The sequence below is a fragment of the Paenibacillus sp. GM2FR genome (genome assembly GCF_002803325.1).
GTDB lineage: Bacteria > Bacillota > Bacilli > Paenibacillales > Paenibacillaceae > Paenibacillus_AQ > Paenibacillus_AQ lautus.
In genome coordinates, this window is sequence record NZ_MKZM01000008.1 from 2881764 (window position 1) to 2939434 (window position 57671).

A 57671-nucleotide genomic window follows, 5' to 3' on the forward strand; every position below is an offset into this window, starting at 1 on the left:
CCGCATTTATGGCAACCGTTGTGGCCATTATCGAAATTGTGGGTGGTATTGCACTGATTATCGGTTTGGGAACGAGAATTGCCTCTCTTGTTCTTGGCATTGTGCTTGTCGTTGCTATTTTTCAGGCCAAGCTGGGCATGGGCTTCCTGGGTGGCTATGAATTGGATATAGCGCTGCTGGCAATGGCTGTTCACCTTGCCCTTAGCGGCAGCAGCCTGCTCTCGGTTGATTCGTTGTTCAGCAAGAAGAATAAAGCCTAAAGTAATCGCAAAGGCTCGCCGGTAGTCCGAGGCGACGACCTCATTTAAGAAAAACGTCTATCGACGTACTCTCAAAGAGGACAGACCGCGTTTAGGGGTAGTTTTTCTTGCGATATCAGGCAGCAGATCCTTCGAAGTTTCTATATCTTAAAGAAAGCCGTACCTGACGATCAGTCTCCCATGATCCTGATCCAGTGGTACGGCTCTTTTTATAACATGCTATGAAAGGCTGCTGCCACCCGTTTCGGCCGCTAAAGCCGTTTTCCTCTGCAGTCTCAGAAGCGCAAACGACAACCCTGCGGATATCGCAATACAGATTGAACCTGCAATGTACACCATGCGAATGCCGAGTGTATCCGCAATTAGACCAATTATGGCAATCGATAAACTCGTTACCGTGGATAGCAAGATATCACGCGAAGCGTAAATTTTCGGCAGACTCTCTTGATTTACACTGGATTGGAGCGCGGTTTGCTGAGCCACATCCCGCAGCTGGTAGGCCGGTCCCATTGCTATACACAGGATCAAAGCCACGATCGGGATACTGTTCAGGCCATACCACAGGGTAAGCAAACTGAACACCGCGGAACCTACGGCCATGCATGGAATCAGATTCTTCTGGATAAAGGAAGACAGCAGCAGCATCAGTAACCCACCCACAATGGCGCCTACATAATAACTGGCGTTAATGAATCCCCACCAAGCTTCGCCTTGATGCAGCACTTCCTTGACATACACCAGCGTGATCGCTCCTACCCAGATGGTTCCGGCAATCCCTTCAATCATATCCATCATCGTGACGATTCTTAATGTAGGATTTCTCCACAGGTAGAACCAGCCTTCACGAATCACTTCCCAGCTTGGTTTCGCTCGTCCAGCTGCAGCCGGTTCCTTCGCCTTCATGGAGCGCGCTGCGATCCAAAGGGAAAAGACGGATACCCAGATGAGTACACAGCTCATGATTAAAGTCGGCATATGTCCAAACCGTACAACTAGAAAGCCCGTAAAGGTATATCCTGCAATCTGCAAGGATTGGCTGGTCACGGATAGTGAGCTGTTGGCCTTAACCAATCGGTCAGGTGCAACTAGTCTCGGAACCATGGACTGGATGAGCGGGTTTCCCCATCCTTCGGTAAAAGCAATGAACAAGATAAACATACATAGTATGGAAACCTCAGATGATATGTATGGAAATGCAATGACCAATGCGGTTAACAACAGAGCTTTCATGACTTGAAGCCTTACCAGAAGCTTGGAGAAGCCGAATTTCTCCATGACAAGCGGAGCCGTAAGACCGGCGACAAACCGTGCGACTGCGTTAAACAGCGGGAACAACGCGGCAATAAAGGCCGATCCGGATTCTTGATACATAAAGGTAGTCAGTACCATAATGTAGACAACGCCTGCCAGCGAAATGCTCGAGTGCGCGGTCCAGTAGTATAGAAAGCTCCCTCTTTTCATGTTCACACCCTATCCTGCTGATCTTTTTTCTAATAGTCATAACATAGGTTGAAAGTTTCTGTAAAGATAATGGAAGTTCTCCCATACTAATAAAAGCCTGCTCCCATGATCCATCCATGAGAGCAGACTTACTATAACTCGGCTATGAAGCACTATGGGCAACCGACCAACGGTCCTGCCCCGGATAAGGACATCGCTTGTCTTTCAGCTTTGCAGTGATCTGTACGATGCAGCCGCACAGCGTGCATGTCGTGTCCCCTTGCAGCTTTGGACAAGAGAAGCACGCACGAAGACGGGCATCATACTCACCATCCGGCACGCAGCGGTCAGACGTAAACATAGGAGAAGATAGGACGCGCGTAATTTGTTCCTCGTTAACCCGGTAATCGTCATGACAACCTTTACACCGATTATCCGCCATCCCCTTCGTTTATCCTGCCGTGATCTCGAGAACGGTAACGGACATCGGTGCCAGCTTGGCACGCAGAACGTCGCCTTCCTGTTCAAAAGCATGGAATGCAGCCGGCTTCAGGGTCTCCGGCGATTCAAAGGTGTTATGAGCGTTCAGTGAATCGGAGGCAAGCTGCCGGCCTACGATCTGGGATACCGCTCCGCTTAATCCCCGAAGCTGAATCGTCACATCACTTTGCTCCACATGGCTCACATTACACAGGCTCACATGGATTTTGCCGGCTTCATCCCTGGACGCCGTTACGGATACTTGCGGAATCTTCTCGCCGTCCATCTCATAATCAGCGCCGCTGTAGTTGGTAGCCAAACGTTCTGCATCCTGATGCACTTTATACATATCAAACACATGATAGGTTGGAGTAAGAATCATCTTCTCGCCTTCGGTTAAAATGACGGACTGCAGTACATTGACAATCTGCGCAATGTTCGCCATGACCACCCGATCATTATGCTCGTGGAAGATATTCAGCGTTAAACCCGCCACCAGAGCATCACGGATCGTATTCTGCTGATACAGGAAGCCCGGATTGGTGCCAGGCTCAACGTCAAACCAGGTCCCCCACTCGTCTACAATGAGGCCGATCCGCTTGTTAGGATCATACTGGTCCATGATTGCCGAATGTCTTGTAATCAATTCATCCATATGAAGCGCCTTCTTCATCGTGGTGAACCATTCCTGTTCGCTGAATCCGGTAGCAGCGCCTTTGCCCGTCCAGAATTCGCCCGGAATCGTGTAATAGTGAAGACTGATGGCATCCATGAACGGATGCGCTTCTCTCATCACGGTTTCCATCCAGCGGTAATCATCCACGTTCGGACCGCAGGCAATCTTGTAGATCTTGTTATCGCCATAGTTGCGAACATAAGTCTGATAACGTCTATACAGATCCGCATAATACTCCGGCCGCATATTGCCGCCGCAGCCCCAGTTCTCGTTCCCGACACCAAAATATTTCACATTCCATGGCTTCTCGCGGCCATTCTCCTGACGCCATGCGGCCATCGGCGACACGCCGTCGAAGGTCATATATTCAACCCATTCGGACATTTCCTGCACGGTGCCGCTGCCGACATTGCCCGATATGTATGGTTCACAACCCAGAAGCTCGCAGAGACGCAGGAATTCGTGGGTGCCAAAATGATTGTTCTCCACAACGCCGCCCCAGTGCGTATTGACCATTTGCTTCCGATTCTCCCGCGGACCGACGCCGTCCTTCCAGTGGTACTCGTCGGCAAAACAGCCGCCGGGCCAGCGCAGCACCGGTATGTTCAGCTGCTTCAACGCCTCCAGCACATCATTGCGGATCCCTTCAGTGTTCGGAATCGGTGAATCCTCTCCCACCCATATCCCCTCATAAATGCAGCGCCCCAGATGCTCGGAGAAATGACCATAAATATTGCGGTTGATTTTGCCTTTGGATAAATCCGAATGAATGGTAATAACATGACTCATGACTTATTCCGCTCCTCGCTGTTTTTTATAGATATTTATATGAAACAGTTTAATAATCTTTAAAACAATGATATCGACCAAACCGTATTCCGTCAACCCGCAATTTAAACGCTTTCACGAAATAGCCTTATTTTTAGCCAAAAAAAAGACCGGCCCAAAGCCGATCTTCCGATCGAGCCTGGGCCGGTCACTTATTAATGCGTCGCCCGAATTAAAAATTCCCGGGTCCGCTCTGCCTTCGGTTGATTAAATATTTGATTCGGTGTTCCGGCTTCGACGACCTGTCCGTTATCCATGAAGATAATTCGGTCCGCCACTTCTTTGGCAAAACTCATCTCATGCGTGACGATCACCATCGTCATATGCTCCTCGGCCAGCTGCTTGATAACCGCCAGCACCTCGCCTGTCAGCTCGGGATCCAGCGCCGATGTCGGTTCGTCAAACAGCATGATGTCCGGATTCATCATCAGCGCTCTCGCAATGGCCACACGCTGCTTCTGTCCGCCCGACAGATTCCCGGGGTATACATCTGCTTTATCAGATAAACCGACCTTCTTTAGTAGAGCGGCGCTGTTTAACCTAACTTCTTCCTTTGATTGTTTCTTTACATGTTTAGGTGCCAGTCCCAGATTCTCCTCTACCGTGAGATGAGGAAACAGGTTGAAATGCTGGAATACCATGCCCATCCGGGATGTGATCGCTTTGATCCCCGGCGGGCTGGCATACACGCCATCCTTCACGAGATATTGATCCTGCAGCTTGATCGATCCGCCGTTGATCTCCTCCAGATGCACCAGGCTCCGGAGCATGGTGCTCTTACCCGAACCGGAAGGTCCGATGACGGCAATCACTTCATTCTTCTGAATCTCAAAGCTGACGTCCTTCAGCACGTCCAGCTGGCCGAAGGATTTTTTTACATGGGTTACTTCAATAATTGCCATTACACGACAGTCCTTCTATTCATATTTGAATCGGCGTTCCAGAAACTTAAATAACATGGTTAACACTAGCGTCATTAGCAGGTATATAACACCCGCAATGAAAAACGGCATAATCGTAAAATCGCGATTGACCGCCGTATAAGCGAAGTGCAGCAGCTCCGGTACCGCCACTGCATACAGCAGCGCCGTATCTTTCACCAGCGTAATGGATTCGTTGGATACCGCCGGCAGGGCTACGCGAAACATTTGGGGCAGAATCACTTTCGTGGTCGTTTGCCAGCGGTTCAGGCCCAGCACCTTGGACGCTTCATATTGACCCTTATCAATCGCCAAGAGGCCTCCCCGGAAGATTTCCGCAAAATAAGCGGCATAGTTCAGCACAAAAGCCAAGCATGCGGCTACAAACCGGTCCAAAACGAGATACTCGCCGATCACGGGCAGCACCGGCAGCCCGAAACAAAAGAACAGCAGCTGCAGCAGCAGCGGCGTACCACGAAAAACATAAATATAAGCATTGGCCAACCAAGCCAGCGGCTTGATTGCGCTTCGAACCATTAACGTGAACACAAACCCGAGCGGGATGGAGACCAGGATGGCAATTAAAAACAACAGTATCGTGGTCTGTGCGCCCTCCAGCATCGGTTTGCCGATTTGAACGATGTAATCCATACTCATATACACTTAACTCCTAATGGAAAAACTTCTTGAGATGCTTGAAGTTCTTCAAAAATATCGTAGACCCATGGCAGGGAACACAAAACCGGAGCCTTTGGTCAAAGTCCGGTTTCTTGGAATACCTATGGAAGGATCAATAATCACCCTTGTGGAACGTCCTACTTCAACACTTTGTCTTCGCCGAACCATTTCTCGGAAATCTTGGCTGCCGTACCGTCAGCGTTCATTTCGTCCAGTGCTTTTTGCAGGCTTTGAAGCAGCTCCTCGTTGCCTTTCTTAACCCCGATTCCGTATTGCTCCGGTGCCAGGGATTCCTCGAGAATCTTGTATGTTCCCTCTTCCTTGGACATGTAGTATTTCATCACCACTTCGTCAATGATTACGGCATCTACGCGTCCATTCTTCAGATCGCTCAGAGCCAGCACATTGTCAGGGAATTCGGAGATATTCTTCACTTGCCCGTGAATGTCATTGGCACTTAACGCATCGGCAGCTGAAGATAGCGACTGCAAACCGATCTGTTTGCCTGCCAAATCGCTGATCGAAGTTATATTCGAATCAGTCAGCACGGCGACGACCTGACTGTTCTCCAGATAAGGCTTGGTGAACAACACTTTCTCCTTGCGCTCATCGGTGATGGTATAGCCGTTCCATATCAAGTCAATGCGGCCGCTGCTAAGCTCGGATTCTTTCGCTTTCCAGTCAATGGGCTGGAACTTAACTTCCTTGCCCATCTTCTCGGCGGCTGCACGGGCATAATCGATATCAAAGCCGACAATTTCATTGCTCTCGTCACGAAAACCCATCGGCGCGAACTTGTCATCGATCCCGACAACCAGCTCATTACCACCGCTTGCTGAGCTTGAACAGCCGACTACGGTTAATAAAAGCATGAAGCCTGCTAATACTGATGCTATCTTTTTCACCAAAAAATCCCCCTCGTAGACATTAAACGCAGCCAAATTCAGGATGTAGAGGAATCCATATCCTATGCAAAACTGCTTTTTCACTTTAGTACGTTATCAAGACTCCATGATACCATATTAGCAGAGAAGAGTCGATAGTTTCATAGAATGGCCAATTTTCACCACCCGATATGAAATTTATGTATTTTCATCCTATTTTAAGGTTATTTTAAGGATGATTTCAGTTTAGCGGGAAAGAATGAAGAACTGTAAGACCAACATCTAGAAAGGCGGTAAACAACAATGACAACCCACTTGAAGTCAGTGAAGCGACTGGTGCTTGTCGCCATCGCTGTAGTCATGGGCCTCGCTTATCTTCCCGTCTCGGTCTCGGCGGAACCGATCGGACAGCAAACCGAATCACCGGCTGTTCCTTCTTCCAAAGACGAACGCGGGCAACATAAACCCGGTCATATGTTCAAGGCAATCTCCGAATTTCTGAAGCTGGAACCGCAAGTTCTTCGAGATAAACTCAAAACCTCGACGCTCGCGGAGATCGCCAAGGAACAAGGTATATCTAGAGATGCCATGAAAGCCAAGATCGTTGAGCTGTTGAAGGATAAAATCTCCTCGCATCCGAAGCAGCTGGGCAAATCCATCGATTACTCCGCTGCGGCTGACAAGCTGCTTGACGCCAAAGGCGGATGGCATCAGCAGCGGATGCACCAGCGTCATGGCCGGCTGATCTCGGATAGCGCCGAACTGGCCAAGCTTCTGAAGACGACACCGGAAGCACTCAAGCAGTCGCTCCAATCCGGAAAATCACTGGCTCAGATCGCGAAGGAGCAAGGCGTGCCCGTCCAGTCCGTCATTGATCAACAAGTCGAGGCACTCACGAAGCGCCTGGATCAGAAGTTGACCGAAGGCAAGCTGACGAAGGAAGAATACGAGGATCGCAAATCCAGAATTGCTCCATTTGTCAGCGATGTGGTGAATGGCAAACTCAAACCGATGAAACACAGCCGGTAAAGTTCCCGCTTGCGCTTGACCCTTTGGTCATTGGATAAGAGAAACGTCTATCGACGTACTTTCTCAGTAGACAGACCGCATGTAGCGGAAGTTTTTCTTGCGAGATAAGGATGCTAAGCCACGGATGTTTATACTTTCTTATCTCTTAACACAAGAGCCGCTCCATCGGTTAGGAATAACCAATGGGAAGCGGCTCTTTATCATTCGTATATTCTATTTATCATCCATATTAAGGCACGTATTGTTGGATCATCTTCACAACGACGCCATCTTCAATGGTGATATGAAACGGAAACCATTTCATGTCTACGATATCATCCTTTTTGTAGATGTTCGTGAATTTGTCCAGGCTTACCATCTGGTTCCAGGAAATTTGAGCATCCTCATACCGTCCGGTATGATCGTACAACTGAAGCAACACTTCTGCATCGTCTGCCACAGGAAGTTCAATCTGTTCTTCCGTATCGTTTACGATATAATAGCCGTCCGGAGCCTCCGTCATCTCAGGGTCCTGCTCCCGTTCGCGGAACACCTGATTCGCTTCTTCTCCCTCGTACCATTCAATCGGATCGACTTGCAGATAGACTTTGCCGTCTCTAATCTCAAGCCCGTTGATATAGACAGCTTCCTGATTCGAAGCTTTCGGAACCGGCTCATAATTGTTGCCTGAGGCTACGCCAACGGTTGTCATCATGATCAGTACCAGCAGCATCATTGCTCCCAATTTCCAAGCCGACTTCTTCATCTTCTCATCGCTCCCTCTTCATCCTTCTATTGAATAGATTCAGCTCGTGAACCCAACCCGACATTGTTCATTAAACATGATTAACCCAATTCCTGGATATTTGAAACGTATATGTATTTTATCATTTATATCTTTATTATAAGAGCCCACTTGGTAAAAAGGATGTCAATTCGATGTAAATTCATTACAATATTTCAATCTTCGTAAGCGCTTAAGTATGGGAACGATGAAGGATCTTCTGTTATGGATGAACCAGGAAACACCCACAATATAAAACAAGCCCACCCCGCTGATTCCTCAGTCGATGGCAGGCTTGTTGATACTCACCCTATATTATTGATTGAATGCTTCGGTCAGAACAGGAACGATCTGCGATTTGCGGGAAACCACACCTTTAAGAAGGGCCTTGTTCTCTGACAGAGACACATTATATGCTTTCTCAACAGCTTTGGACTCTTTACCGAGTGCAAGAGCGATCGAATCGTTGTTCAGGATATCCGTCACAACGAAGACGAACAGGTCAAGATTTTTGTCGGCGATAATCGCTTGAATCGCATCTTCGAGTTCGGCTTGACGGGACAATACATCATTGGTATCGACCGCGTTAACCTGGGCGATTTCCACTTTGGCTCCGCCCATTTGGAATTCCTTGGCGTCCAGGGAGATCAATTGCGCGATGGTTTTGTCGCTCAGATCGGCACCTGCCTTGAGCATCTCCAATCCATAGCTGTCCGCATCCACGCCAGCGATCTCAGCCAGCTCGCGAGCTGCTGCGATATCTTCGTCCGTGCAGGTTGGGGATTTGAACAACAAGGAGTCCGAGATGATGGCGGACAGCATCAGGCCAGCAATTTCTTTGCGAACGGCCACACCTTTTTCCTTGTAGATCTTGTTCAGAATGGTAGCTGTGCAGCCGACAGGCTCAGCACGGTAGTATAACGGATGGCTTGTCTCAAAATTCGCGATGCGGTGATGGTCGATAACCTCAATCACGCGAACCTGATCAATGTCGCTTGCGCTTTGCTGACGCTCGTTATGGTCCACGAGAATAACCTCTTGCGCTTCGTTTGCAACCGTCTCAACGAAACGAGGTGCTTCTACCTTAAAGTAATCGAGCGCATATTGCGTTTCACCGTTAACGTCTCCTAGACGTACAGGCTCGGCGGAAAGGCTCAGCTGGTTCTTCAAATCAGCATAAGCAATAGCAGAGCAGATCGTGTCCGTATCCGGATTTTTGTGTCCAAAAATTAATGTTTTAGCCATGTGTAATGCCCCTCTCGCAACAAGAATTTCATCGTTTATATCGATAAACAGATGATCACCTATCTGATTATATCGTTAAATTCTACTTATTCCAATTCCTTTACAGAGATTATTTTCCGGCTGTGTTATACCAGTACAATTTCCGGTTCCGGAACGAATCCAAAATGGTTGTTAATCGACTCCGAGATCAGATTCATCAAGTACAGGATGTCCGTTGCTTTGGCATGCTTCTGGTTCAGAATCATGTTACCGTGATGCGGAGAGATGATCGCGCCGCCATATTCGGTTCCTTTCATATTCAGCTGATCCACAAGCGAGCCGACGGCTACCCCGTAATCATAATTATTTTTGAATACGGAACCGCAGGACGGGTAATCGAAATGGCGTTTACTCGTCCGGTACTTGATGATGTCAAGCATCGACTGGGGCGTCTCAATTCCCCTTCCTGCCAACGCGTGTACCTCACCCAGGAAGAATGAGAAAAAGGATGGCAATGATGATGGATGGCTGCCGCGAGTTTTCCACTCCGTAAGCAGCTCAGACGTCATGCTGATCTGCTCCTCCGAGCTGACCGGAATATTGAGATCGGCCCCTACGATGATCCAAGGGTGCTGCTGGAAGATGGATTGCTTGTATGCAAATAAACAGTCCGCCACGGTAATGGACTGTACCTTTAAGCTCGAATCCATCGTATCAATATAATAGACTGTATCCAGAATATCGGAGATTTGGCGCGCATTATATTTGGCGTTCATATAGATGCCGGCCCCTACGCAGCCAGGGAGCAAAAAAGTAAAGTCGAGCAAATCCGTTCCGCCCATTAAACCCATTAAGGACAGCAAAGACATCGGCGCGCCGGATGAAACGTACCATTTATCTCCCGACACCCGCAGCTCCACCAGGTTTTTGAGCGATATAAACACCAGATCATGCTTCGGTTCATCCGGGAACAGGATATTGGAGCCCATTCCAAAGATGTACCATGGCATCCCGCGTTTCCTGCAGTCCTGCAGGAGATCCGCCAGATCATTTGCCGTTTCAGGCAGGGCCAGATAATTGGCTGAACCGCCGATCCCATACGTCGAAAAAGCAGACAGCTCCACATTGCGCTTGCACAATCGGTCTATAGCAGATGTATGTAAAGTCATCGTAGACATGTCACTCCCTATTCTTCACATTAGGCACAACAATCCTTACTAAATGTGGGGATGTTACATCATTATGATCCAACTGCTTAGGTGGTGTCAATCTGGGGAGGAATCCTGGCTAAATAGCAAAAAATCCCTGGATTACAGCCCGTAGACCGTAACCAAGGGATTCATTCATAATCACTTTATTCGTGCCCAGGATTTATTCAAGGAAATCCTTGAGACGTTTGCTGCGGCTCGGATGACGCAATTTACGAAGCGCCTTCGCCTCAATCTGCCGAATGCGTTCACGCGTAACGCCGAACACCTGCCCTACTTCCTCCAGAGTTCGGGTCCGTCCATCCTCAAGTCCAAAGCGCAGCCGGAGCACATTCTCTTCACGCTCGGTGAGCGTATCGAGCACTTCCTCCAGCTGTTCCTTCAGCAGCTCAAACGCCGCGGCATCTGCCGGTGCCAATGCGTCCTGATCCTCAATGAAATCACCCAGGTTGGAGTCGCTTTCCTCGCCGACCGGCGTTTCCAGGGACACAGGTTCTTGGGATACCTTCTGGATCTCACGTACTTTTTCCGGCGTGATATCCATCTCTTTACCGATTTCTTCCGGTGTCGGTTCGCGCCCCAGCTCCTGAAGGAGCTGCCTGGAGACACGGACGAGCTTATTAATCGTCTCTACCATATGCACCGGGATCCGGATGGTTCTTGCTTGGTCAGCAATCGAGCGGGTTATCGCCTGACGAATCCACCAAGTGGCATACGTACTAAACTTAAAGCCTTTGGAGTAGTCGAACTTCTCCACCGCTTTGATCAGGCCCATATTGCCTTCCTGTATCAGATCAAGGAACTGCATTCCCCGACCAGCATAGCGTCTTGCTATACTTACAACGAGACGAAGATTCGCTTCAGCCAAACGGCGTTTCGCTTCTTCATCTCCCTCCTCTATTCGTTTGGACAGTTCCACTTCTTCATCGGCTGTAAGGAGGGGAACACGACCGATTTCTTTCAGGTACATGCGAACCGGATCGCTAATCTTGATGCCTGGTGGAAGTGAGAGATCGTCATGAACCGAAAAATCCTCTGTCGGAGAATTAGCCGCTTTCTCTGTATCCGTAACCTCTCGTTCCAATGCAAAATCCGCACTTTGACGGTTCTCCATTCTATGCCCCCCTGTTGACAATCCCATATTTTCATGCTAATCTAGCATTAGGTTATTATGACATTAAGCCAATAGTTATTTATCCTTCATTCTAGCATATTTTTCACACTATATCAACTTCTAATATATTCTAGTTCATCTCACCCGATCTCACCCTGAGACCGGGTTTTTTATGCTCCAAATCTGCCTTAGGGAACTAGTCATTGCCCCTTCGCGAACAAGTACAAGTTCATCTTCTTACACTACATATGCTACGTTTATTTAAGCTGATCTAGTACAGCTTTCGTGTTCTGATTCAGCGGTTTCACATCGGGAGCCTTCACCGGCTCATCGCTCAGCTGATATTTGTGCTTGAGTTCAAGCGTGGCCCTCACCCGGTCATTCAGCGTCTCTTCCGGGATCACGCCGCTCTCAACAGCCTCGGTCAATGCCTGAATGACGGCTTCCTCCAATGCATATTCATGTCCGATCAGAATCATGTTGCTCCCTGCGACAACGGACTTCACGGAAGCCTCTCCTACGTCCGTACTGCCGGAAATAGCCCCCATTGTCATATCATCCGTTATAACGACACCCTTAAACCCCATTTCTTCCCTTAACAAATCATTTATCACGGGTTTCGAATAGGAGGATGGCGTATCCGGATCGATGCTCTTCATCAGCAGGTGCGCAACCATAACCACATCGGCCCCTTCATCAATCGCTTGTTGAAACGGTACCAGCTCCAATTCATGCAGACGCTTCAGATCATGATTAACAACGGGCAGACCGAGATGGGAATCGACCGAAGTATCGCCATGCCCTGGAAAATGCTTCACTACAGGTACGACACCATGCTCCTGTATCCCCTTCATGGAGGCAATCCCCTGCGTGCTTACGGTTTCTGCTGTATTGCCAAAGGATCGATCGCCGATGACCGGATTGTTCGGGTTGCTATTAATGTCCAACACCGGGGCGAATACCATGTTGAGCCCGAGTCCCGCTACCTTCTGCGCGATAAGACCGCCAACACGCTTCGTCAGCGCAAGATCCCCCTTGCTTCCGACTTTGCCGCTTGACGGCAGCTTTACATACTCATCGGGAAAACGCGTAACCCGTCCGCCCTCCTCGTCTATACTCAGCCACAGGGGCACCGGATTCGCAGCATTGGCTTCCTTCAGATCGTTGAACAGCTTTACTGACTGCTGCGCGCTCTCGATATTATCCTTAAAAAAGATAAATCCGCCGACATGGTAATCCTCCAGCAACCTGCGCGAGGTATTATCCAGGGCAGTCCCTTCGATTCCAACCAGCACCAGCTGTCCGATCTTCTCCTTGACGGTCATGCTATTCAAAAGCTCGGCTACCGCATCATCCGTCTCGTTCTCAGGCAGATTCCCTTCGCTGTCCGTGCTGTCTGATGGAGGCGGTGTCCCGTCTTCATCTTCTGGAGATGGAGTCTGCGGCTCCTGCACTTGCCCGGGCGGCGAAGCTCCTGATCCGTTATCTCCGAGGTTGCTGGGTTCGGCTCCGTCCCGACAACCTGCCACAGCCAATAGCAAGATGACAACCAACATCGTTAAGCACATCCATTTTGTCGTACGCTTCAACATTGTCACCTTCCTTCAAATTCACAATACTATATTCGTCCTCTGTTCCACAGAGTCCTTCCATCATAACATGATTTCCTTACAGCCCAAACCAGCTGAAGCTGCCCGCCCAAGAAGAAGCAAGAGCCGCATCGACAGCGGCCCTTGCTCGCCTATTTAAGCAATCCGAGCTTACGGGCTTGCTCCTCTGTTAATATAAACTGCTCCGTCTCCCACACTTCATCCTCATCCGTTCTTCCGAACATCAGCATAATATCATCCCATATATTCTTTTGCATCGCCTCAGCTTGCGTGATAATCACCTTCATGTTAGCATCCTTCCTTTCCTTGGAATCATCTCCTACTACATATACAACCATCAAAGGTCGTATAGAATCGATAAACAAGCAAAAGCCTGCAGATAGTATCTGCAGGCAGGGTCTGTACTATAACTAGGAATAAGCAGGATGATATTTAATCCACGACATAGCAATGGTCCCTTCGCCGGCATGAATGCCCGCAACAGGAATAAAAGTCATGATTTCGGTTTTTAACGCCGGATGGGCCCCGCTGATCTCCTTCTGGATTTCTTCGGCAACTTCGACGTTGTTTGCGTGCATGATGCAGACCTTTTTAATTTTCTGTAAATCCAGTTTCATAAGTTCCAGCATTCTCTGCTTGGCCTTCTTGAACGTCCGGATCTTCTCTTCCACAATGACCTTGCCTTCATCAAAACGCAGCAGCAGATGAATGCGGAGCAGGTTGCTGAGAAGAAGCTGGGTGCCGGATACCCGGCCGCTGCTGTGAAGCCGGTGCAGGCTTGCGGGAATAAGGTAGAACGACATGTTTTGCACCATGGACTGGATTTTATCTTTTATGATCTGCACGGTATCCCCTTGGCTATGCCAGTGAATCCCGGACATGATCATTTCGCGTACCGGAAACGCTCCCGCTTGAGAATCGATGCCAACCACGGGTACCTCGGCAATCTCTGCCGCCTGCATCGATGAATTCAATGTTCCGCTGAGCTCGGATGAACAGTGAATGGCGATAATATCATCATACTTCACTTTCAGGGATTCATATAATTCGATGAATTCACCGATCGGAGGCTGTGAACTGCTGACTTTCGGTTCATCTTTCATTCTTTCATAAAAGGCCTCTGCCGAAATGTCAATTCCTTCCCTGTACGCCTCCTGTCCAAGTATCAACCTCAAAGGTACAATATAAATATGATTTTCCTTGGCGAATTCAGGATCGATCGTACTCGTGCTGTCGGTTACCCATGCTATGGATCTCATTATCGTGTTCACGTCTCGCTTTCGTGTAGTAAAAAGTAGGAAAGGAAGCAATTTAAGCCGCTAAATTCATCATATCTTACCCTTACAGCGCATTGCAAACGAAAGGAACGTGATTTCATATCCTACACATAGGTTCGCCACACAAAAGCCTTATTTTCGCTCTGCGTTATACCCCTTTTCTCCAAAAGGTTCCAGCTGTTCAATCCAATAGGCTTCCCGTTTGCTGACCGCATCCTTCAGATCATAGAACGGATCTTGCTTCGGCTCCATGGTCTCCAGAATCTCAAAAACAAATGCATCCTCGCCATACTCATTCCATTCCCGCTGAAGCGTCTTATTGTAGCTTGTTCCCATCTGCAGCTCGAATCGTTTGCCGTTCATGGTCTTCAAGTTATTCGTTCCGGCAACAAATACTTTGCCGTTCTTTGTGTTTCGTATTTGATACACGCCTGCTTCAATCTTGATTTCCTTATACATTTGATTTAATTCCTGTCTGCGATTCATGGCGTTAAATCCTCCTAATCTTAGCGTTTAAATCGTTAACCAGTACTGGCTTCCATCGTCCTTGCGATCCAAAAAACCATATTCAATCAAATATCGGCGAATCGTCACATAATCGGGATGGTCCCTCCCGATCGTATCGTTGATTTCTTGTTCGGTATACTTGACACCCGGTTTAAAACGAGCTGCGATTTCTCGCAAAACGACGTATTTCTGCTTTTCCTTGAGCTTAAATGTCTTCAGCGGACCATCGGTCCCTTCGGGAAATACCTTGGCCAGAATTGCTTGCCTTTCTTCTTCCGTAACATTGTAGCGCTCATCCACCATCTTGGCCTGCTTGGGAATCTCAACAAATGCCGGTGCGTGGTCATCCTTTTCCTTCAGCAGCTCCATTAAAGTCAGCAGCACCTTGGACTGCCTTTCCTTCTCCTTCAAGGCAAACCGGTGATTGCGAATCGTCGATGCGCTGCCTATGCCCAGCTCCTGTTGAACCTCTTTATCGTTCATGCCTTGATAGAAGAGCTGCAGCAATCGATTCTGATGCTCGGTCAGTCCAGTCAGCTTCTTATCGAGTCCCGACAAATACTGAAACACCGAACCATGCTCCCGGCGGATATGTACAGTCATGTATCGTTCTGACTCATATAACACATCTTGGTCCGGGTAGATGATCCCTTTCTCGATCGTCTTGCCGCACAGGAGGCATACGCATACGGGACCTTCGTCAACATAGCCTTGTTTAAGTTCATCTATAGAAGCATTCCAGAAACGCTCGTTCGGATCCAATGTAAACACCACTTTTCAAATTGTTATTTATATAGACATTTTATATTTTTGTCTATAACATGTCAATCGTACTCCACTTCGATATAATATTTCTTCCTCCCTTCTGTGGAACCTGCTAGAATAGAGGTTGCTGCTGTAAAATTTAGGGGGTATCATCATGAGTTTCATCCAACAGTCGGCAAAAGAAATGCGTTCTTGGCCGCGTAACATCAAGCTGTTTTTTCTAGCAAACGTGCTGTATCAGATCGGTACCGGCATGTTTAGCGTGCTCTACAATTTATACATACAAGGCCTTGGGTATAATGACTCCATGAATGGAACAGTGGTCAGTATTCAATCCCTGGCAACGGCATTGATGTTCATTCCGATTGGCCTGATCGGAGACCGTGGCAGCCGCAAACGAATCCTCGTCCTTGGGGCGTTGTTAAGCGGTGCAGGACTGATCGCCCGCGCTTTTCTGGAAAGCGAGTTCAGCTTGCTTGGCCTTGCGATATATACCGGTCTGTTCGCATCCTTCTTTCAGGTGCTGGCTATCCCCTTCTTGGCGGAAAACACGGCGAAATCGGCTCGCATGCGGATCTTTAGCATCCACGCCTCGCTTGTCCTTGCTTCTCAAGTGCTCGGAAGCATGGGAGGCGGATTTTTGGCTGATGCCCTGCAGGCCGTTGGTATGAACAAGGTCGGCAGCTTGAAAACCGCGCTTTTCATAGGCGGCCTGGCAACCTTTGCGGCGTTTATCCCGCTCTTGTTCACAACCGATCTGAAGGCCGAGGAGATACAGGCACTGGATGCACCGCTTACGGATCATCAACCAGCTCAGGCAGGAGGAGCTATTAACACCTCCGGTTTGGGGGATTACAAAGTCATCGGTCAGTTCGCGCTTGCCCAATTGTTAATCGGCCTAGGCTCAGGGCTTGTCGTGCCTTATTTGAATTTATATTTTACCAACCGCTTCTCGGTATCGTTATCGGCGGTCGGCATTCTGATATCACTCGGACAAGTCATGACGATTGTATCAATGCTGATCGGACCTACGCTGGTGAATCGAGTGGGAGCCGTCAGGGCCGTGGTGCTCTTTCAAGTGCTATCCTTGCCCTTCCTGCTGTTAACCGGGTTCACGAACGTACTCCTCATTGCATCGGTCGGCTTCCTGTTCCGCCAAGCCCTGATGAATGCCGCCAATCCGATACAATCCTCGATTCTGATCGACCGCGTACCGGATCACCGAAGAGGAATCGCCAATTCGGTCACGCAAACCGCCTTCATGCTGGGCTGGGCCACCATGGGACCTGTACAATCTAAACTCGTCACCACTTACGGCAGTTATTGGGGATATGCGATCACATTTTGTATTACCGGAACGCTATATGTTGTATCTTCGTTTCTATACTACCGAATGTTCCGTGAGCGCAAAGGCAGCAGCCTCTCCTCATCTGATACCGCCGCTACTCTCTAGCCTCAACCCGCAGTGGTTTCGCATGGAGCGGAACAGCTCCATCAGCTACGGCAATGGTCCGGGCCTGAAAGCTTCCCTTGTACCGGAAGACGGGCCCCCATATCGGATTGTCCACCTCAACGGAGATCCGGTATTGTTGATCCCCGTCATCATACCATTCGTTTACATCGGCTGTTCCGGTGAACCACCGGGGAACTCGAAACTGCAAAAGCCCCTCATAAAACCTCTGCTCCCCCGATTGAATGCGAATTCCGCCGTTAGCCCCTGCGGCTATCCGGAGATCGACCGCCAAGTGCTGTTTATTCCCTAAATAATCCACGACTCGGCTGCGCTGCGTACTATAGATCATCGTGGCATCAAACCGCCTTTGGACACCCGGAAAATCAAAGCTGCGACACCACGTCACCGTTTCTCTTCCCCAATCATCCCGATACGCATAGTTCTCGATCCGAAACGGAACCCCTTTTCCGCGATTCGGAAACATAATATGCCGCTTCGTGCCTATATACAGAGGCAGCGCAGCCCAAGGCGCGTACCAGATTTCTTCCATAATGCCTTCGCCAATCGAAGCGATGTGATCCTTGCTGGCAAACCCGAACCGCTCCCGAATTTTGGGATGGAGCTGTTGAAATTGCAAGCCCAGCGCTTGTTCATAGATCGAGGTCATGCATCTCCCCTCCTTTACGGGAGTTATGCCCGGGGACGGGTCTTCGTGCGGGGCGGTAGGCACTCGGTAAATCTGCAGCAGACAGCAAAGCCATGAAGCATAATCCCATCATGGATCCGCTAAGTGTTAACGGATTGAACGGAGCCTTCATTAACTGGGGGGCCGTCACCCATGCTCCAAGCATCAAGACCGACAGCAAGATAATTTGCAGCCTGTACCACAACCGACTCTTATGGAAGAGCAGCGTCAATAACCCAACGCCCATCTCGGTTATGCCGAGCAATGTCAGCACCAAGCCCTCCTGCCCTCCAGCCAAGCCCGACTGCCGCAACAGATCAAGCTCACCGGCTTCCGGGAACAACAGCTTCGGTACCAGCCCCTCATAACACCATAGAATGACCAGCATAAGTACGCTCAAGGCATGGATGAGTGCCTTTGGAATCGTTGCCGAAGGCGGAATATCCTTCTCTGCCCACAAACGCAGCACATCAAAGCTCCAAGCCGTCGCCGCGCCGAATAAAGGCCGAAACAGCAACCGGTCAAACCATGCGCCTGCCATGCCGAACCGTGTTTTGTAATCGTATTGGGTAGAGAAACTGATGCCCCCGCTCCCCTTGTTTGTATACTTCCAATAGCCGCTTCCCTCCCGAATCAGGGAGCAGCGCTGATCCGAGCCGAATCGCAGCACCGAGATGCGATTCCCCGTTTTCGGGTGCACGGCTGTTTTCGCAGTTCCCGTCCCCGTCACTTCCAGCCCGAAACCAATGCGGGTTTTATATAGAAACTGCTGGATGTCCGAATCAGCCTTCGGCAAATAATGGATCTGGGAAAACCGCAAATCCCACTGTTGATGCAGCTCAGGCCTCTGCGTCAACGTCCACAGCTTCTCCATATCCGTCTTGATATCGAGCTCGACATAGATCGGATTTCTCTTCATGCGCTTTAGCTCCCCTTGGGATGTCCTTTAGGTCTTCAGCCGGACACCTCTCTATTTACAAGTCATTTTACAGCCGCGGGGAACTCCCCGTTAGACCTCACTTTTGTAGAACATACAAAGAAGAGGTACTACGTTTCGTAGTACCTCTTCCGTCCCTTCTATATAATCCGGCCTTAATTGGTCCCAAGAGCTAGTTGTCGTTCTCTCTCACGATCCCTTTGCGGCGGACCTTCTCCACGGCTTCCTTGCTGCTTCTTACCCCGAGCTTTTTCAACATTTTATTGATCTGGTTCTTGAGCGTGCTCTCGGTTTTGAACAGTTTCTTCTCCATCTGGGAATGGGTGTACCCTTCATCCAATAGATCAAACACCTCACGCTCCGCAGGCGTCAAGCCGCGCAGCTGCTCTTCGCGCTTAAGGCGGGCGAATTCCTTGAGCAGCACCTCCATCGATCCCGGATGAAGCACAGCGCTTCGGATTGCAGCCGGCAGCTCCTTAAACTTCGACTTCTCAATATAATTGACGGCACCGGCCGTAAAGGATTGCGTGATCACCTGCTCGTCACCCAGCGAGGTCAACATGATGGCCTTGGCCTGCGGCTTGCGCTCAAGAATTTCGGCGGCCGTGTATATCCCGTCAAGTCGGCCGGCAGTCAGCTGAATATCCATTAGCACGATATCAAAGGAGAGGATTTGCGCCATCGCAATCGCTTGTTCGGACGACTCGGCCGTCCCGACAACGATCATATCCTCCTGCGCATTCAGAAAAACGGTCATCGATTTAATCCAATCCGGATCATCCTCTACCAAGAAGATTTGTATGCGGTTCAAGCTTCTTCCCTCCCGGATAAACGAATCATTTTACTGCGCGGAAAATATAACGTAATCTCCGTACCAACCGCTTCGCGGCTCTCCAGACCTACGGAGCCTCCGCTTTTCTTCATCACGTTATAAACATACGACAAACCGAGCCCGAAATTATCCTGCTTATGACCCTTGGTACTGTAAAAAGGTTCAAACACAATCGCCTGCTGCGCTCTTGGAATGCCAATCCCGTTATCTTTAACGGTAATCGCCGCCCCTTTGCGGTCTGCGGTTATCGTTATCGTAATCAGCCCTCCCTCAGGCATCGCCTCCACGCTGTTGCGAATGAGATTGCTGATCGCTTCCTTCAAATGGACGGTATCCGCGAGCAGCCACGGCCGCTGGCGGCAGATTACGCTCAATTCGACGCCATGCCTGCGCAGCAGATCCTGTTCGCGGAACTGCAGTTCAGCAAGCAGCTGATCCACGCGGACTGGCTGTTCCACAAGCTTAAACGCCTTCATCTGCTGCTGCATGCGCCCCACCATGGCAAGCAGATGCTCGGATGAATTCGCTATGACTTCAAGCTGTTCGATGGCAACGCCGTTGTCTTGTGGCAGCAGCCGCTTTACATTGTCCGTGCTCATCGCAATCTTCCCGATCTCATTCTTAATGGTATGATTCAGCATCGATGTCCCCGAGCTGACGGCTTGCATCGTGCGATCCAGCGGATCGCGCTCGAATTTCAGGCGTACGCCCAGGACGCCGTACACAAAGGTACAGATGACGGCAACGCCCAGCGAATACAGAATGAACAGGGACACGTACCGGAATGAATCATAACCTGGCGAGATCAGATTTCCAACATTAATCAGCAGCATCACCCCAAGCAAGGTAGGCACCATAATCCAGGTGGTGATCCACATGCTTTTGCGTTTTTGCGGATTCATCTCATGCGACAACGCGCGAATAAGCAAGGCACAGGCGGCCACATAATAGGGAACTGTCCATACGAATAACCATCCATAATGAATTCGGTAATCTTCCGTCAAAAGCACCTGGACCAGCATCGCGAGTACCGGCAAAAACAATCCTATTTTGAAATCGCGTTTTCTCTTATGCTGCCCGGGCGTGCGTGTATACACCAAGCAAAATATTAACACGCCATACGGTGTCAAGGTATGGTTTAGAAATTGAATCCACGGCTCATACCGGACCGCAATAAAACCCGCCGGCACAAGCAAATCTGTCAAACCGCCGATTCCTGCGCTCCACAGAAAAAAAGCCGCCCAGCGGTTCACCTCGCTCCGAGGCTGGTTGAACAGCAGTACAGCCGCCGCGCTCCAAAGCGCTACCACATAATATATCATGACGCATCGTCCATTCTCTTCGCGAATATAGTTTCATCCTACCACAATTGTTACGGCTGCGGGACCTCTTAGCTTGCCTCCACGAACAAGTCGGATCCATCAAATCATGAATTTTGTCTTGCTACGATACTTCGATTTTTACATAGCGAAAACATTCAGTTTACATTCAGCCGCATTTAAGAAAGATATCAGGAACGATTGATAGGATAGATTTCGTAAGCAATCAAGTACACGAATGATAGAGAGAAACGAGGTGGAATCATGACAACCCAATTAAAATACCGGAACGAGCTTAAATTTTTTGTGAATATTCACCAGTACCGAATCATCCGTCAACGATTAAGAAATCTGGTGACCTACGATCAGCATGCAGGGCCCGGCGGGGAATATCACATTCGAAGCTTGTACTTTGACGATATCAACAACAAAGCGTTATACGAGAAGCTGGCTGGGGTTCGGGACCGGGTGAAATACCGCATCCGTATCTACAACGTAACCGACAACACCATCCATTTTGAGAAAAAAATCAAATTCCGGGATTACATCGCCAAACTGAAGGAGCCGCTCACAAGGGAGATGGCCGATCAGATCATGGCCGGTCAATACGAATGCCTCTATCAGCCGGACAAGCCATTGATGATGGAGCTGTATCACGAAATGAAGCATAAGCTGCTGCGTCCCAAGGTCATTGTCGATTATGTCCGCGAGCCATATGTCTGCGCCAACGGAAATGTCCGAATTACGTTTGACAAGGAGCTTCGAACCGGCCTGCACTCCACGGATCTGTTTAATCGGAATCTGCTGCCCATCCGGGCGATCGATGAGAATCTGATTATACTCGAGGTCAAATATGACGAATACATCCCGGATTACATCAAAATCGCACTGCAGTTTGAAGGACTGGCCCGTCAATCGGCCTCCAAATACGTGATGTGCCGTAAATTTCTGAAATATAACACATGGGAGGATCAATAATTCATGAACACCACATCGACTTCAAGCAATACGAACACCACCAATTTTTCGGATATCGTCAAAAAATCCGTCATGGAAAACTTCGTATCCGATATCAGCATCTCCCAAATTCTACTTACGCTGGCCGTTGCCTTTGTTATCGGGTTATTCATTTACCTGCTCTATAAAAGAGTCTTCAGCGGCGTGCTGTATTCCAAAAGCTTTAACGTGTCTCTGATCGGGATGACCATGATCACGGCCGTTGTCATCATAGCCATTAACTCCAATCTCGTGCTCTCGCTCGGTATGGTCGGCGCACTCTCCATTGTCCGTTTCCGTACGCCCATCAAGGACCCAACCGATCTGATCTTCCTGTTCTGGGCCGCGGTTGCCGGGATCGTAACCGGAGCCGGGTTCTACACGCTGGCTGCCATCGGCTCCATCGTAGTCGGTCTGATCCTGTTCTTCTTCATTAAAAAAGCAACGGTGGATACCCCTTATCTGCTCGTGATTCATTGCGATAATGAACAGAGCGAACAAGCCGTAAAAGAACAAATGGGTCAAGCCGTGAAGCGTTATAATCTGAAGCAAAAAACCGTGACCCCAGGCAGCATTGAGCTGACACTGGAAGTAAGGCTGCGCGACGCCGAAGGCCAGTTCGTGAACAAGCTGTCCCAGCTCCCGGGCGTTCATAACGCGGTTCTGATCAGTTACAGTGGCGACTATGTATCCTAAGTCAGGCGGTGGTCAGAGATGATAAAGAAAAGAATGACGGTTCAACTGTCCCTTGTGATGACCATAGTCCTCCTAATTTCAGGCTGCCAATGGACATCCACGGCTGCCGGGACGGTAAGCAGCACGGAGAGCGATGCTCAGCAGGAGCAAATGGATTCGACGGTTTTTCCGAAGGATAAGGTCATTGATGTTAAAATCACGATTGACGAAGCCGATTTTCAGGATATGCTGGACAACGCCAGCGCTGAAGAATATAAAGAAGCATCCGTCAATTACAACGGCATGCAATTTGATCATGTCGGCATTCGCACCAAAGGCAATTTAAGCCTGCGCAGCGTAGTCAATTCGGACTCCGACCGTTACAGCTTCAAACTATCCTTTGACGAATACCTTAATCAAACCTTGAATGGAATCAGCAAAATCAATCTGAACAACAACTACAGCGACGCCTCGTATATGCGGGAATTCCTGACCTACGAGCTGGCGGATTCCGTCGGACTGCCGACACCCGGCTTCTCTTACGTCAATGTATACGTTAACGATGAATTATGGGGGTTCTACCTCGCGATTGAACAGATTGGCGACTCCTATCTGGAGCGTCATTTCAATAATTCCTACGGCGCGTTGTACAAGGCCGAAATGAACGGTGCCGGCAGCGATCTGACTTGGCTTGGCAATGACCCCGATTCCTATACCGGACTTGTCATGAAATCCAAATCATCCAATGACGATGTATTGATCGATATGCTGGACGAGCTCAATAACGGCAACGATTATGAGAAGGTCCTGGACGTGGATAATGTACTTAAGTACGTTGCCTTGAACGTCGTTGCTTCTAATATGGACAGCTACCTGGGGATGAATAAACAGAACTATTATCTGTATGAGAACAAAGGCGTCTTCTCTGTCCTGCCTTGGGATTACAATATGGCATTTGGGGGATTCGGCGGATCGGGCATCCTTATTGACGAACCTACTCAGGGAGCCTTGGCGGAACGGCCCCTGATTGCCAAGCTGCTCGAGGTTGACGAATATAAGGAGCGCTATCACGCCATCCTCTCGGAGATGCTGGAGGGCTACATGCAGCAGGAAACATTCAATGAACGGGTGGCGCAATTACAAGATTTAATTTCCGGGCACGTTAAGCAAGACCCGAGATCTTTCTACTCCTATGAGGAGTACGAGCGATCCATCCCGACATTAACCTCATTCGTGGAAGAGTCCATGGATAATATCCAGCAGCAGCTGGATGGAACGATTCCTTCCGCAGGCGATGGAACCGGCAGCGGCGGCGGCATGGGTCCGGGCGGTGGTGGCGGGATGGTACCTGGCGGGAACACGCCCACCAACAACGAAAGAACAACGGTTGATGCTGCTCCAGCCGTAAATACGGAACCATCACAAAATGCAGAAGTGCTTCCTAAAGATCAAACCCAATCTTCGGATCAGCCCCCTTCTGATGGAAATCAACCGGTCATGCCTCAAGACCCTGTTCAGAATGGTCAAGGCCAAGTGCCGGATTTCCCTCAGGGGCAGATGGGCAACGGATTCGGCGGCGAGTTTGGCGGTCAAGTGCAGGGAGGCCCAGGAATGGGCCGGCCGGGCGATCGGTCAAACGGGGCTGCCGAGGAACAAGGCAGTCCCAAGGAAGCCTTATACGCCGGAGTATCCATCGCCCTGCTGCTTCTCTCTTGTCTCTTTGTAACACTGTATAAACGTAAAAGACTGTAATCATCTAACAAGGGGCAGTTCCCAAGGTCGATACCTTGGGAACTGCCCCTTTATCTACGATCGTTTGAGCCTATGACCGATGGTTTACACCTATTATACAATGAACCACGTGATCATGATGGGCGCTCCGATCAGGATCATGCCCAGCGCCATGACGATCCTCGTCGTATTTCTCGACAGCTTGTGCTGGGTCGCGGTTGAGCGATACCAACCGCTGAATTGCAGGCGATTGCGATAAAGGACCAGAAACCACAGTACATTCCCCACGAACAGGAACAGGAAGTATAGTCCTTCCCAAGGTACCCAGTTCTTCAGTATTTGATGTTCTATGTTGCCCAGAACGGTTACAAAGATCATCATAATGATCATCATACGAATCATTTCGAGAATGGATGAGGCCAATTTGGTCATAACACTTACTCCTTTATAATCATGCTGGTACTGGTTATTTTTCCATTATACAGCAAAAATAAGCTCATGATAAGCAAAAAGGGCGATATGGCCATGATGCATCCATACCGCCCGCTTTAATCTTGAGGTAAATCGATAACCTGTACTGGTAATTCAACCGTTCCTAAATAACCATCACGGAGCCGGCTATTTCATGGGGCCTAACTCTGCTTGTTGATCCTGAACCGATTGTTTTCTTATAAAATATGAATCCAGCTTCCGACTGACCCACAAGGACAGCACGATAAAGGCAAGGACACCAAACAATTTAAAAGGTTCAGCAATAAAATCGGACAGGTTGGCACCGATGTAAGAGACACAGAACACCATAATGCCCTTGCCCAAGGTTACAGCCATCAGATAGGACATCAGGTTCATTCGGGCCAGCCCGGCGGCCACATTGACAGCGACAAACGGCCCTACGGGAAGTATGCCAAGCAGGAAAACGTAACTGAATCCGTTGCGCTGAATCCAGCGCATACCACGCTGAACTTTAGGTTTATTCGCCCAGCGTTCGATCAGGGCCGTACCGGATATTTTGCGCACGATGAGAAAGGTCGTTAAGCATCCTGCCACCATACCGATCCAGGAGTAAAGAAACCCTGCCCAAAGCCCATACACCGCCGCATTAACACCTACGATCACGATTGTAGGCATCGGTGGAATGAAAGACTTCAGGAAAGTCAGAAGGATGCCCGGCAGAGGGCCTAAAGCTCTAAATTGTTCTAACCACCATTCCAGATTGCTCTCTGTAAAGTAAGACATGATGTCCAAGTAGCCATTCAATGACTTCACCCATTTCTGCTAAGTATTGCCGACTAGCCGACCTGAAGCACCTGATTCAGCTGAGCCAGATGGTGGTTGTCGTGCCAGATGAAATCCCGCATAAATTGCGCCACCTCAAAGGGATGCCCGTCCCCGTCCGTGTACCGCAACTCATATGACGTCTCAGGCATGGCTTCAATCGCCCGAATCAGCTTCTCCCTTGCGGTTATCGTCTGATCCACCAGCGCTTCTGTTGATAATGTCTTGGCATATTGCCTCGACTCTTCATTGAACGTGTCATAATCCACATGCCGGACGGTCAATGCATCCCCTGTGGAGATTTTGGCAATGGCTTCAGTGTAAAAATACTCATCCCAGCGCATGATATGGCATACCACATCACGTACGGTCCATTTCCCCACTGCAATCGGGGTGCTCCAATACCCCTCTTCCTGTTCCGCGAACTCTCTCACTTTGCCGATCCACGCGGAATACTCATTCAGCAGCTGCTGTTTGTCACTCATATCCATTCTCCTTGTCCATATAAGATTTCATATAGGCGTCAAGTCGATACTCCGGCCAGTGATACATCTTCAATAGCTCTTCATAAGGATCGCCCGAGATATGTAACAGCTTCGCAAAGGCAGGCTCCGTCTTGTAACCCAACCTCTTCAGCTCGATGATCTTTTGTCTTGCAGCTTCACCGAGTTGCTTCAGAAGCTTGTATTCCACGATCATATGACGGTAACCATTCTGCTTCGTAGAAGGTAATGACTGCGCAAAAATCTCGAATTCCCATCCTTTATACCGAAAACGCGCTACCGTTCGATCCATGTTGTTGACCGTACGGGATGAGCATGTGAAATTCAAAACAAGTTCGCTATAACGCGTCTTGAGCTCTCGCTCAAAACGGGCAAAATCCGTCACATGGCAGATGATATCAAGATCGCTTGAAGCGATGTCAATCCCGATAGGGATCGTGCCCACCAATATCGGGTTGCAGGGTTTCAAATGATCCCATAGTCGAAGCTCGTCTATAACCATCGCTGCTTGCTTTTGTCTATCAGAGCCTAGTCGTAAGTATTCCAAGTTAAGAAAATCCATAGGTTCTTGCATGGCTGCCTCCACCTGCCTTACTCCGCTCAACTTTCAGGTTAGCGCTCGGTCCACGTCGTCCGAACATAGCCCAGCTTCATGCCGACCGATTCCATGTTACGATGGCTCTGCGATAAGAAAGCGCACTGCGAGGCAACAAGGTCGCACCCTGCAAGCTTCGCCTCCTGTATTCTCCTGCGAAGCAGCTCCCGCTGCAAGCCCTGTCTACGATGCTCCGGGAGTGTTGCGGCAAATGTTAGTGACGCTGTCGATTGATTTACGTACATGACGCCAGCTGCGGCCGGCTCATCTTCGACATAAGCCATATAAAAGCTCCATCCCGGTCGTGAATACAATACACGATTATTCGAGGCTACAGATGGAATTCCTTGATCAGGCAATCCTGTTCCACGGCAATGAACTTTAGCATAATCCTCAAATTCATCTTTGTCTATTGTTCTGATCACAGTTCCATTACCTTGCACCCCCTCCAGCTCCTGCGGGTTCATATACATGGCATTATGAAAAGCAGATTGATAGAATCCGCGATCGGCAAGCGCAGCCAGAACTTCCTGATTCACCAGGCCGGGAACAATCTCGAACTGGAACTTGCGATCCCTCGATTGATAAAAGTCGATGATATCATCCAGGTTATATAGATCCTCTGAACGCAGTCCTTTCACCGTGTTAAAAGAAAGCCAAGGCATCGTCTTGCTGTATAAGCATAGCGCATGGCCGAAGCGCTTCATTTCGACCCCTTCGGGATTTCCGGTCCGACCTTCGATTGCTTTCATTCGATCAAACATATAATCCGTTTCCGAATCCTGAATTCGATGGATAAGTTCCTCACATGGAAGATGCAGCATATTGCCTCCTATGTATTAATGATTAGTTCTCCTTAACGTGTGATAAAAAGAGCCCGAAGATCGTTACGGATGCTTCGGGCTCTTACTTGCTGTGTATGTTTTATTTCGCGCTGCCCGGCAGATCGCATGATCCGTCGGCGCACATGCCGTCGCTGCTGTCCGTATCATTCATCATCACTAGCGGATTCGCTTCACGATAAGCTTTATCTAGAGCGTCCGTGAACACTTCCAGCGGCTGCGCGCCGGATACGGCGTATTTGCCTCCCAGCACAAAAAACGGCACTCCCCGAATTCCCAAATTGGTTGCTGCTGCTTCGTCTGCCCTTACTTCGGATTGGAAGTCGTCACTCTCGAGCGCCGCCACAGCCTGATTCCGCTCCAGGCCGACTTCAGCTGCCAGATCAGCAAGCCGATTCTTATCACCAAGATTCTCGCCGTCTGTAAAGTATGCACGGAACAACCGCTCCGTCATTTCTTTCATTTTACCATGCCTGGATGCAAAATGAACCAGGCGGTGAGCATCAAATGAGTTGGCCGGGATGACGCGATCCATGTGATAAGTAAGCCCGACGCTTGCCGCTTGCTGGGTCACGTTGTCGTTCGCAGCCTTGGCCTGCTCGATACTCATGCCGTATTTGGATGCCAAGATCTCGTCCATGGTAACCCCGGCCTTATACGATGCATTGGGATCAAGCTCAAAGCTGCGATATACCACTTCAACCTGATCTTTATGAGGAAATTGCTCCAGTGCCGATTCGAAACGGCGTTTGCCAATATAACAGAACGGACACATAAAATCCGACCATATTTCAACTTTCATTCTTTTCGCCTCCTAGCGAGCATGAATACTAACTTACTTATTGTAACCCGCTTTCAGCATGACATCAACACCTCGCATAAATATGGAAAGGTCTTAGAAGGATGTTTACGATACCGAGTACAGGCGCGCCAGTTATCCAAGCAGTTTTCTGTTCTCCCGTAATCTGGTAAAAATCCAATCCGTCACAACCTCGACGCCTTGATTTCCCGCCAAGGAACTATTCATCACCAGATCCGCATGCCAGCGGGTAGGCTCAACATATTCATCGTGCCTGTATCTTACAAGCTGCAAATATTCCTGAAGCACACTTTCCTCGCTGTGTCCCTTATCTATAAACCACCGGTTCCTGCGAAGCATTCTTTCATCCGCGGGGCAGTCTACGAACAGCTTCAAATCAAGCGAGTTCCGAAGGTATTCGAATTGATACAGGAGAAATCCTTCAACAACGATTACATCGTATTCGCCACTATCGACGGCGTGCTCATAGTCCTCGGTCAGACGCTCGATATCGACGGCATCCGGATGGTTAAAATCCTCAAATATTTGATTGGTGAAGGGCGCCTTGGCCAAGGGCCTAACGGACTTATAGTATTTATCCATATGGAAGATGGCCACCCGGTACTCGCTTAATCTCTCCTTGAGCTTAAGACTTAGCGTTGTCTTGCCGCTGCCCGAACCCCCGCCAATCCCGATCCTTAAAGTCTGCCTACGCTCCATATCCTTTCATCTTCCTCCGTATGTATGTCCAGTGTATAGGTTCCATTATTATACAACCGATCCCAGGAAGTTGAAAGTTCCTGCGTTACAAGAAAAACCTCTCCCGCCCCCGGCGTAAGATCACAGAAGACAGACCACGATAATAAAAAAACAGACAGCATACCGCCGCCTGTCACTTATATTTTTTCCAATCCATCTCGCTGTGTTCCAGTAAATATTCAAAATCATTGTCGCGCCGCTTCTGTTCTGCCTTGCGCACAGCTTCCCATTCCTGCCTTTCCTTCTCAAGCCGCTCGACTTCATTGGCTTTCAAGGATTCGGTCGTTGCCTTCAACTTCGCCAGAACTTGAGGGTCCAGCATATCCTTTAACGTTGCGGGTTTATCGGCAGCTTCGGTTCGCGGCAAGGGGGACTTCTGTTTCTTTTTTGCCATGTTCATTCACCTCGATTTCCACATTATTATATCATTTTATGAAGGACCTGGCATCTATATCTGCTTGGTTATAACCACGAAAAAAGAGAGCCTCTCGGCTCTCCTTCTCATTATGTATACTTTACTTTTGAGGGCGATCGATGGGACTTGAACCCACGAATGCCGGAGCCACAATCCGGTGCGTTAACCCCTTCGCCACGACCGCCATGACAATGAGCAATTGATATGCCCGAAATCATAATTTATCAGATATTTAGCTATTTGGCAAATTGTAATTTCTTACATCCCATTCTTGATTTCAACCGAAAGAACATACTATACTTACTTGATTCCAACTAGATAATAGCGCCCTTATTCGATACAACATGATGATATAAGCACGGGAGGAAGCACATCGATGATCTATCATATTGACTATGTCTCAGAGGGATTGCATGTTAAGGGGTATCTGGGTCTGCCGCCGCAACTGCCCCGTTCGAGCGCCCATGAGATGTCCGAAGCGTTCAACGCAATTCACGGCGTTACAATAACCGGCACGCTGGCATGCTCCTTAAATAAGGACACTATCCGGGAAGGATTCTCAGGATCGACTGCCCCTAAGCTGCCGCTGGTCCTGTATTGCCGCGGCGGCATAGGCCGGATCGGCGCGGTAAGGTTAAAGTGGGTCGAAGAATTCGCGGCGCAAGGATATGCCGTGTTTGCTCCGGCCTATCGCGGAAACGAAGGCGGCGAGGGCAGGGATGAATTCGGCGGTGCCGATACGATGGATGTGATCACTGCAATCGAATGGCTATCACGCATTTCATGGATAGATAACAGCCGTATTCATCTGTTGGGCTTTTCCCGCGGTGCGATCAATGCTGCCGTGGCAGCTGCTCTGTCACCACATGTATCCAAAATGATTCTCTGGAGCGGTGTCTCCGACCTGGCGCAAACCTATGAGGAACGGATCGATCTGCGCAGGATGATGAAACGCGTCATTGGCGGTACGCCAACCAAGTTTCCGGAACGATACCTTCTTCGGTCCCCAATCCATTATGCGGATCGAATTCGATGTCCCGTTCTGATTGTCCATGGGACGCGGGACGAGCAGGTCCTGGTGGAACATAGTTACCGGATGATGAACAAGCTTCAAGAGCTGGGACGCCAGCCCGAAGCCCACCTGTACGAAGGGCTTGGGCATCATTTCCCGCCACCGCAGCATGCAGCGGCGATCCACCGAATGTTCGACTGGTTAAAGAAATAAGTAGAAGTTGAGGAGCGCGCCTCTCCTTCTACTGATCTCTCTCCAAGCAAATGTTGATTGGCAATGCTTCCAACTAGTTGTGCAAGGCAGCCGTCTCAATCCAGTATTTACACGTCCCGTTTGTAATGGAACTTAACTCACCGTGATTCGTTTCAATGATGCGACGAGAAGCCAGGTTGAATTCATCGCAGGTCAGAAGGACACGGCTTATGTTCTTCTCATTGGCTTTCTTGACCAGCTCCGCCAGCAGCCGCTTGCCATATCCTTTCCCACGCTCCGACGGCCTGATGACATACCCGATATGTCCTCCTAGCTCTAGCAGATTGTCATTCAAGCGGTGTCTCAGCTTACCATATCCTACAGGCTTGTCGTTATCGTACAGCCAATATATCGTCTGGGGAACATACTGATCCGGCAGATCGATGCCTCTGGCCATTTCGTAATTGCGCTGTACCTTGGAAGCGAACTCTTCCATGCTTCCGCTATTTAGTCCATTAACGAAGCCGTTCCCGCCCTGGCCGATTTCCTGGACCATGAGCAGCAGACTTTCATCCTCCTTCACCTGCAGTTCCCTTAATGTTAATGCCATGACTATTCCTCCACTTGAAAGATCGAATCTACAATGACGGGCAGCTGATCCCGTAAGGATACGGCTCCGAATACGGATCTGGCGTGAATCCCTTGGTCCCCGAACACCTCTAGCATCAAGTCCGAGAATCCATTCAGCACCTTATGATGCTCCTCATAGTCGGTTGTTGCGTTAACGAAGCCTTGAACCTTGACCACGCGCTTCACTTTATCAAGTGACCCCAGCCCTTCTCTTAATACGGCCAGAACTTCAATCCCGGTCAGACGCGCATATTCATACCCCTGCTCTGTTGTATAATGCTCCCCGAGCTTCCCTCTTGGCTGTCCTGGGGGACCCTTACCAGAAACATACATCAACCCGTTAACGACAACATAGTTGGCATACTTGGCTGCTGGCGTGCTGGCTTTAGGCAGGCTAATGCCCAGCTGCTTCAGACGTTCCTCAGCATGAACGGTCATACGATCACTCCTACAGGAAAAATATTCTATATAAATTTTAACTATTGTATCACGGAAAAACCTTTTTACAAGTAAAAAAAAGACCAACCTTACTCCTCGAGGCTAGTCTTAAATTCAACATATCGGATGTTTAGATCCGGAACGAATAATAAGCATAACGCTCCGCATTATGAATGGCCTGCCATACGTCCGCCGTCTCGGCGCCCGGATACCAGTAGGCATAACCGGCAATCTGATATTTGGCGGCCATCAGATGCTTCATGGATAAAGAGCGGGACTCCTCGGTCCATATGCGATGCGGAATGCCGCCGCTGCTATAAGCTGCTTCATACTGCGCCACGCTCTCATTCCATGTGAATGAAGCCTTATTCAGGCGAATGCGATGTCCTTGCTCAACCAAACTGATGTCCTGCGAGGATACCGACGAAGCAATCTGCCAATCTCTCGTGTACAGCGGATACGCGATGATGCTCTTCTTAGCCGGCACTTGGGTCCGCAGCTTGCTCAGCGCGGATTCACTCCATGGCAGCGAGGATACGGAGCCCGCTTTGGGCGAACCACCCCAGTGCTGGTCATAACTCATGAGCACCATATAGTCCACCTGAGTGCCAAGGGTTGCGTAATCGAATGCAGCCGTCCAATCCGTATTCAGATCAGGTGAAACATCGATGGATAACTTGGCTCCAAGCCGTCTCATCTCTATGGATAATTGCGTGATAAAGGCCGTCAGATTCTGCCGGTCCTGAGGCATGACGTTCTCAAAATCAATATTGATCCCATCCAATCGATACCGGGATACATTCGCTGCAATACGGTCAACGACAGACTTCCGGGTTTGTGCGCTGCTTAAAACTTGGTGAGTTCCTTCCGCATTCCCACGGTTTCCCACCATGGCCCACACCTGCCGACTGTTGTTATGAGCCCAATTCAACAGCTCCTTGTCGGTATGGTCCGTCACCTTGCCGTCAGCCTCCATGTAGTACCAGCGCGGTACCAGAACATTCAAGCCAGCCCGTTTGGCATAGGAAATGTATTGCTTCGTTGTACCATTATATAACCAGCCCATATGAATATTGGCAGGCGTCTGGCTATCGATCATGGACTTCACATTTCCCGATTGGAGGACCCGATCCAGCAGCATCGCCGTCTCTTCCCGGGTGATCGGATCCTGCGGTCTGAATTGCCCTTTGCTTCCTTGCAGCCAGCCTGTATTCGTCGCTTTGCCAACCGCATTCCAAGCCCATTCCGCGATCGAACCCGAATCCGTATATAGGCCGGCTGTATTTCCGTTATCATATCCACTTTCTTTCATGGCACGAATAACCATGACCGCGGCCTCTTGTCTTGTTATCGAAGCATTCGGAAAGAACTTGGAGCCGTTCCCCTCCACGATGGATAGATTAAGTCCTGCATGAATCCAGCCGTAGTACCAAGCTGATTTGGATACGTCCTGAAAGGCGGACAAATCATTCTGAACGGGCTCCATCTTGAGCATTCTGGCAACCATGGTCATGAATTCGGCCCGCGTAACCGGATTTCGCGGCAAAAAAGCTCCTGTGCCATCCCCGCTTACGATACCTCTATTGGCTAGACGATGGATCGCGTCTTTTGCAAAGCTTGCCGAGATATCGTGAAAATCGGTTGGACTAGGAGCTTGAGCCGCTGTTGCCTGAAGAGGGCCAAAAAGCGGTGTAAATGACAACAGCAAACAAAGTGACAGGAAATATTTCTTCAAAGGGACGCCTCGATTCTATTCTATCATCTGATACCTTCAGCATATCAGATGATCATAGAATCAGGCATTATTCATTTCTTGGTAATAACCGCTGCCGGTATCGATTTAACAGGATAAAATGACAGCACCGATCCCTTTTACAACAAGAGAATTCCGGGTTAAACGCGTAACATGCTCTTCGCCAAGCAGAATCTTCCATTCGCCCAGCTCAGGTAAAGCCAGGGAGGACTCTTTCCGTGCGGCATAATAGAGTACATAGATATGTTTCTGTGGATCGCCGCCCGCATGATCTCGAAGCGTGTAAGCGACAGTATGCTCAGGACATCGTTCAAAGTGAAGATGCTTACGAATCGACGCAGCATCCCTTAATCTGAATGCCGGATGCTGCTTGCGGAGCTGAACGAGCCGTTGAATGTATTTCACGCCATCCTGGTGCTTCGATGCCATACCCCAGTCCAGCCGATTCACTTCATCACTAGAATTGTAGCTGTTCTCCACTCCGTTCTTGGAACGGTAATACTCTTGGCCCGCATGCAGGAAAGGGATTCCCTGACTGGTCAGAATCATGGCCGATGACAGCCGGTGCATATCGCGACGTATGGCATCAGTCTCCCCTTTTGTTGACAGCATAATTTTGTCCCATAGCGTATGGTTATCATGACACTCCACATAGTTTACGCACTGATCCGGCTCAGAAGCAAACGCCTTGATATCTTCGGAATACGGGATGCCGCCTACGATGCCCTGCTTCACCTTGTCTTCATATCCATCTCCGCCGCTCACAAAGCCTCTATAATCAAACTGGAAGATGTCTCCTTTGACCGCATCGCGGAAACCGTCGTTAAAATGAGCGATTCGCGGCATTACCGGTGCCTGCTGTTGATTCGCGCGTTTCTTCTCGTCCAGCTCGGTATTCATGACCCAACCTTCGCCGATCGTGATGATAGCCGGATCGATCTCGTCCAGGCGCGCCCGGATTTCATTCATCGTCTCCACATCCAGCAATCCCATCAGGTCAAATCGGAAACCGTCAATTCGGTACTCCTTCACCCAGTGCAGGACGGATTCCACAATGAATTTCCGCATCATCGGACGTTCAGATGCCGTGTCATTACCACACCCGGATCCGTTGGAGAATTTGCCGTCCTTCGTATAGCGCAGGTAATATCCGGGAACCAGCTTCGTGAAATTGATCAGATACCCGTCATATACATGGTTATACACTACATCCATGATGACTCGAAGGCCTTGATCGTGGAATGTCTGAATCAGCTGCTTCAGTTCACGAATCCGAACCTCAGGCACATACGGATCCGTAGCATACGAGCCTTCGGGAGCATTGTAGTTCTTCGGGTCGTATCCCCAATTGTACTGCGGCTCATCAAGCCTGGTTTCGTCCACGCTTTCCGTTGCAAAATCGTAGATCGGGAGCAGCTCCACATGGGTGGCCCCAAGCTCGACAATATGATCAAGCCCTGTACGAATCCCTCCGGGACCTCGGGTACCTGTCTCCGCCAGACCTATAAACTTGCCTTTATGCTTCACTCCGCTGTCTTGATGAATGGTGTAATCACGAACATGCAGTTCATAGATCACGGCATCTAGAGGACTATGGAGTGGCGGTTTGTCCTCTGTCCAGTGTTCTGGATCGGTCGAGGCCATATCCAAGATGTAAGCACGATCCCCATTGACGCCTACAGCGGCGGCATAGGGATCGACAGCTTCGTTCCATTGATCCCCGATAAGGACCTGATAGGTGTAGAACATGCCTTGAAGGTTTTCTCCTACTTTCAGCAGCCAAGTTCCTTTCACATCACGAGTCATCGCGAACCGCCGGGCTTCTGCTGCCTGCCAATCCAGATACAGGAGAACGTATGCCTCGCTAGCCGTCGGTGCCCACAGTCGAAACGTGGACTCTTGCGGTTGATAAGTTAAACCCAGATCCGTTCCATCGTAATAAAATAGCTTGTCAAATTCCTTATCAAAGACGGAGACTCCCCCGGTGACCGCGGGATCTCCGTAGTGAATAACAGCATTGCTTTCTTTTTGTACCGACAAGATGTTCACTCCTCATGTATGCTTCCTATCCAATCGTACCTGTTTAACTTCTTCTTCCGTGATGGTACGGGTACCATAGCGGGCTTCCTCGTAAAGCTGAATCAAGGATTGTGGAATACGTTCCTTCCGCCCGTCCCATTCCTTAAGATCGCTTTCGGTTTCCCGCGGTGTTAGCGACGCTTTCCAATTATAGCCTTCCCTGATACTTCGGGAAAGTATCATGCGATACATTTGGCGAATTTTCTCATTCAAATGCTCCGATCCTTCTCCTGCCCGAAACTTACCGCCGATACGCATGCCGGACAACAGCCGTTTGAGCCGCTTGGATGCCGGGTCATGTTCAATATTCTCTACTTCATCCTCATAACCTAGCGAGGGCTGAAGGTTCTGTCTGTTCATCATCCTGTTCATCCATGCAGAGAATCTTCTATACAGCTTAGGCAGTATTTTGCCAAACCTGAATAGAACATACAGTATCCCGATCCCGATAACGGTGAACACGCCATAGATCAGCACTTGCTCCAGTACTTTCATCCATGGACTCGGCGGCTTGGTTTCTTCATCGAGAAATGACATTTCGGGCGGAGGCTCCGACATCGAAGGCGGCTCCGGGGCCTGCTCCGCTCCGGAGCCGAACCATCCGGAGATCCATGCAGCGATCCCCCGCGCCATATCAGAGACCCATTGCTGCAGCTGCGGTAGAAAAGCGACGACCGCAACAAGAAGCAGCAATACGATGATAAACCAGCGATTGTAGCGCAGCACGCGCCGTTCCAATACGGGCTGATCATTGCCTGGCAGGGTCTCATCCAACACCAACTGCCGATTGACAATCAACAGTGTCAATCCTAACGCGGCTGCCCCCATCCAGGTCAGAGACGATATTCCACCACGGAACGAATCCATGAAACTTAATATGAAACTGCTGACCCCGTACACAATCAAACCGATTAAGAAATACGTCCCCGGAAACATCAGATTCCAGCTTACCTGCTCCATTCGGCTTCCGCGATAACTGGCAATAAAGATCAAGGGGATAAAATAAGCTAGGGTAATATCGACGCCTATAAATGCGATGGATACCGCAATGGAAACCAGGCAAGCCCATAAGGTTGCCTTAAACTGACGATCCAGCTTGAACCATTGCGCACCTGTATAGCCAAGTAAGTACCCGCCTAATACTAGGGCAGGCCATACCCAGCGGTACGATTCAGGCAGCAGGTAGAAAGCCGGAATAAAGAGTACCGGAAAATAGAGTACGCATTCCACGAATCCCTGCAAAGAAGCCTTTATAAATCCAGTACCTCGAGAGGTCATGCCGACACCTCCTTCGCAGGAGTCGGCACATCACCGAGGGGAAATACCTGAATCGTGTGCCCATTGTCCCGAAATCGCTGAAACATCTCTTCCAGCCTGGGGCTGACGTAAGTGCTTAAAATCAGGATATCCCTTGCCTCTTCATGTCGGGATAGCTCATGGGCCAGATAATCATGGAAAGAAGCCTTTCGGATCAGCTCCAGTCTCGCCAGCATTTCAAATATCAGATGCTGCTGGGTCATGCCGCCTGCAACCGGGACAAATGCCTCATCGGTGGAATCCTCGCCAAGCGTTCCATTCGTCCCCATTCCGATCTCCATGCCCTGCGACAATAAGTGAGCTGTAATGCCGGCCGCCAGGCGGATGCCATACTCGATCGGCTCAGGCCGCGTCGCTTTGCTCCACATCTGCTCATGATCCTCTATATTCAGATAGATTAAGAGCCGGCTGTCCGCTGTGGTATCCCGCCTGTGGACCTGCAGCGTGCCCGTCCGTGCGGTCGCTTTCCATTGAATATCCTTCAGCGGATCGCCGTCGCGATATTCGCGTATGCCCGATATCAGGAAAGGATCCTCCAAGATCCATCTTCGGACCAGCATTTCGCCCATCCAAGTCTGGACCGGGAGGGCCATGTCCGACACATCCATCGGCATCGGGTACACGATAATTCCACCGGACAACGTCTTGCTCTGGACAATCGACTCCATTCCGACCAAATCACCCGTCGTCATGGATACCGTTCCCAGCTTGTACAGACCTCTGCGCTTAGCGATAATCCGATGTCGGCGAAGGATTTTGGTCCAAGGCAGAAGACTGAAGAAGCTCTTGTGGTTCTGATTGAATTGCCCCTCACTGATATCCAGGTTCAATTGGTTATCAAATGCCAGGCCCGAACGAAATTGGGATTCTACCCTTAACCAGGGTACAGGCAATGCTTTGCGGTTCTCAATGATTTCGATCAATTCCACGGAATCTCCCTCATAACAGGTCGACACCTTGAAGGAACGGCTGTAGTTCAGCCTTTTCAATGCCGTCCGTTTGAAAAGCTTGCCCTGAACAACGATGACCACTGCGGCGATTAACAATATCCAATAGGCTCCCATCGCCATCCGCCCCTACGACGAAATGCCTTCTTCTGTCGGTACGGGAACCTGCTGCAGCAGCCGTTCGATCACTTCTTCCGCCGCGGCAGCGCCGCCGCGGCTGTGGAGCGTCCCTCGAAGCTTCAACCGGTGCGCCCATGTCGGCACAGCCAAATCTTTTACATCATCAGGGGTAACAAACTCCCTGCCCTTCAGGACGGCTTGTACCTGCACAGCCTTCAATAATGCTTGGCAGCCCCTTGGGCTTACGCCGGAGGCAACCGCTTCATCTCTTCTTGAATGCTCGGAAAGCGCAACGATATAGGATAACATCTCATCACTGACATGTACTTTGCTGACGATATGTCTGGCTTGTACGATCCGCTCAGACGTTGCAATTGCCATTAGAGACTCCAAGGGCTGATCCTCTTTAAATCGCTTCAGAATATTCACGCTTTCCTCTGAGGTAGGGTATCCCATATTCAGTTTGAACAGAAAGCGGTCCAGCTGTGCCTCCGGCAGCGGAAACGTTCCTTGCTGTTCCAGCGGATTCTGCGTCGCGATGACCAGAAACGGTTCTTTCAGCTGATGGGTTACCCCGTCAATGCTGATCTGGCGTTCCTCCATGCACTCCAATAGACTGGACTGCGTACGAGGTGTCGCCCGGTTGATTTCATCGGCTAGAAGGATATTCGTGAACAGAGGCCCCGGTCGGAATTCAAACGTCGCGGATTGTTGATTATAGAAATAAATGCCGCTCAGATCCGACGGCAGCAAATCCGGCGTAAACTGTACTCTCTTAAACGTGCAATCAATCGACTTCGAGATGGATTTGGCCAGCAATGTCTTACCTGTACCCGGCACATCTTCCAACAGAACATGACCTGAAGTGACCATGGCAATAAACAGTCTGTCAATCAGCTGCTCTTTACCTACCATAACTTTGGAAACGTTTGCTCGAATGTCGTCGGCAAGACGGCGAACGCCATGATAATCTATAGTGATTGTAACCACCCCTTATGTAGTTTAACTTAACAACAAAGTTCGTCATGACATCCCATAATTCCTGTTATTCGGGACAAAATAAGACCGATTGCCTCATATATGGCTTCTCTTTCCGTTACCATGAGGATATTTACGGATCTCCCGCACTCCGATACGCCAAGAAGCCGTCCAAGGACAGCTTCCGAGAATGCACCCTATTGACGTACGACCTGATATTACTAAGCTCTGATTATTCTGCCGTCCTCTCTTCATGGGAAGCTGAATCCGTCCCGCTTTCCGGGATCAATAGTTTCGTCAGCTCCGCCTCAGCCTGCTCGCGGCTATCGATCCGGATATCGATATAATGCCTAACCTCAGGCGGCCGGGCATAAAACGGCTCCAGTGACGCAGTCCATAGCTTATAATCCGGATGTCCGCGGAAGCCGATCAGGCGATCCTTAATACCGCTCCAACGGACGAGGAATATATATTCATCCCGGTTCTCCACGCACTTGTGAAGCTCATGGCTTACATATCCCTTTTTCGTTAACAGAACGCCGGAAACTTCCCGAAAGACACTTTCAAACTCGCTTGCCAGCCCCGGTTTGATATAAAGTATCGCTGATTCCAGTATCATATCGTATCCCCCTCTTCGATATCCATCCGATCAACGGTAAAAAATAACGCTTGTATTTAGCAGCGCCATGCTAGGAAAACAAGTAGGTGCAGTCAAGTATATGCTGATATAATGAGAAGCATGAATACACTTATAAGGATGAGACAAACATGGCATTCGGCATCTCGAGACAGGAATTGCAGCAATGGAAGCAGAAGGTCGCACAAGGCGACATCGCTTTTTTGACCCATTATTGGTACGACAAGCGGTTTCCGGAGTTCCATACCGTAACCAAAGTAGGCTGCTCGAACATCCAGCGCCTTGAGGACTGGTGTGTATCCAACGGGCTTAATCCGAAATATATCCATTACCGCCAACCTTACCCGCACTTTGATCTGATCGGTCCCAAGCAAACCGAATTACTGCAAAAGTATAGACTCGATGAGCATATCACCCGATTCGGTCTGTAAATGCCGATCGGCGTACATTTAACAAAACCCGCCTTGATCCGCCGGCCATTCTCGCTCATGCCGTGCCTGATCAGGCGGGTTTTTTAGAATACTTTATCAACCGGATCGTTCCGAGGTTTTCTAATGGTTCTGTTCTATTTCTATACCCTCATGTAACGGCTTCGCTAGTCATCTTCTTTAATGTCTTGTTGATCCAGATCGCAGCCGTCGCGCCTTCCCCCATCGCCACGGTAGTTAATTCGGAATGGACGCCCAGGTCACCGGCCGCCCAGAGTAATTCGACACTCGTCATTTTGGACCTTGGATCGGTCTTGACATGACGGTTGTGCTCCAGCTCTGCCCCCAGCTGCTCGGCCAATTCGGAATAGATCCTATTCCCGCCAAAAGATATGAACCCCCGCTCTGCGGGCACGATGCTCCCATCCTCCAGCACAACGGCCGATAGGATGCCGTCCTCCTCCCGAATTTCAGACACCTTTTTCTCTATATACGGAATCCCTAAATCCGCCAATTGGGACATATGCTCGGAAGAAGCCGGCTCCCGCTCATGATTGATGTAGATGATATCCTTGGTCCGCTCCGATAGCAGCACGGCCATACTGGCACCGGGATCGCCCGATCCCATCACGACGGTCTTACGATCTTGAATTTCATAACCATCGCAATCGGGGCATACAAAGACGGATGTGCCCAGCGTGGACATCAGGCCTGGCAGTTTGGGAAAACGGTCCATCACGCCTGTTGCGAGCAGCAAGGTTTTGGTCCTGTATTGAACGCCGTCTTTACCGGTTAACACAAAATATTCCGCTTCATCCCGTTCCGCTTTCCGGATATCATCGGCTGCAAACGTAACGCCGACAGACTCCGCCTGCTGACGTCCCCGCCCCCTGAGCTCTTCACCAGATACCCCATCCGGCCATCCGAGGATGTTGCGGTAGCTCTTGCATATGGTGGAACGCCCCGTTCCCCGGTCGATCACTAGGATATCGTAGGCAGAATACCGCCCCAGCTGTATAGCAGCCTGCAGACCTGCAATTCCGCCGCCTATGATAATGCAATCTTTCACTTCGGTATCCAACATGTAGGTTTATCCACTCATTTCTATATCGAATTAAGGCTGGAACTCTTGGCATCAAGATTTACTTCAAGAAGAGAGGTACACCCTAAATATTTAACCAATCGGCCGTGATTTACTCCTGAAAAATCAAATAGACCCCGGCACAAAGCGCCGAGGTCTAAAAATCAATGAATCACAGGAGTAGCTGTCCGGCTAATGCACCGGTAATCACAACAAGCCACGGAGGGCTCTTCCAGAACATCAGCATCCCGAACAGACCCGCGCCAATCACAAATTCAAGCGGACTATGGATGGAGGATGTCCATATGGGATGGTACAAAGCGGCCAACAGAATTCCGACCACTGCGGCATTCATGCCTGTCAGCACGCCTTGCAGTTTAGGGTTTCTGCGGATGCTGTTCCAGAACGGCATTGCCCCTACGATGAGCAGAAATCCAGGCAAAAAGATCGCAAGTATAGCAACGACACCTCCGGGTATCCCCTGAATCAAGACCCCAAGGTAAGCGGCAAAAGTAAATAACGGACCGGGTACAGCTTGTGTTGCCCCGTAACCGGTTAGGAAATCCTCTTTGGACATCCAGCCGTTCAATACCGTCTCACTCTCCAGCAGCGGGAGAACAACGTGCCCTCCGCCGAATACAAGCGATCCGGCTCGGTAGAAGCTGTCCACAATGGCTACCCAACCATTATCGGTCAGCCCTTTAAGGAGCGGCAGACCCACTAATAACACGACAAACATGCCCAAGCAAAAGAGTCCGGCTCTCCGTCCGATCGGCATCTTGATCTCGGGTGCTGCCTCTTCATTCGCTTGACGCTTGAACAACCACAGTCCCGATATGCCGGCCAGCGCGATGACCGTCACTTGAGAAACGGGACTCTGCCACAGCAGAACGACTGCCATGGCTATTAACGCTATGGCCGCCCGCACGGGACCTGAGGCCAGCTTTCCTGCCATCCCAAGTACCGCTTGAGCTACGATGGCCACTGCGACAATTTTCAGCCCTTGAATCCAGCCTGCCGAGCCGGGATCGAAGGTTTGCATCAGATAGGCGAAAATCATGAGCATAAGCACGGATGGTAACGTAAAGCCGAGCCAGGCGACGATACCGCCCCATAGTCCCGCTCGTATCATCCCAACACCAATGCCCACTTGGCTGCTGGCCGGTCCGGGAAGAAATTGGGCCAGGGCCACCAGATCCGCATAACTTTTTTCGTCCAGCCATTGTTTGCGCCGCACATAAGTCTGGTGGAAGTATCCAAGATGTGCGATCGGTCCGCCAAACGATGTGAGTCCCAACTGCAGAGCGGTCCACCAGGTTTCGCTGAGGGCACGCCACCTGCCAGAGGGCTGCCTATTGCCGACTTGAGCTTGTACTTGTTCTTTCTCTGTCTCCGGATTCAATATCCATCGCTCCCCATATGCTTGGTGTAATGTAATAGAACCTCGTAACCCGTTTAACCCTTAGGTATACAGATCATCTTTTATCAAATTTCAGAGTATACCAAGTCCTCATTGTCAATCTACCCATTTATGTAAACGCTATGTAAAATCTATAGATTTTTTTGAATGCTATCAAGTGAAAACCGGACATGCTCTAAAAAAAGAGCGACCCAACAGAACTTTTGTTCCATGGATCGCTCTTAGTATCATACTTACTGTATGCGTCAATACAATGTGACTTCTATACCTTTAAGCCTCCGGCTTCGTTTCGTTTGGCACGGAGAGATAACCCGGCTTCGCTGCCCCGAAACCGAAGATGAACAACACCACAACAACGGCGGACAGCACCGCCAGCGGCACCTTCCATCCTCCTGTCGCATCATGCAGGAACCCGATCAGCATCGGACCGACGGCGGCCAATAAATAACCCAGTGACTGCGCCATTCCGGATAACGCGGCAGCTTCTTGAGCCGTTTTGGTACGAAGGGTGAAGAACATCAGGGATAAACTGAAATTGGCCCCGCCTGAAATACCTACCAGCATCACCCACAGCAAATTCAACGAAGTCATGCCGGAAAATAAGCCTGCATATCCGGTCAGCATGCACAATGCAGAGATCGTTACCAGCATACGCTGATTGGGATTCCGGCCAGCCAGAACAGGAATAATGAAGGAAAATGGCAGGCTGACAAATTGGAGAATCGAGAGCATCCATCCCGCAGCACTATAATCCATGCCTTGGCTTCTCAGAATCTCGGGCAGCCATGAGACGTTCACGTAGAACGTAAACGATTGAAGTCCCATAAATAAAGTAATGTACCAAGCAAGCGGTGACCTCAGCACACTCTGTTGTTTGGTTGAAGTCGAACGGACCTCAGCTGTTTTTCCGGAACTGCGGCGCTGGATGATCCACACAATCAGAGCCAAGACGGACAATGAACCCCAAATGAGCAGGGACCCTTGCCAACCAAGCCCTGCTTGGGTAGCCAGCGGAATGCTAATCCCGGATGCGATGGCGGCGAGCAGGTTCATCGAGGCAGAGTATGTGCCCGTCATCAATCCGATATGCCGCGGGAAATCCCGCTTGACCAGACTTGGAAGCAGCACGTTCCCTACAGCTATGGCCATTCCAAGAAATGCGGTTCCGATTAACAGCGTATATGGGGATGATACCGAGCGTATGCCGATTCCGAATGTCAGCACCACCATACTCAGCAAAAGGGTATTCTCCAGTCCCCATTTTTTGGCCATGGCCGGTGCCATCGGCGACAGCAGGGCAAAGGCTAATAGCGGCAGCGTGGTGAGCATACCCGCCAAGGTGTTCGAGATTCCCGTATCGTCGCGAATGATCCCGATCAGCGGGCCGACCGATGTAATCGCCGCTCTCAAGTTAATAGCAATAAGGATGATTCCTGCAAACATCATCCATGTGCGCCCTCCAGAATTTGTGTTTTGATCTATTGATGTTCTTGATGTCATGACATGGACTCCTTACTTTCAAGCGATATGTAAAAATAAACTTATCCGAGTTTATCACAAACCCGGGCATTAGGCCATAGCCTCGGGATGCTATCATGGCAGCTTTTAGGGCCAGTCCGCCGCCGATTCAACGTTGTGCATTAGCCTGTAGACGCACAGATAGAGCCCTACACAAGCGGGCTCCAAGCATACACGGATAATTTTTGGACATTGCGAATGAATTCATTATACCGTTTCTGTATTTCCTCGGATGCGTACTGACGGAACTGCTCGAAGATTCCCATGCACCGCAGCATCCCGTTGTCACTTTTGATTCTGATCGAATACTCGAGACTATCCAGGATATAGGATAACCCGCGATCATACTGTTTAGCATTCAAATAGTATATCCCTAACTCAGCGAGGAGGCGGGTGTATTGGTTTATTGTAATTTGCTCACTAACCTTTCCAAATTTGTTTCTTTGTAATTTAAGTACCAAGTAATCACGAAACTGTTCCAGTATATGATCTATGTTGAAGTGATGTCGATTAGCAGCTATTACAATATTGCATAAGGCTGCAAAAATCTCATCTCTTCTTGTGATAACATAATTTACATATTCAGGTAGGATGCTAGAATGACCAGCCATCAGTTTATAATAGTAACGATTCGCTTTTGCCCAATCTTTAAACTGATTAATAGTTAAAGTTTCTTCATCTGTGGGTGCTGTTATCCAATTAGTGTATTCATACATGGAGAGATAACCTAATGCCTCATCAAAGTTTCCTGCTTCACGACAGACATTGGCTCGAATTAGATACGAATATAATATGTAAAATATAACTGGCTTCTCTTGTTCATATTTGTAATTGTTTTCATATTTTATTTTTGCCTTAAGACCCATTTTTTCGGCAAGAACTTCCACCGTATCCCACCGAAGCAGTGAAATATTAACGTTAATAAGCTTCCTATAAGCTTCTAACTGGTAAACTTCATCCAACCGATCAATATAATGCTCAAAAGTTACGGCCAATTGTAAATTAGCTTCCATGTTATCACTTAGCCCCAACCCAAACAGCCGATAATGACATAATGCAAGCCTTTCAGAGTGTTGGAACTTTTCACTTTCAGCAACGCATTCATATAGTATAGCTGCCGCCTTATACTTTTCCTCATTGAAAAACTCTTCCGCCGTTTCGAAAAGCATCGGTACGTAAATCATGTTTTCCATCGTCATACGGGCTGCTAGTTGCAGACAATCCAGTTTATCTAACTCTGCACAACGTTGAAGAAAAGCTCCTAGCCGCCTCCAGTCAGGGGTTGTATGAAATATACATTCAAAAATGTAACGGTCGTAAAAATACCCTTCAGAATGTCCTATACTTGTAGTGATACGATCTAATTGATTTACCGACATTGGGCGATTTCCGTTAAGTATACTACTCAAAGATCCACTGTTTATATTTGATATTTTCGAAAACTGATTAATAGTCAAACCATGTTCATGCAAATATCTAGCTATTTCACCGCGAATTGTGGCTGTCGTTTCCAAGTAACAACACCCCCAGAAAAATCTATATTTAGCATTTCCCCCCTACACAAGCGGGCTCCAAGCATACACGGATAATTTTTGGACATCACGAATGAATTCATTATACCGTTTCTGTATTTCCTCGGATGCGTACTGACGGAACTGCTCGAAGATTCCCATGCACCGCAGCATCCCGTTATCACTTTTGATTCTTATCGAGTACGCGAGGCTGTCCAGGATGTAGGATAACCCCCGATCATACTGTTTAGCATTTAAATAGTATATCCCTAACTCGGCGAGGAGGCGGGTGTATCGGTTTATTGTGACCTGATCGTTAACCTTTCCGAGCTGATTTTGCCTCTCTTTGAAAACCAAATGCTCCTTATACCGATCCAATATATGATCGATATGTAGTTGATAGCGATTGGCTGCGATCATAATATTACATAGCGCCAAAAAAATCTCGTCTTCCCTTGAGTCCACATAATCTACGTACCGGTTTAAAGCATCTGGTTGTCCGCTCATTAAACCATACATATACCGATTAGCCTCAGCCCATTCCTTGAACTGCTCCATAATCAGTGATGCTTCCTCACTAGGTTTGTTTATCCAATCAGGATTTTCATATAATGATACATAATAAAATGCATTATCGTAATCTCCACGTTCTTGATGCGAAGAGGCCTGAATTAAATACGAATATAATATGTAAAATATAAAGGGTTTCTTTGGATATTCGTAAGCACCAAAAATATTTCTATTTTGTTGATAATGAATTTTAGCTTTATGTCCCATCCTTTTGCCAAGAGCTTCAATTTTATCCCACCGCTGTAAGGATATATTCACATTAATCAGCTTAACATACGCATCCAATTGATACATATCATCCAATCTATCGATATAGGGTTCAAAGTATACTGCTTTTTGTAAATTCTCTTCCTGATTCTCACCTAATCCGATTACGAATAATCGATACTGACAAAGAGCTAACCGTTCGGAATACTGAAACTTTTCACACTCAGCCACACATTCATATAACAAAGCTGCCGCTTCACGCTTCTCCTCGTTGAATAAGGTCTCCGCCATATCAAAAAGCATCGGTGCGTAGTTAATATTTTCCATCGTCATTCGTGCAGCTTTATGCAAACAGTCCAATTTATCCAATTCCGCACATCGTTCAAGAAAAGGTCCAAGCCTCCGCCAATCTGGAGTGGTATGAAAAATACTTTCCGTTATGTAAAGTTCGTAAAAGTGCCCCTCTTCCAGACCCATCCCTTCGGTAATCCGGTCTAACTGGTGCATGGACATGGGACGATTTCCATTCAGGATATTACTGAGTGTCCCGCTGTTGATACCCGATATCCTGGCAAATTGGTTGATTGTCATACGATGATTCTGCAAATATCTAACTATTTCTCCGCGAATCGTGGCTGTCGTCTCCAAGTAACAACACCCCCAGATGGAAAACCAAATATTAGTATAGTAAATAATTAATTACATGCTATTATTTTACAATCGTTAGGTCAATAGTAGATGAACTGAACATGCCTTTAATATTTCTATAAGATATAATAAAAGACGCCTCCGATGACTCGGAAGCATCTTACTATGACCCACCTGTTCGAGTTTAAAGACAATTATGTACCGCCAGATCCAAATCCATGAGTTAAAGTTGAAAATACCGCTATTTCTTTGTTATTGTCAGCATGAATCGTTGAAGTTGGAACAGCAAATGTCCACACGATACTAAACATAACTAATAGAGAAACCAATTTTTTTCTCATTTAATTTTTGCACCTCGCTAACTAAATTAGTATAACGTTTTTGTGATTCAAAAGATGAAAAATGACGATACTGTTCGAATAACCCCATGCATCTCAGCATGCCATTGTTACTATTAATTGTAATGGAACTCCCCAGACTTTCCAATATAAATTCTATTCCTTTATCATATTGCTCCGAATTTATATAGTAGATCCCTAATTCGGCCAATAAACGCGTATGTCTCTCTAATGTTACTTGCTTACTAACTTTACCTATGTGATTTCGTTGTTGCTTATAGATTAAATATTCTTTGTAATCTTCCAAGATATGATCTACCTGAAATTTATGTCGATTGGCCGCTATCATTATGTTACACATTGCCACAAAAATCTCGTCTTCACGTGTCGAGACGTATTCCATATACTCAGAAAGAACCTCAGCTTGTCCGACCATTAACTGGTACACATATCTGTTAGCAACTGCCCACTCTTTAAACTGGTTAATAATTTGTAGTTCTTCATTATTAGCGTTACTTATCCATGAAGGATCAGCATATTGTGATACATAGTATAGTGCCTTTTCATATTCTCCACGCTCACTGTAGCTATATTCTAATGATAAATGTGCGTATAGGATATAAAAAATAAGTGGATTCTTCCTCTTTATCTCAATATGATTTTTTGTCTCAATATACTTATACTCAATTATTGCTTTATGCAACATTAGCTCAGCGAATTCCTCAACTTTATCCCAACGATGTATAGAACCATTTACATTAATCAAATCAACTAGTGCATCCAATTGATATACTTCATCTAATCTATCAATATAAGGTTCAAAGTATACTGCAGCCCTTGAATTAACCTCCTGATCATCGCCTAACCCAAGCGTAAACAACCGATACTGACACAGAGCCAACCGCTCCGAATGCTGAAATCGTTCACTCTCAGCCACGCTTTTGTAGAGCAGAACGGCCGCTTCATGCTTTCCCTCTTTGAAAAAAAACTCTGCCGTTTCAAAGAGTAAGGGTGAATAAGAGATATTATCCATCGTCATCCGGACAGCCTTATCCAGACAATCCAGCTTCCCCAGCTCAGCGCATCGGTGAAGATACGGACCCAGACGACGCCAATCCGGCGTAGCATGGAAAATGCATTCATCTATGTACAGCTCATAAAAATAACCCTCTTCCAGACCCATACCTAACGTAATCCGGTCTAACTGCTGCATGGAAATCGGGCGGTTCCCATTCAGAATGTTGCTGAGCGTGCCGCTATTGACACCCGATATCTCAGCAAACCGATTAATCGTCATTTCGTTCTTATGTAGAAACTCTTCCATTTGTTCGCGAATCGTGGCTGTCCTTTCCAAGCTAACACCACCCTCTAGGATCAGAACCCAAATATTAGTATATCTCTCTATACAGTAATCATATTGATTAATATTCCAGCGGTCAATACTTAAATACGTCATTTTTTTTACAAAAAATAACCAATACAATTTAAAAATGCCAAATTCAACACTTTTCTTTACTATTTATATATCGTCATATTGATCACTACGATGAGAAAAAGCGCTCCGAAATTTTCGGAAACGCTTTGAAAGTTGGACAACAATAACGGCCCTGACTTCAATCATGTCAGGGCCGATTACCTACGATATACTCTCCTAGCTTCTTCTTGCCTGAATTAATGTGAACCAATTCGTATCCCCATTAAATACACCGTTTACTCTGTATACAGGCTGATAGAAGTTCTTTGTGTCATAAATGAATGATAGCTCAATCCCTGTTATATCAAGTTGGTCACCTTTTTTAATAACGAGTTGATCCGGCTTTAATATTGCATTTCTTTTGATTTGAGGAAATTCACCATTCTTTATACGCTCATATACCTCTGCAGGAGACCGTATATCTACTTCCTTCATAAATTGATTCTCTTGAAGCCCATTATTTATCGAGTAGATAGTGCCATCTTGTTTAAGAGCGAGTAACAGTTCGCCAGTCCAATAACTTTCGTTTAACCCCGCTTTATCCGGGAGGGACCATTGATATTCCCCGCCATCCAATGCTGTAAAATCAGCGTCTTGAGGGAGTAGGCCAAGATCGGCCATTATGGTTCTGGCCTTTTGTGATAGCAGTTCTTGGTCATTGAATGAAGCTCGCTCCGGTGTATCATTGTTCTCGGTTAACGACCAGTTTCCCTCTTGGGATTGATAGAATGTATATGGTGTTCCTGATTTATCTTTCAATAGAACCTCACGATCGCCATCCCGATCCTTAACCTTCAACTCAGATAATCCTAACTTCTGCTGCAGCAGGGCTTCGACTCCTTCCGGCTGAGTGATTTTCTTGTAGACGGGGGCCACTGCAGGTGCCGAGCTTAGCTGAAGGGATGTTGTCACATGAACATCTTTCATATTCCATTTGGTAAACGAGTTTATGGCCAGGTTACCGAACTCCTGCTGAAAGTAGACGATATTTATGCCGACAAATAACAAACCCATCAATAAAGGGATCGCCAGGTTTCCCAGCAGGCTTTTCATTCTTATTCTTTTGTTATGAACAATGGAAGCAGCAAGTCTGTATAATTGATATCCAAAAATACCACCAAGCGTGTTGTTTATGATATCATCAAGCTCAAACAGCCCTGCGCCTGTAAGCGTCTGGTAGGTTTCAATAAATAGCGTAGAACTTACAACGACCAGAAGCAGCCACTTGAATGCTTTACATTTTTGGCTGATGAAAGGCAGCAATATTCCCATCGGGATAAACATGATGATATTAAATAACCCATTCTGAAGATCACGTAAGGAATACTTATTCCATGCTTCAATATAACCGCTGAATGGATGGAGATTCATCTGCAAGAAATGGGAGTGGCCGCGGCCGAACATGGTGAGCTCGAGCACAAAAACAACATATCCGATGAACAAGGCACCGAGAAAAAGCTTTTTCATGTGAATCCGTGGCTTTCCCTCTGATTGTTGTTTTCTATAATAAAGGTAATAATATAGTCCGATTAGAACGAATTCGATCCCGATAATTACGATGACCGGCAGCAATAAAAAACGTAGATTAATATAAATTTCATCGATCCCCAAGACGAGGTCCTCCTTATGATTTTATCCTGATGATGATTGACACTATCTTGTCATTCCACTTCAAGTCAGAGCCGGTCACTTTTATATACTCTCCTGCTTTAACGCGTCGATAATGTTTTCCTTTTTTACTTTCGCGCTGGAATATAGCATGGCAGAACCGACAATGACAAATACGGCGGCAATGACAGATAGAATACTCATCCAGGGGAGGACGAATCCGTAGCTAAATTTGTTTGCAAAGGCCATATAGATCATATACATCACGACGAAGCTGATAGGAAGCCCGAACAGCAGCGACTTGGCTCCATAAAAAACACTCTCGTAGTTCATCATTTTCGCAAAGCCTTTTGGCGTCATTCCAACGGATTTCAGCATCGCAAATTCCCGCTTTCGAAGCGAGATGCTCGTTGCGATCGTATTAAAAATATTCGCAATACATATCACTGAGATTAATACGATAAAGCCATAAGAAAAGACGGACATCAATAGTATCATCTGTTCTTCCTGTTTTCTGGATTGATACAAATTGTACACATGCAGATTAGGCTCTTTCATTTCTTCGATTTCCTGCTGCGTTTTCAGCGGGTCCGCACTTTTCAGATAGAGAAAGGTTTGAACGAACTCTCTACTCTTATCGTCTGCCAGTTGATTCAGGACTCGTTCCGAGACGACGATATTTAACCCGCCTGTTCCGATTGAGTTCATCCCCATCGGAGATTGATCCGTCAACGCCGCAATGTACACTTTACTTACATCCGTCTCTTGTTCCGTTTCCTCATGGATCGTTGTCAAATCGAGACTTTGCCCGACATTCGCATGAATAGCCTTCGTTTGGACGTATTTTCCCGTATCCATATCTTTATAATCGATGGTATCGATCACAATTGCGGCGGGACGATCCGGATCCGTCAGTAACTCGAAATCTGCGCCGACTGCTTTGGCATAGGCTTGCAGGTTCGAATCGTTTAGTGCATTGATTTTAATATCGTAAGGATATTTTCCGTCCTTCAGGATGCTCTTATCCTGCTTGACCGCCTCCTGCAATTCATCGGCGATGGACGCTTCTTCGATCCAAGCGTTCCTATACAATTCATGAATCACGCTGTATTCCGATACATCCGAAAGGGATGCAATGGACTGAACCAACCGATCGTCTATTCTTTTTTCATTGCCGTAAGATAGTTCTATATCATAGTTGACGCCTTCCTGCGACATGGCCAAGGATTGTTTCAGATTACCGGTAAAAAATGATACCGTTAAAAACAAAACGATGCTGATCACGAGCGAAAATACGGTGGCATGGTATCTCCGCTTGTTCCTTTTTAAGTTTTTCAATCCGATCTCCGCTTCGATTCCGAAGAGCTTTCGAATCCATTTTGACGTTTCCACGCTTTTGCCCGTAAGCTTCACATCGGTTGTTTGACGAATCGCATCCATGGCGGAAATCCGGGATGCTTTGACGGCCGGGAGATACGTCGAAATGAAAATCGTCAACATGGAAACAGCGCAGGCAATCAAAAGCGATAACGGCGTGACGATTACCGTTAGCCTTTCAGTGATTCCTAAAGCCCCTTGAATGATAACGTTTATGAACTGAAAGGTAATGCCGATCCCGGCAAGACCGCATAGGATCCCAACGGGAATGCTGATCAAGCCAATGATGACACCCTCAAAAAACACCGAATTTCTCTTCTGCCTTTTCGTAGCCCCCACGCTTGCAAGCATCCCTAAATGGCGAGAACGTTCCGAGACGGAAATTGCAAAAGCATTATAGATCAGCGAAACCGAGCCGATCATAATGACCGCCATCAGGATCACCGATAAGGAGAACATCGTGCTGTACGAGGCTTCGCTTTTGGAGACGCCATAATAATGCAGCAAATCGTGATGATATTGGACCTTTTCGATCTGGTTGTTCTCTGCCAGGTTTTCTGCATGAGCGAACAAAGACTGATTGACTTTTTGCAATACTACCGCCGCATGGACTTGATCGTTCGCCCCCATGAGGTTTTCATCGACATAGCTAATGGTCGTATACCCCGGGGCCCACGCCGGTTCCCATACGGGAGGCTTGATGAAGCCTACGACCGTGTAATCCCTTGTCTTTATATGTTGCAGCGTTTCGTTCTTTTCGTTATCTACCATACGCAGGGATTCCGTTTGACCCAGCGGTTGATCGTTCCCTACCTCGAATCGTTCGCCGACGCGGAGAGTGAGACGATCCCCGATTTCATATTTCACCTTGGCGTTTGTCGCAGCGGCTTCAGAAATCACAACTTCCTTGTCGGTTTGCGGCAGACGCCCCTTGCTCAATTCAATCGGAAATTGCGCTAAACCTTGTGCATCATACGCCTTGATGAACCAATACGGCTTATTTGGATTTTGTCCCCCTTCTAATGGGGCATAGCCAAGATCGTTTGTGATCGCAAGGGTCTTGGTTGCGTCATCGTTTTTTATCGCTGCAAGCTGTTCCTTGTTTACATCTTGATATAGGACATGCCATTCCCCTTCATCCGCGATGGTTTGCCTTTTCATTAAATCCAAGTAAGAAAAACCAAGCGTTGCAACAGCCGTCACCATGGCAACTGACATGATGACACCTATGATGGTTACAAGCGTTCGTCTCTTGTTTTGCCTCAAATGTCTGACGGTGAGTTTATTGACAATATTCAAGGGCGAATCACCTCGTCTTTGGCAATCCTTCCGTCTTCAATCGAAATGACTCTGTCAGCTTGCAAAGCGATTCGTTCGTCATGCGTGATCACGATCAATGTCTGGTGATAGGTTTTATTCAACATTTGCAATAAGTCGATGATCTCGCTGCTATTCTTGCTGTCCAGATTCCCGGTCGGCTCGTCCGCCAGCATAATGGCAGGATTACTGATGAGGGCTCTGCCGATCGACACCCTTTGCTGCTGTCCGCCTGATAATTGATTAGGCAGATGGTTTAAGCGACGCTGCAGATTCAAAGTCTTCACGAGACCATCCAACTGCTTCTTGTCTACCTTTTGGTTATCAAGCAGGAGCGGGAGCGTAATATTCTCTTCCACCGTCAAGACGGGAATCAGATTGAAAAACTGGTAGATCAGTCCGATTTGTCTGCGCCTGAAGATAGCCAGCTGCGTTTCGTCCAAGTTATACATATCCGTATCCTCTACGAGGACCTTGCCGCTCGTCGGCAAATCCACACCGCCCAGCATGTGCAGAAGCGTGGATTTCCCCGATCCGGACGGGCCAATGATCGCAACAAATTCACCTTTTCGAACCGAAAAGGAAACATCGTCAAGCGCCTTTACCGCCGATTCGCCTTTACCGTATATTTTAGACAGATGATCTATCTTTAAAATTTCCATTGCCATATCTCCCTCCCTTCATGCTCAATTCCAGCTATATACCATCTCTTTATATCCAACATCCCACAGGGTTACATTTCCCTCAATGGTTATCGTAAGCTCATTGGCCTGTGGGAGAAAAATGGAGGTCATATCCGGCTCATGGCGTCCGGCTTCTACAGATACAGTCAGGTACTCATGTCCATCGGCGGTAACCCTAATGCTGCCTTGGGAATCCTCCTGATCGGGAATTCCATAATTCAAAAAGAGGTACACCTCCTTCTTATTGCCTAACGTGTACCTGTACGTTTCCTTGTTTTTGCCTTCAATGCTGTACATATTATATTGGGGTTCCACGTCTTGACCGCCTATCTTAAGACGGTTCGGTTTCGTTCCCGTTGATGGATTGCCGTTACTATCCTTCCATTCGTTTATCGCCACAAAGGGGCCCATCTCTTTGGTGAACACTTGATCAACCACCCCGAAGATCCCCCACACCCCGAGCATCAAAACAACGCTGGAAATACCTGAAGCAACCATAATTCTCCAGATGTTTTTCGCGCGAAAGCCAAGTTTGTACGCCCCGAACCCGATGGCTGCGCCCGTTGAGTTCTGTATGACGTCGTTCATGTCGAAACTGCCGAGGAAAGTTAGTGCCTGAATCGTCTCCAGCAGAAGGATAGATAGGATGAACAATGTCATGAAGCGAACAAAGCTAGTCCGATATAACAACGGAATCAATATGCCAAAAGGGATAAAGGCTGCGATGTTTCCGAAACCCACAAAATCCATCAGCGTAGGATGTAGAAGATCTGATAGACTTGGCACCCTGAAAAAACTGTCAGGTAAAAACATAAAGGTGTACTCGGAGATTTGATCTACCTTACCTACTCTGCCGAAAGCGAAAAACAAAAAATAAAGAATAAACAGGGTGTAGAATATCGTGATAGCAAAAATAATTTTACGTTGTTGTTTCAAATGCATGGTCGTACCTCCATCGTTCATCTGTTGAATATCATTGTATCTGTCTAAAATGACTTTTCAGTGACGATGAAGGTGACAATTCAGTCACTTACGGAGTGCCGCTAAATCACGTGCTTATAAAATTTAATCCGAAACTGCGTACCCTTGTCGCTGCTGCTCGTCACATCGATCACTCCGTTCTGGCTTGCAATAATGCTGTAAGCCATCGCAAGACCAATACCGATGCTCCCCTCGCTCGCATTTTTCCCTTTATAAAAACGTTTGAAAATATAAGGCAAATCTTCTTTTGGAATTCCTTTTCCGTTATCAGCGATGATAATTTCCGTAAATAGCGCATTTTCGGAAAAAGAAATGGCTATGAGTCCGCCTTCATGCGTGTGCTCAACGCCATTTTTCAAAATATTGATAATCGCTTCGGCCGTCCATTTGAAATCACCGACAAACGAGACACTGTCATCGCCCTTGATGGAAACCGTTTGGTCCTTGATTTCCATCGGAATCAACACCGGTTCTAATGCCTTTTGTATAAGCTTATGAACAAACACTTGATCTTTTTTAAACTGGATTGTCTTTTCTTCGATTTTCGATAGCTTTAATAAAGAAGAAACAAGCCAATCGATTCGTTCAAGCTGAATACCGATATTCCGGGTGAACTCCGCTCTTTTCGCTGGAGGCAGGTCCGGTTTGCTTAACAAATCCGCCATCACCGTCATGGAGGTAAGCGGCGTTTTAAGCTGATGCGAGATATCGGAAATGGCATCCGTCAGCCCCGTTTTGTCTCGCTGCAGAAGCGATCGCTGCTCTGATAGCATGAGTGTCACTTTATAAATATCATTTTTTAAAATGCTAAGCTCGCCTTCTTGATTATCACGAGCGTCAAGTGAATAATTGCCGCTGTTAATTTCACGCAAATAGACGGACAGGTTTTCAAGTTCGCGGTATCTCCATCTCGTGAATAACAGACTGGTTCCCATAAGTAAAATAGACATGATAAAAACAATCGTCACAGCAGCAGACGAAATGAAAGCAGCGGCAACGACCCCCGTTAAACTGATTGAACCCATGATGAACAATAATATTCGGATCTCTCGATTACGCAGCATCTAATCACCAACCTTATAACCTAAACCGCGTACCGTTTTGATCATCGTCGGATGCTGCGGATCATCCTCCAGCTTTTCCCTTAGCCTTTTGATATATACCGTTAGCGTATTGTCGTTCACGAAGTCGCCTGCGACGTCCCAAATCTGCTCCAAAAGCTGATTTCTTGAGAGAACTTGTCCAATATGGTTGCCAAAAATCAACAATAAGCGATACTCCAAAGCGGTCAATGAAATTTCGGCGCCGTTTTTATACACTTTTCCTTCCAGCGTATTCATGCGAACCTGGTCCATGTTAATGATCCCTTGGGTCTGAGACGACTTATGGTATCTCCGCAAGACCGACTTGATCCGCGAGAGAAGCTCGCGAATACGAAAAGGCTTTGTAATATAATCATCGGCTCCCATGTCAAGCCCCATCACGACATTGACCTCATCGTCGATCGCCGTTAAAAAGATGACCGGAATATCTCGTCGTTCTTTCACCATTTGGCACAATTCATAACCGCTTCCATCCGGAAGCGATAAATCAAATAAGCATAGAGCGAATTGATCTATATCTTCAGTGAGCACTTTTTTTGCAGAAACGACATCATGGCATAGAACGGTAGAAAAGCGATCTTGCTGCAGCGAATATTCCAGCCCGGACGCAATCGTTTTATCATCTTCCACTAACAATATTTTCATTTGCAGATTATCTTTATGAACAACCATGAAGAAATAAGCCTCCTACATTCAAATGTCCGCTAGTTCAAGCTTAGCGGTCGTCAGGCATTTCAAAACACACTCTTGATGTTATTCCCGATACAAGATGTGGCTCACCCAACATTAACACGTCAGCAGGAATCCATGCAAAAAGCGATGGAATCAACACCAGCCATATCATGAACCGACCTCGGCAGGTGACTGACCAGAAAGAAATTAGCGTATAAAAAAACGCTAAGCCTGTCAAGATTGAAGGCTTAGCGTTATATTCGTTAACATGTTTCCCGTCTCAACGCAAGATGCTTACCCAAGAACCAAACGATCATCCGACAGCTTATGGCCGCTAATCTGCTCAAATTCCCCGAGCAGCTGCTCCACCGTCAGCGATTTCTTGCGCTCTTCGTTCACATCCAGAATGATACGTCCTTTGTCCATCATAATGAGGCGATTGCCAAGACGGATGGCTTGCTCCATGTTATGCGTGACCATGAGCGTGGTCAGCTTCATGTCGCGTACGATGTCATCGGTAATCCGGGTGATCAGCTCCGCACGCGCCGGATCAAGCGCTGCCGTATGTTCATCCAACAGCAGAATTTGCGGCTGCGTGAAGGTCGCCATCAGCAAGCTTAGCGCTTGACGCTCCCCTCCGGACAGCATCCCCACTTTGGCCCGGAGCCGATCCTCAAGTCCAATGCCGAGCCGCGCTAAATGCTTGCGGAAGCCCGCCCGCTTGGAGGCTGTAACGCCAATGCTGAGCCCACGGGACTGACCGCGGCGATGAGCCATCGCGAGATTCTCTTCAATGGTCATATGCGGCGCAGTGCCCGCCATCGGATCCTGAAATACCCGGCCGATCCAGCGGCTGCGACGGAATTCCGGCAGATGACTGATCGAAGTGCCGTCAATGCGCACTTCACCCGCATCCGGCTTCATTACCCCGGAAATAATATTCATCAGCGTGGATTTGCCTGCACCATTACTTCCGATAACCGTTACGAAATCCCCCGGCTTCAAGTGAAGATTAACATCCATCAAGGCAATCTTCTCGTCCACCGTTCCCGGATTAAACAGCTTGGACACATGGTTCATTTGAAGCATCAGAGCGCACCTCCTTTGGTCTTCCCTTGCGTAGCTAACAATTCGGTTGAGCGCCTCCGTGCCT

57 protein-coding genes and 1 tRNA gene (2 of these 58 cut by a window edge) are annotated in these 57671 nt (G+C 48.1%); 8 read left to right on the forward strand and 50 right to left on the reverse strand.

What is annotated here, in order from left to right:
• Positions 1-260, forward strand: the 3' portion of a protein-coding gene (locus tag PAEVO_RS12800; RefSeq protein WP_100537892.1) for a DoxX family protein. It extends 133 nt beyond the left edge of the window; the window shows 260 of its 393 coding nt (coding positions 134-393); the start codon falls outside the window, past its left edge; it ends in the stop codon at positions 258-260.
• A 219-nt stretch (positions 261-479) separates the two neighbouring features.
• Here the strand turns inward: PAEVO_RS12800 and PAEVO_RS12805 are convergent, their stop codons facing one another.
• From PAEVO_RS12805 to PAEVO_RS12830, 6 genes are all read right to left on the reverse strand, one after another.
• The gene (locus tag PAEVO_RS12805; RefSeq protein ID WP_100537893.1) at positions 480-1721 is read right to left on the reverse strand and encodes an MFS transporter; all 1242 of its coding nucleotides are present in this window, start codon (positions 1719-1721) and stop codon (positions 480-482) included.
• Between the two features lie 142 nt (positions 1722-1863).
• Positions 1864-2061 carry a DUF6171 family protein gene (locus PAEVO_RS12810; protein ID WP_347708112.1) on the reverse strand — a complete coding sequence of 66 codons (198 nt, stop codon included), beginning with the start codon at positions 2059-2061 and terminating at the stop codon, positions 1864-1866.
• A 90-nt stretch (positions 2062-2151) separates the two neighbouring features.
• Entirely contained in the window at positions 2152-3645 is a 1494-nt protein-coding gene (locus tag PAEVO_RS12815) for an alpha-N-arabinofuranosidase (RefSeq protein ID WP_100537895.1), read from the reverse strand.
• 194 nt (positions 3646-3839) lie between these two features.
• Positions 3840-4586: an amino acid ABC transporter ATP-binding protein gene (locus PAEVO_RS12820; protein WP_100537896.1), complete on the reverse strand. Its 747-nt coding sequence runs from the start codon at positions 4584-4586 to the stop codon at positions 3840-3842.
• A 15-nt stretch (positions 4587-4601) separates the two neighbouring features.
• Entirely contained in the window at positions 4602-5261 is a 660-nt protein-coding gene (locus tag PAEVO_RS12825) for an amino acid ABC transporter permease (protein ID WP_100537897.1), read from the reverse strand.
• Between the two features lie 158 nt (positions 5262-5419).
• Complete coding sequence (locus PAEVO_RS12830; protein WP_100537898.1) at positions 5420-6187, reverse strand: amino acid ABC transporter substrate-binding protein; 768 nt, start codon at positions 6185-6187, stop codon at positions 5420-5422.
• A 282-nt stretch (positions 6188-6469) separates the two neighbouring features.
• Between PAEVO_RS12830 and PAEVO_RS12835 the strand changes: the two genes are divergently transcribed.
• Positions 6470-7195, forward strand: a complete 726-nt coding sequence (locus PAEVO_RS12835; protein WP_100537899.1) for a hypothetical protein — start codon at positions 6470-6472, stop codon at positions 7193-7195.
• A gap of 229 nt (positions 7196-7424) precedes the next feature.
• Here the strand turns inward: PAEVO_RS12835 and PAEVO_RS12840 are convergent, their stop codons facing one another.
• The 9 genes from PAEVO_RS12840 to PAEVO_RS12875 form a co-directional block, all read right to left on the reverse strand.
• Positions 7425-7940 carry a hypothetical protein gene (locus PAEVO_RS12840; RefSeq protein ID WP_100537900.1) on the reverse strand — a complete coding sequence of 172 codons (516 nt, stop codon included), beginning with the start codon at positions 7938-7940 and terminating at the stop codon, positions 7425-7427.
• Positions 7941-8273: 333 nt separating this feature from the next.
• A complete protein-coding gene (locus PAEVO_RS12845) occupies positions 8274-9203 on the reverse strand; it encodes a manganese-dependent inorganic pyrophosphatase (RefSeq protein WP_100537901.1) in 930 nt (309 codons plus the stop codon).
• Between the two features lie 125 nt (positions 9204-9328).
• Entirely contained in the window at positions 9329-10360 is a 1032-nt protein-coding gene (locus PAEVO_RS12850) for a UDP-N-acetylmuramate dehydrogenase (RefSeq protein WP_243390757.1), read from the reverse strand.
• A gap of 193 nt (positions 10361-10553) precedes the next feature.
• Positions 10554-11504, reverse strand: a complete 951-nt coding sequence (rpoD, locus tag PAEVO_RS12855) for an RNA polymerase sigma factor RpoD (RefSeq protein WP_076322045.1) — start codon at positions 11502-11504, stop codon at positions 10554-10556.
• Between the two features lie 257 nt (positions 11505-11761).
• Positions 11762-13096, reverse strand: a complete 1335-nt coding sequence (nagZ, locus tag PAEVO_RS12860) for a beta-N-acetylhexosaminidase (protein WP_100537903.1) — start codon at positions 13094-13096, stop codon at positions 11762-11764.
• A gap of 149 nt (positions 13097-13245) precedes the next feature.
• On the reverse strand, positions 13246-13401 hold the full coding sequence (locus PAEVO_RS33785; protein WP_164817406.1) for a hypothetical protein: 156 nt from the start codon (positions 13399-13401) through the stop codon (positions 13246-13248).
• 123 nt (positions 13402-13524) lie between these two features.
• Complete coding sequence (locus tag PAEVO_RS12865) at positions 13525-14373, reverse strand: DegV family protein (protein ID WP_100537904.1); 849 nt, start codon at positions 14371-14373, stop codon at positions 13525-13527.
• 150 nt (positions 14374-14523) lie between these two features.
• Positions 14524-14877, reverse strand: a complete 354-nt coding sequence (locus PAEVO_RS12870; RefSeq protein ID WP_100537905.1) for a GIY-YIG nuclease family protein — start codon at positions 14875-14877, stop codon at positions 14524-14526.
• A 27-nt stretch (positions 14878-14904) separates the two neighbouring features.
• Entirely contained in the window at positions 14905-15660 is a 756-nt protein-coding gene (locus PAEVO_RS12875) for a DUF2087 domain-containing protein (protein WP_100537906.1), read from the reverse strand.
• A 157-nt stretch (positions 15661-15817) separates the two neighbouring features.
• Here PAEVO_RS12875 and PAEVO_RS12880 point away from each other — a divergent pair, with 157 nt between their 5' ends.
• A complete protein-coding gene (locus PAEVO_RS12880; RefSeq protein ID WP_100537907.1) occupies positions 15818-17116 on the forward strand; it encodes an MFS transporter in 1299 nt (432 codons plus the stop codon).
• Here PAEVO_RS12880 and PAEVO_RS12885 read toward each other — a convergent pair.
• The 4 genes from PAEVO_RS12885 to PAEVO_RS12900 form a co-directional block, all read right to left on the reverse strand.
• The gene (locus PAEVO_RS12885; protein WP_100537908.1) at positions 17106-17783 is read right to left on the reverse strand and encodes a DUF4166 domain-containing protein; all 678 of its coding nucleotides are present in this window, start codon (positions 17781-17783) and stop codon (positions 17106-17108) included. The two genes, PAEVO_RS12880 and PAEVO_RS12885, sit on opposite strands and share 11 nt — an antisense overlap.
• The gene (locus PAEVO_RS12890) at positions 17767-18720 is read right to left on the reverse strand and encodes a DoxX-like family protein (RefSeq protein WP_100537909.1); all 954 of its coding nucleotides are present in this window, start codon (positions 18718-18720) and stop codon (positions 17767-17769) included. Before PAEVO_RS12890 ends, PAEVO_RS12885 begins: the two co-directional genes overlap by 17 nt.
• Positions 18721-18910: 190 nt before the next feature.
• Positions 18911-19549 (reverse strand): response regulator transcription factor, encoded by a 639-nt coding sequence (locus PAEVO_RS12895; RefSeq protein ID WP_100537910.1) that lies wholly within the window; start codon positions 19547-19549, stop codon positions 18911-18913.
• Entirely contained in the window at positions 19546-20892 is a 1347-nt protein-coding gene (locus PAEVO_RS12900; RefSeq protein ID WP_100537911.1) for a sensor histidine kinase, read from the reverse strand. The genes PAEVO_RS12895 and PAEVO_RS12900 overlap by 4 nt, the downstream gene beginning before the upstream one ends.
• A 261-nt stretch (positions 20893-21153) precedes the next feature.
• On the opposite strand from PAEVO_RS12900, the gene PAEVO_RS12905 reads away from it, so the two are divergent.
• From PAEVO_RS12905 to PAEVO_RS12915, 3 genes are read left to right on the forward strand one after another with little or no spacing between them, the layout of a single operon-like run.
• Positions 21154-21867 (forward strand): polyphosphate polymerase domain-containing protein, encoded by a 714-nt coding sequence (locus PAEVO_RS12905; protein ID WP_100537912.1) that lies wholly within the window; start codon positions 21154-21156, stop codon positions 21865-21867.
• Positions 21868-21870: 3 nt separating this feature from the next.
• Entirely contained in the window at positions 21871-22581 is a 711-nt protein-coding gene (locus tag PAEVO_RS12910; RefSeq protein WP_100537913.1) for a DUF4956 domain-containing protein, read from the forward strand.
• A gap of 18 nt (positions 22582-22599) precedes the next feature.
• The gene (locus PAEVO_RS12915) at positions 22600-24312 is read left to right on the forward strand and encodes a CotH kinase family protein (protein ID WP_100537914.1); all 1713 of its coding nucleotides are present in this window, start codon (positions 22600-22602) and stop codon (positions 24310-24312) included.
• A 93-nt stretch (positions 24313-24405) separates the two neighbouring features.
• On the opposite strand, the gene PAEVO_RS12920 is transcribed toward PAEVO_RS12915, so the two are convergent.
• The 9 genes from PAEVO_RS12920 to PAEVO_RS12960 all read right to left on the reverse strand — a co-directional run bounded on the left by PAEVO_RS12920 (position 24406) and on the right by PAEVO_RS12960 (position 29663).
• Positions 24406-24723, reverse strand: a complete 318-nt coding sequence (locus PAEVO_RS12920) for a hypothetical protein (protein ID WP_100537915.1) — start codon at positions 24721-24723, stop codon at positions 24406-24408.
• Between the two features lie 186 nt (positions 24724-24909).
• Positions 24910-25527, reverse strand: a complete 618-nt coding sequence (locus tag PAEVO_RS12925) for a TVP38/TMEM64 family protein (RefSeq protein ID WP_164817407.1) — start codon at positions 25525-25527, stop codon at positions 24910-24912.
• Positions 25528-25580: 53 nt separating this feature from the next.
• Positions 25581-26051, reverse strand: coding sequence for a DinB family protein (locus PAEVO_RS12930; RefSeq protein WP_100537917.1), 471 nt, complete (start codon positions 26049-26051; stop codon positions 25581-25583).
• Positions 26044-26643 carry a DUF4269 domain-containing protein gene (locus PAEVO_RS12935; RefSeq protein WP_100537918.1) on the reverse strand — a complete coding sequence of 200 codons (600 nt, stop codon included), beginning with the start codon at positions 26641-26643 and terminating at the stop codon, positions 26044-26046. The genes PAEVO_RS12930 and PAEVO_RS12935 overlap by 8 nt, the downstream gene beginning before the upstream one ends.
• Before the next feature lie 38 nt (positions 26644-26681).
• Positions 26682-27488, reverse strand: coding sequence for a GNAT family N-acetyltransferase (locus PAEVO_RS12940; RefSeq protein WP_100537919.1), 807 nt, complete (start codon positions 27486-27488; stop codon positions 26682-26684).
• A 100-nt stretch (positions 27489-27588) separates the two neighbouring features.
• A complete protein-coding gene (locus PAEVO_RS12945; protein WP_100537920.1) occupies positions 27589-28308 on the reverse strand; it encodes a DsbA family oxidoreductase in 720 nt (239 codons plus the stop codon).
• A 132-nt stretch (positions 28309-28440) separates the two neighbouring features.
• On the reverse strand, positions 28441-29025 hold the full coding sequence (locus tag PAEVO_RS12950) for a uridine kinase family protein (protein ID WP_100537921.1): 585 nt from the start codon (positions 29023-29025) through the stop codon (positions 28441-28443).
• Between the two features lie 172 nt (positions 29026-29197).
• Positions 29198-29458, reverse strand: a complete 261-nt coding sequence (locus tag PAEVO_RS12955; protein WP_100537922.1) for a YqkE family protein — start codon at positions 29456-29458, stop codon at positions 29198-29200.
• A gap of 132 nt (positions 29459-29590) precedes the next feature.
• Positions 29591-29663: transfer RNA gene (locus PAEVO_RS12960), tRNA-His, on the reverse strand.
• 192 nt (positions 29664-29855) lie between these two features.
• On the opposite strand from PAEVO_RS12960, the gene PAEVO_RS12965 reads away from it, so the two are divergent.
• A complete protein-coding gene (locus PAEVO_RS12965) occupies positions 29856-30704 on the forward strand; it encodes an alpha/beta hydrolase family protein (protein ID WP_100537923.1) in 849 nt (282 codons plus the stop codon).
• A gap of 73 nt (positions 30705-30777) precedes the next feature.
• On the opposite strand, the gene PAEVO_RS12970 is transcribed toward PAEVO_RS12965, so the two are convergent.
• The 8 genes from PAEVO_RS12970 to PAEVO_RS13005 form a co-directional block, all read right to left on the reverse strand.
• A complete protein-coding gene (locus PAEVO_RS12970) occupies positions 30778-31293 on the reverse strand; it encodes a GNAT family N-acetyltransferase (RefSeq protein WP_100537924.1) in 516 nt (171 codons plus the stop codon).
• Between the two features lie 2 nt (positions 31294-31295).
• The gene (locus PAEVO_RS12975; RefSeq protein ID WP_100537925.1) at positions 31296-31751 is read right to left on the reverse strand and encodes a RidA family protein; all 456 of its coding nucleotides are present in this window, start codon (positions 31749-31751) and stop codon (positions 31296-31298) included.
• A 130-nt stretch (positions 31752-31881) separates the two neighbouring features.
• Positions 31882-33486, reverse strand: coding sequence for an S-layer homology domain-containing protein (locus PAEVO_RS12980; RefSeq protein WP_100537926.1), 1605 nt, complete (start codon positions 33484-33486; stop codon positions 31882-31884).
• A 105-nt stretch (positions 33487-33591) separates the two neighbouring features.
• Positions 33592-35544, reverse strand: a complete 1953-nt coding sequence (gene pulA / locus PAEVO_RS12985; protein WP_100537927.1) for a type I pullulanase — start codon at positions 35542-35544, stop codon at positions 33592-33594.
• A 12-nt stretch (positions 35545-35556) separates the two neighbouring features.
• Positions 35557-36861, reverse strand: coding sequence for a DUF4129 domain-containing protein (locus PAEVO_RS12990; protein WP_100537928.1), 1305 nt, complete (start codon positions 36859-36861; stop codon positions 35557-35559).
• Positions 36858-37964, reverse strand: coding sequence for a DUF58 domain-containing protein (locus PAEVO_RS12995; RefSeq protein WP_100537929.1), 1107 nt, complete (start codon positions 37962-37964; stop codon positions 36858-36860). Before PAEVO_RS12995 ends, PAEVO_RS12990 begins: the two co-directional genes overlap by 4 nt.
• A 12-nt stretch (positions 37965-37976) precedes the next feature.
• On the reverse strand, positions 37977-38957 hold the full coding sequence (locus PAEVO_RS13000; RefSeq protein ID WP_100537930.1) for an AAA family ATPase: 981 nt from the start codon (positions 38955-38957) through the stop codon (positions 37977-37979).
• Positions 38958-39177: 220 nt separating this feature from the next.
• Positions 39178-39564, reverse strand: a complete 387-nt coding sequence (locus tag PAEVO_RS13005) for an antibiotic biosynthesis monooxygenase family protein (protein WP_100537931.1) — start codon at positions 39562-39564, stop codon at positions 39178-39180.
• 149 nt (positions 39565-39713) lie between these two features.
• Between PAEVO_RS13005 and PAEVO_RS13010 the strand changes: the two genes are divergently transcribed.
• On the forward strand, positions 39714-40013 hold the full coding sequence (locus PAEVO_RS13010; protein ID WP_100537932.1) for a hypothetical protein: 300 nt from the start codon (positions 39714-39716) through the stop codon (positions 40011-40013).
• Between the two features lie 148 nt (positions 40014-40161).
• On the opposite strand, the gene PAEVO_RS13015 is transcribed toward PAEVO_RS13010, so the two are convergent.
• From PAEVO_RS13015 to PAEVO_RS13080, 14 genes are all read right to left on the reverse strand, one after another.
• On the reverse strand, positions 40162-41094 hold the full coding sequence (locus PAEVO_RS13015) for an NAD(P)/FAD-dependent oxidoreductase (RefSeq protein WP_100537933.1): 933 nt from the start codon (positions 41092-41094) through the stop codon (positions 40162-40164).
• A gap of 169 nt (positions 41095-41263) precedes the next feature.
• Entirely contained in the window at positions 41264-42493 is a 1230-nt protein-coding gene (locus PAEVO_RS13020) for a chromate transporter (protein ID WP_100537934.1), read from the reverse strand.
• Positions 42494-42781: 288 nt separating this feature from the next.
• Complete coding sequence (locus PAEVO_RS13025; RefSeq protein WP_100537935.1) at positions 42782-44011, reverse strand: CynX/NimT family MFS transporter; 1230 nt, start codon at positions 44009-44011, stop codon at positions 42782-42784.
• Between the two features lie 167 nt (positions 44012-44178).
• Positions 44179-45543, reverse strand: a complete 1365-nt coding sequence (locus PAEVO_RS13030) for a helix-turn-helix transcriptional regulator (RefSeq protein WP_100537936.1) — start codon at positions 45541-45543, stop codon at positions 44179-44181.
• A gap of 42 nt (positions 45544-45585) precedes the next feature.
• On the reverse strand, positions 45586-46965 hold the full coding sequence (locus tag PAEVO_RS13035; RefSeq protein WP_100537937.1) for a helix-turn-helix domain-containing protein: 1380 nt from the start codon (positions 46963-46965) through the stop codon (positions 45586-45588).
• 303 nt (positions 46966-47268) lie between these two features.
• Positions 47269-48657, reverse strand: a complete 1389-nt coding sequence (locus PAEVO_RS13040; protein ID WP_100537938.1) for a helix-turn-helix domain-containing protein — start codon at positions 48655-48657, stop codon at positions 47269-47271.
• A 297-nt stretch (positions 48658-48954) separates the two neighbouring features.
• On the reverse strand, positions 48955-50388 hold the full coding sequence (locus tag PAEVO_RS13045) for a VanZ family protein (RefSeq protein WP_100537939.1): 1434 nt from the start codon (positions 50386-50388) through the stop codon (positions 48955-48957).
• Between the two features lie 81 nt (positions 50389-50469).
• Positions 50470-53061, reverse strand: a complete 2592-nt coding sequence (locus PAEVO_RS13050; protein ID WP_100537940.1) for an ABC transporter permease — start codon at positions 53059-53061, stop codon at positions 50470-50472.
• A complete protein-coding gene (locus PAEVO_RS13055) occupies positions 53058-53741 on the reverse strand; it encodes an ABC transporter ATP-binding protein (protein ID WP_100537941.1) in 684 nt (227 codons plus the stop codon). Before PAEVO_RS13055 ends, PAEVO_RS13050 begins: the two co-directional genes overlap by 4 nt.
• A gap of 24 nt (positions 53742-53765) precedes the next feature.
• Entirely contained in the window at positions 53766-54704 is a 939-nt protein-coding gene (locus PAEVO_RS13060) for a VanZ family protein (protein ID WP_100537942.1), read from the reverse strand.
• A gap of 101 nt (positions 54705-54805) precedes the next feature.
• Positions 54806-55807, reverse strand: coding sequence for a sensor histidine kinase (locus PAEVO_RS13065; protein ID WP_100537943.1), 1002 nt, complete (start codon positions 55805-55807; stop codon positions 54806-54808).
• Complete coding sequence (locus tag PAEVO_RS13070) at positions 55808-56491, reverse strand: response regulator transcription factor (RefSeq protein ID WP_100539442.1); 684 nt, start codon at positions 56489-56491, stop codon at positions 55808-55810.
• A gap of 321 nt (positions 56492-56812) precedes the next feature.
• Positions 56813-57607: an ABC transporter ATP-binding protein gene (locus PAEVO_RS13075; protein WP_100537944.1), complete on the reverse strand. Its 795-nt coding sequence runs from the start codon at positions 57605-57607 to the stop codon at positions 56813-56815.
• Positions 57607-57671 carry the 3' portion of an ABC transporter permease gene (locus PAEVO_RS13080; RefSeq protein WP_100537945.1) on the reverse strand. Its footprint extends 856 nt past the window's final position, so the window shows 65 of its 921 coding nt (coding positions 857-921); its start codon lies off the right edge, out of view; its stop codon occupies positions 57607-57609. The genes PAEVO_RS13075 and PAEVO_RS13080 overlap by 1 nt, the downstream gene beginning before the upstream one ends.

Excerpts from the sequence above, each read along its gene's own strand:
- PAEVO_RS12805 (WP_100537893.1), bottom strand. The coding sequence starts at position 1,721 with ATGAAAAGAGGGAGCTTTCTATACTACTGGACCGCGCACTCGAGCATT.
- PAEVO_RS12810 (WP_347708112.1), bottom strand. The coding sequence starts at position 2,061 with ATGTTTACGTCTGACCGCTGCGTGCCGGATGGTGAGTATGATGCCCGT.
- PAEVO_RS12815 (WP_100537895.1), bottom strand. The coding sequence starts at position 3,645 with ATGAGTCATGTTATTACCATTCATTCGGATTTATCCAAAGGCAAAATC.
- PAEVO_RS12820 (WP_100537896.1), bottom strand. The coding sequence starts at position 4,586 with ATGGCAATTATTGAAGTAACCCATGTAAAAAAATCCTTCGGCCAGCTG.
- PAEVO_RS12825 (WP_100537897.1), bottom strand. The coding sequence starts at position 5,261 with ATGAGTATGGATTACATCGTTCAAATCGGCAAACCGATGCTGGAGGGC.
- PAEVO_RS12835 (WP_100537899.1), top strand. The coding sequence starts at position 6,470 with ATGACAACCCACTTGAAGTCAGTGAAGCGACTGGTGCTTGTCGCCATC.
- PAEVO_RS12840 (WP_100537900.1), bottom strand. The coding sequence starts at position 7,940 with ATGAAGAAGTCGGCTTGGAAATTGGGAGCAATGATGCTGCTGGTACTG.
- PAEVO_RS12845 (WP_100537901.1), bottom strand. The coding sequence starts at position 9,203 with ATGGCTAAAACATTAATTTTTGGACACAAAAATCCGGATACGGACACG.
- PAEVO_RS12850 (WP_243390757.1), bottom strand. The coding sequence starts at position 10,360 with ATGTCTACGATGACTTTACATACATCTGCTATAGACCGATTGTGCAAG.
- rpoD (WP_076322045.1), bottom strand. The coding sequence starts at position 11,504 with ATGGAGAACCGTCAAAGTGCGGATTTTGCATTGGAACGAGAGGTTACG.
- nagZ (WP_100537903.1), bottom strand. The coding sequence starts at position 13,096 with ATGTTGAAGCGTACGACAAAATGGATGTGCTTAACGATGTTGGTTGTC.
- PAEVO_RS33785 (WP_164817406.1), bottom strand. The coding sequence starts at position 13,401 with ATGAAGGTGATTATCACGCAAGCTGAGGCGATGCAAAAGAATATATGG.
- PAEVO_RS12865 (WP_100537904.1), bottom strand. The coding sequence starts at position 14,373 with ATGAGATCCATAGCATGGGTAACCGACAGCACGAGTACGATCGATCCT.
- PAEVO_RS12870 (WP_100537905.1), bottom strand. The coding sequence starts at position 14,877 with ATGAATCGCAGACAGGAATTAAATCAAATGTATAAGGAAATCAAGATT.
- PAEVO_RS12880 (WP_100537907.1), top strand. The coding sequence starts at position 15,818 with ATGAGTTTCATCCAACAGTCGGCAAAAGAAATGCGTTCTTGGCCGCGT.
- PAEVO_RS12885 (WP_100537908.1), bottom strand. The coding sequence starts at position 17,783 with ATGACCTCGATCTATGAACAAGCGCTGGGCTTGCAATTTCAACAGCTC.
- PAEVO_RS12890 (WP_100537909.1), bottom strand. The coding sequence starts at position 18,720 with ATGAAGAGAAATCCGATCTATGTCGAGCTCGATATCAAGACGGATATG.
- PAEVO_RS12900 (WP_100537911.1), bottom strand. The coding sequence starts at position 20,892 with ATGATATATTATGTGGTAGCGCTTTGGAGCGCGGCGGCTGTACTGCTG.
- PAEVO_RS12905 (WP_100537912.1), top strand. The coding sequence starts at position 21,154 with ATGACAACCCAATTAAAATACCGGAACGAGCTTAAATTTTTTGTGAAT.
- PAEVO_RS12910 (WP_100537913.1), top strand. The coding sequence starts at position 21,871 with ATGAACACCACATCGACTTCAAGCAATACGAACACCACCAATTTTTCG.
- PAEVO_RS12915 (WP_100537914.1), top strand. The coding sequence starts at position 22,600 with ATGATAAAGAAAAGAATGACGGTTCAACTGTCCCTTGTGATGACCATA.
- PAEVO_RS12920 (WP_100537915.1), bottom strand. The coding sequence starts at position 24,723 with ATGACCAAATTGGCCTCATCCATTCTCGAAATGATTCGTATGATGATC.
- PAEVO_RS12925 (WP_164817407.1), bottom strand. The coding sequence starts at position 25,527 with ATGTCTTACTTTACAGAGAGCAATCTGGAATGGTGGTTAGAACAATTT.
- PAEVO_RS12930 (WP_100537917.1), bottom strand. The coding sequence starts at position 26,051 with ATGAGTGACAAACAGCAGCTGCTGAATGAGTATTCCGCGTGGATCGGC.
- PAEVO_RS12935 (WP_100537918.1), bottom strand. The coding sequence starts at position 26,643 with ATGCAAGAACCTATGGATTTTCTTAACTTGGAATACTTACGACTAGGC.
- PAEVO_RS12940 (WP_100537919.1), bottom strand. The coding sequence starts at position 27,488 with ATGCTGCATCTTCCATGTGAGGAACTTATCCATCGAATTCAGGATTCG.
- PAEVO_RS12945 (WP_100537920.1), bottom strand. The coding sequence starts at position 28,308 with ATGAAAGTTGAAATATGGTCGGATTTTATGTGTCCGTTCTGTTATATT.
- PAEVO_RS12950 (WP_100537921.1), bottom strand. The coding sequence starts at position 29,025 with ATGGAGCGTAGGCAGACTTTAAGGATCGGGATTGGCGGGGGTTCGGGC.
- PAEVO_RS12955 (WP_100537922.1), bottom strand. The coding sequence starts at position 29,458 with ATGGCAAAAAAGAAACAGAAGTCCCCCTTGCCGCGAACCGAAGCTGCC.
- PAEVO_RS12965 (WP_100537923.1), top strand. The coding sequence starts at position 29,856 with ATGATCTATCATATTGACTATGTCTCAGAGGGATTGCATGTTAAGGGG.
- PAEVO_RS12970 (WP_100537924.1), bottom strand. The coding sequence starts at position 31,293 with ATGGCATTAACATTAAGGGAACTGCAGGTGAAGGAGGATGAAAGTCTG.
- PAEVO_RS12975 (WP_100537925.1), bottom strand. The coding sequence starts at position 31,751 with ATGACCGTTCATGCTGAGGAACGTCTGAAGCAGCTGGGCATTAGCCTG.
- PAEVO_RS12990 (WP_100537928.1), bottom strand. The coding sequence starts at position 36,861 with ATGACCTCTCGAGGTACTGGATTTATAAAGGCTTCTTTGCAGGGATTC.
- PAEVO_RS12995 (WP_100537929.1), bottom strand. The coding sequence starts at position 37,964 with ATGGGAGCCTATTGGATATTGTTAATCGCCGCAGTGGTCATCGTTGTT.
- PAEVO_RS13005 (WP_100537931.1), bottom strand. The coding sequence starts at position 39,564 with ATGATACTGGAATCAGCGATACTTTATATCAAACCGGGGCTGGCAAGC.
- PAEVO_RS13010 (WP_100537932.1), top strand. The coding sequence starts at position 39,714 with ATGGCATTCGGCATCTCGAGACAGGAATTGCAGCAATGGAAGCAGAAG.
- PAEVO_RS13015 (WP_100537933.1), bottom strand. The coding sequence starts at position 41,094 with ATGTTGGATACCGAAGTGAAAGATTGCATTATCATAGGCGGCGGAATT.
- PAEVO_RS13025 (WP_100537935.1), bottom strand. The coding sequence starts at position 44,011 with ATGACATCAAGAACATCAATAGATCAAAACACAAATTCTGGAGGGCGC.
- PAEVO_RS13055 (WP_100537941.1), bottom strand. The coding sequence starts at position 53,741 with ATGGAAATTTTAAAGATAGATCATCTGTCTAAAATATACGGTAAAGGC.
- PAEVO_RS13060 (WP_100537942.1), bottom strand. The coding sequence starts at position 54,704 with ATGCATTTGAAACAACAACGTAAAATTATTTTTGCTATCACGATATTC.
- PAEVO_RS13065 (WP_100537943.1), bottom strand. The coding sequence starts at position 55,807 with ATGCTGCGTAATCGAGAGATCCGAATATTATTGTTCATCATGGGTTCA.
- PAEVO_RS13070 (WP_100539442.1), bottom strand. The coding sequence starts at position 56,491 with ATGAAAATATTGTTAGTGGAAGATGATAAAACGATTGCGTCCGGGCTG.
- PAEVO_RS13075 (WP_100537944.1), bottom strand. The coding sequence starts at position 57,607 with ATGCTTCAAATGAACCATGTGTCCAAGCTGTTTAATCCGGGAACGGTG.